The sequence below is a fragment of the Streptomyces sp. NPDC050416 genome (genome assembly GCF_044458845.1).
Lineage (GTDB): Bacteria > Actinomycetota > Actinomycetes > Streptomycetales > Streptomycetaceae > Streptomyces.
In genome coordinates this window covers 57,672-112,494 of sequence record NZ_JBITII010000014.1, presented here as the reverse complement: position 1 = coordinate 112,494, position 54,823 = coordinate 57,672, and the positions used below count along the sequence as shown (strand labels likewise).

At 71.9% G+C, this 54,823-nt stretch carries 56 protein-coding genes, 5 tRNA genes, 1 other RNA gene and 1 pseudogene (2 of these 63 only partly in view); 28 read left to right on the top strand and 35 right to left on the bottom strand.

Annotated features, from left to right (window positions below; translation table 11 throughout):
* Window positions 1-214 carry the 5' portion of an STAS domain-containing protein gene (locus tag ACIBL4_RS34895; protein WP_399415899.1) on the bottom strand. The gene continues 140 nt to the left of window position 1, outside the view, so 214 of the gene's 354 nt are visible here — the first part of the coding sequence; its start codon is at window positions 212-214; the stop codon falls past the left edge of the window.
* A gap of 216 nt (window positions 215-430) precedes the next feature.
* Between ACIBL4_RS34895 and ACIBL4_RS34890 the strand changes: the two genes are divergently transcribed.
* Window positions 431-1,153, top strand: coding sequence for an ANTAR domain-containing protein (locus tag ACIBL4_RS34890; RefSeq protein WP_399415794.1), 723 nt, complete (start codon window positions 431-433; stop codon window positions 1,151-1,153).
* 57 nt (window positions 1,154-1,210) lie between these two features.
* Window positions 1,211-1,912 (top strand): GAF and ANTAR domain-containing protein, encoded by a 702-nt coding sequence (locus ACIBL4_RS34885; protein WP_399415793.1) that lies wholly within the window; start codon window positions 1,211-1,213, stop codon window positions 1,910-1,912.
* Here the strand turns inward: ACIBL4_RS34885 and ACIBL4_RS34880 are convergent.
* The 3 genes from ACIBL4_RS34880 to ACIBL4_RS34870 all read right to left on the bottom strand — a co-directional run bounded on the left by ACIBL4_RS34880 (window position 1,895) and on the right by ACIBL4_RS34870 (window position 5,867).
* Window positions 1,895-2,716: a YceI family protein gene (locus tag ACIBL4_RS34880; protein ID WP_399415792.1), complete on the bottom strand. Its 822-nt coding sequence runs from the start codon at window positions 2,714-2,716 to the stop codon at window positions 1,895-1,897. The two genes, ACIBL4_RS34885 and ACIBL4_RS34880, sit on opposite strands and share 18 nt — an antisense overlap.
* A gap of 102 nt (window positions 2,717-2,818) precedes the next feature.
* Window positions 2,819-5,365: an MFS transporter gene (locus tag ACIBL4_RS34875; protein WP_399415791.1), complete on the bottom strand. Its 2,547-nt coding sequence runs from the start codon at window positions 5,363-5,365 to the stop codon at window positions 2,819-2,821.
* Window positions 5,366-5,378: 13 nt separating this feature from the next.
* Entirely contained in the window at window positions 5,379-5,867 is a 489-nt protein-coding gene (locus ACIBL4_RS34870) for a MarR family winged helix-turn-helix transcriptional regulator (protein WP_399415790.1), read from the bottom strand.
* 216 nt (window positions 5,868-6,083) lie between these two features.
* Here ACIBL4_RS34870 and ACIBL4_RS34865 point away from each other — a divergent pair, with 216 nt between their 5' ends.
* The gene (locus ACIBL4_RS34865) at window positions 6,084-6,281 is read left to right on the top strand and encodes a hypothetical protein (RefSeq protein ID WP_399415788.1); all 198 of its coding nucleotides are present in this window, start codon (window positions 6,084-6,086) and stop codon (window positions 6,279-6,281) included.
* A 376-nt stretch (window positions 6,282-6,657) separates the two neighbouring features.
* On the opposite strand, the gene ACIBL4_RS34860 is transcribed toward ACIBL4_RS34865, so the two are convergent.
* From ACIBL4_RS34860 to ACIBL4_RS34825, 8 genes are all read right to left on the bottom strand, one after another.
* A complete protein-coding gene (locus ACIBL4_RS34860; RefSeq protein ID WP_399415787.1) occupies window positions 6,658-7,563 on the bottom strand; it encodes an RNA polymerase sigma factor SigF in 906 nt (301 codons plus the stop codon).
* Window positions 7,564-7,877: 314 nt separating this feature from the next.
* Entirely contained in the window at window positions 7,878-8,735 is an 858-nt protein-coding gene (locus ACIBL4_RS34855; RefSeq protein ID WP_399415786.1) for an RNA polymerase sigma factor SigF, read from the bottom strand.
* 157 nt (window positions 8,736-8,892) lie between these two features.
* A complete protein-coding gene (locus ACIBL4_RS34850) occupies window positions 8,893-9,186 on the bottom strand; it encodes a Dabb family protein (protein ID WP_399415785.1) in 294 nt (97 codons plus the stop codon).
* Entirely contained in the window at window positions 9,186-9,362 is a 177-nt protein-coding gene (locus ACIBL4_RS34845; protein WP_399415784.1) for a hypothetical protein, read from the bottom strand. Before ACIBL4_RS34845 ends, ACIBL4_RS34850 begins: the two co-directional genes overlap by 1 nt.
* Window positions 9,363-9,445: 83 nt before the next feature.
* A tRNA-Ser gene (locus ACIBL4_RS34840) sits at window positions 9,446-9,530 on the bottom strand.
* 55 nt (window positions 9,531-9,585) lie between these two features.
* Window positions 9,586-10,017, bottom strand: a complete 432-nt coding sequence (tadA, locus tag ACIBL4_RS34835; RefSeq protein WP_399415783.1) for a tRNA adenosine(34) deaminase TadA — start codon at window positions 10,015-10,017, stop codon at window positions 9,586-9,588.
* Between the two features lie 371 nt (window positions 10,018-10,388).
* Complete coding sequence (locus ACIBL4_RS34830) at window positions 10,389-10,925, bottom strand: hypothetical protein (RefSeq protein WP_399415898.1); 537 nt, start codon at window positions 10,923-10,925, stop codon at window positions 10,389-10,391.
* Between the two features lie 288 nt (window positions 10,926-11,213).
* A complete protein-coding gene (locus tag ACIBL4_RS34825) occupies window positions 11,214-11,375 on the bottom strand; it encodes a hypothetical protein (RefSeq protein WP_399415782.1) in 162 nt (53 codons plus the stop codon).
* A 399-nt stretch (window positions 11,376-11,774) separates the two neighbouring features.
* Here ACIBL4_RS34825 and upp point away from each other — a divergent pair, with 399 nt between their 5' ends.
* Window positions 11,775-12,410: a uracil phosphoribosyltransferase gene (gene upp / locus ACIBL4_RS34820; RefSeq protein WP_037671908.1), complete on the top strand. Its 636-nt coding sequence runs from the start codon at window positions 11,775-11,777 to the stop codon at window positions 12,408-12,410.
* A gap of 19 nt (window positions 12,411-12,429) precedes the next feature.
* Here upp and ACIBL4_RS34815 read toward each other — a convergent pair whose 3' ends face one another.
* From ACIBL4_RS34815 to ACIBL4_RS34790, 6 genes are all read right to left on the bottom strand, one after another.
* On the bottom strand, window positions 12,430-13,047 hold the full coding sequence (locus tag ACIBL4_RS34815) for a LytR C-terminal domain-containing protein (protein WP_399415897.1): 618 nt from the start codon (window positions 13,045-13,047) through the stop codon (window positions 12,430-12,432).
* A gap of 119 nt (window positions 13,048-13,166) precedes the next feature.
* Window positions 13,167-13,463: a type II toxin-antitoxin system VapB family antitoxin gene (locus ACIBL4_RS34810; protein WP_003991361.1), complete on the bottom strand. Its 297-nt coding sequence runs from the start codon at window positions 13,461-13,463 to the stop codon at window positions 13,167-13,169.
* A 389-nt stretch (window positions 13,464-13,852) separates the two neighbouring features.
* Entirely contained in the window at window positions 13,853-14,005 is a 153-nt protein-coding gene (locus ACIBL4_RS34805; RefSeq protein ID WP_399415781.1) for a hypothetical protein, read from the bottom strand.
* A gap of 69 nt (window positions 14,006-14,074) precedes the next feature.
* Window positions 14,075-14,356, bottom strand: a complete 282-nt coding sequence (locus ACIBL4_RS34800; protein WP_399415780.1) for a hypothetical protein — start codon at window positions 14,354-14,356, stop codon at window positions 14,075-14,077.
* A gap of 346 nt (window positions 14,357-14,702) precedes the next feature.
* Window positions 14,703-15,296, bottom strand: coding sequence for an HhH-GPD-type base excision DNA repair protein (locus ACIBL4_RS34795; RefSeq protein WP_399415779.1), 594 nt, complete (start codon window positions 15,294-15,296; stop codon window positions 14,703-14,705).
* Between the two features lie 57 nt (window positions 15,297-15,353).
* Entirely contained in the window at window positions 15,354-16,079 is a 726-nt protein-coding gene (locus ACIBL4_RS34790; protein ID WP_399415778.1) for a siderophore-interacting protein, read from the bottom strand.
* An 81-nt stretch (window positions 16,080-16,160) separates the two neighbouring features.
* Between ACIBL4_RS34790 and ACIBL4_RS34785 the strand changes: the two genes are divergently transcribed.
* From ACIBL4_RS34785 to ACIBL4_RS34770, 4 genes are all read left to right on the top strand, one after another.
* On the top strand, window positions 16,161-18,248 hold the full coding sequence (locus tag ACIBL4_RS34785) for a penicillin acylase family protein (protein WP_399415777.1): 2,088 nt from the start codon (window positions 16,161-16,163) through the stop codon (window positions 18,246-18,248).
* Complete coding sequence (locus tag ACIBL4_RS34780) at window positions 18,241-18,849, top strand: GNAT family N-acetyltransferase (protein ID WP_399415776.1); 609 nt, start codon at window positions 18,241-18,243, stop codon at window positions 18,847-18,849. Before ACIBL4_RS34785 ends, ACIBL4_RS34780 begins: the two co-directional genes overlap by 8 nt.
* Window positions 18,846-19,331 (top strand): cupin domain-containing protein, encoded by a 486-nt coding sequence (locus tag ACIBL4_RS34775; RefSeq protein ID WP_399415775.1) that lies wholly within the window; start codon window positions 18,846-18,848, stop codon window positions 19,329-19,331. Before ACIBL4_RS34780 ends, ACIBL4_RS34775 begins: the two co-directional genes overlap by 4 nt.
* A gap of 202 nt (window positions 19,332-19,533) precedes the next feature.
* Window positions 19,534-21,384, top strand: a complete 1,851-nt coding sequence (locus tag ACIBL4_RS34770; RefSeq protein WP_399415895.1) for a copper resistance protein CopC — start codon at window positions 19,534-19,536, stop codon at window positions 21,382-21,384.
* Here the strand turns inward: ACIBL4_RS34770 and ACIBL4_RS34765 are convergent.
* Window positions 21,284-22,252, bottom strand: coding sequence for a DUF72 domain-containing protein (locus tag ACIBL4_RS34765; protein WP_399415774.1), 969 nt, complete (start codon window positions 22,250-22,252; stop codon window positions 21,284-21,286). The genes ACIBL4_RS34770 and ACIBL4_RS34765 overlap by 101 nt on opposite strands.
* Window positions 22,253-22,436: 184 nt before the next feature.
* Here ACIBL4_RS34765 and ACIBL4_RS34760 point away from each other — a divergent pair, with 184 nt between their 5' ends.
* The 5 genes from ACIBL4_RS34760 to ACIBL4_RS34740 all read left to right on the top strand — a co-directional run bounded on the left by ACIBL4_RS34760 (window position 22,437) and on the right by ACIBL4_RS34740 (window position 30,401).
* Entirely contained in the window at window positions 22,437-24,968 is a 2,532-nt protein-coding gene (locus ACIBL4_RS34760; protein WP_399415772.1) for a SpoIIE family protein phosphatase, read from the top strand.
* 13 nt (window positions 24,969-24,981) lie between these two features.
* On the top strand, window positions 24,982-25,449 hold the full coding sequence (locus tag ACIBL4_RS34755; RefSeq protein ID WP_399415770.1) for a DUF4383 domain-containing protein: 468 nt from the start codon (window positions 24,982-24,984) through the stop codon (window positions 25,447-25,449).
* An 18-nt stretch (window positions 25,450-25,467) separates the two neighbouring features.
* Window positions 25,468-25,935 (top strand): MSMEG_6728 family protein, encoded by a 468-nt coding sequence (locus ACIBL4_RS34750; RefSeq protein ID WP_399415769.1) that lies wholly within the window; start codon window positions 25,468-25,470, stop codon window positions 25,933-25,935.
* A gap of 195 nt (window positions 25,936-26,130) precedes the next feature.
* A complete protein-coding gene (locus ACIBL4_RS34745) occupies window positions 26,131-28,776 on the top strand; it encodes a hypothetical protein (protein WP_399415768.1) in 2,646 nt (881 codons plus the stop codon).
* Window positions 28,777-28,781: 5 nt separating this feature from the next.
* Window positions 28,782-30,401: an ABC transporter substrate-binding protein gene (locus ACIBL4_RS34740; RefSeq protein ID WP_399415767.1), complete on the top strand. Its 1,620-nt coding sequence runs from the start codon at window positions 28,782-28,784 to the stop codon at window positions 30,399-30,401.
* A gap of 6 nt (window positions 30,402-30,407) precedes the next feature.
* Here ACIBL4_RS34740 and ACIBL4_RS34735 read toward each other — a convergent pair whose 3' ends face one another.
* Window positions 30,408-30,992 (bottom strand): TetR/AcrR family transcriptional regulator, encoded by a 585-nt coding sequence (locus tag ACIBL4_RS34735; RefSeq protein WP_399415765.1) that lies wholly within the window; start codon window positions 30,990-30,992, stop codon window positions 30,408-30,410.
* Between the two features lie 82 nt (window positions 30,993-31,074).
* Here ACIBL4_RS34735 and ACIBL4_RS34730 point away from each other — a divergent pair, with 82 nt between their 5' ends.
* The 3 genes from ACIBL4_RS34730 to ACIBL4_RS34720 all read left to right on the top strand — a co-directional run bounded on the left by ACIBL4_RS34730 (window position 31,075) and on the right by ACIBL4_RS34720 (window position 32,655).
* Window positions 31,075-31,497, top strand: coding sequence for a DUF1707 domain-containing protein (locus tag ACIBL4_RS34730; RefSeq protein WP_399415763.1), 423 nt, complete (start codon window positions 31,075-31,077; stop codon window positions 31,495-31,497).
* Window positions 31,498-31,588: 91 nt separating this feature from the next.
* Window positions 31,589-31,924 (top strand): helix-turn-helix transcriptional regulator, encoded by a 336-nt coding sequence (locus ACIBL4_RS34725; RefSeq protein WP_274817472.1) that lies wholly within the window; start codon window positions 31,589-31,591, stop codon window positions 31,922-31,924.
* On the top strand, window positions 31,924-32,655 hold the full coding sequence (locus ACIBL4_RS34720) for a cation transporter (RefSeq protein ID WP_399415762.1): 732 nt from the start codon (window positions 31,924-31,926) through the stop codon (window positions 32,653-32,655). The genes ACIBL4_RS34725 and ACIBL4_RS34720 overlap by 1 nt, the downstream gene beginning before the upstream one ends.
* Before the next feature lie 45 nt (window positions 32,656-32,700).
* Here ACIBL4_RS34720 and ACIBL4_RS34715 read toward each other — a convergent pair whose 3' ends face one another.
* Both ACIBL4_RS34715 and ACIBL4_RS34710 read right to left on the bottom strand, forming a co-directional pair.
* Entirely contained in the window at window positions 32,701-33,168 is a 468-nt protein-coding gene (locus ACIBL4_RS34715) for an ArsI/CadI family heavy metal resistance metalloenzyme (protein ID WP_399415760.1), read from the bottom strand.
* A gap of 28 nt (window positions 33,169-33,196) precedes the next feature.
* The gene (locus ACIBL4_RS34710; protein WP_399415894.1) at window positions 33,197-34,558 is read right to left on the bottom strand and encodes an NAD(P)-binding domain-containing protein; all 1,362 of its coding nucleotides are present in this window, start codon (window positions 34,556-34,558) and stop codon (window positions 33,197-33,199) included.
* Window positions 34,559-34,710: 152 nt separating this feature from the next.
* Between ACIBL4_RS34710 and ACIBL4_RS34705 the strand changes: the two genes are divergently transcribed.
* Entirely contained in the window at window positions 34,711-35,115 is a 405-nt protein-coding gene (locus ACIBL4_RS34705; protein WP_399415759.1) for an ArsR/SmtB family transcription factor, read from the top strand.
* Between the two features lie 19 nt (window positions 35,116-35,134).
* Here ACIBL4_RS34705 and arsB read toward each other — a convergent pair whose 3' ends face one another.
* Together arsB and ACIBL4_RS34695 are read right to left on the bottom strand one after the other, a co-directional pair.
* Window positions 35,135-36,223, bottom strand: coding sequence for an ACR3 family arsenite efflux transporter (arsB, locus tag ACIBL4_RS34700; RefSeq protein WP_399415758.1), 1,089 nt, complete (start codon window positions 36,221-36,223; stop codon window positions 35,135-35,137).
* A complete protein-coding gene (locus tag ACIBL4_RS34695; protein WP_399415756.1) occupies window positions 36,220-36,528 on the bottom strand; it encodes an ArsR/SmtB family transcription factor in 309 nt (102 codons plus the stop codon). The genes arsB and ACIBL4_RS34695 overlap by 4 nt, the downstream gene beginning before the upstream one ends.
* A 46-nt stretch (window positions 36,529-36,574) precedes the next feature.
* On the opposite strand from ACIBL4_RS34695, the gene ACIBL4_RS34690 reads away from it, so the two are divergent.
* On the top strand, window positions 36,575-36,982 hold the full coding sequence (locus ACIBL4_RS34690) for an arsenate reductase ArsC (RefSeq protein WP_399415754.1): 408 nt from the start codon (window positions 36,575-36,577) through the stop codon (window positions 36,980-36,982).
* 290 nt (window positions 36,983-37,272) lie between these two features.
* Here ACIBL4_RS34690 and ACIBL4_RS34685 read toward each other — a convergent pair whose 3' ends face one another.
* Window positions 37,273-37,698, bottom strand: a complete 426-nt coding sequence (locus tag ACIBL4_RS34685; protein ID WP_399415752.1) for a hypothetical protein — start codon at window positions 37,696-37,698, stop codon at window positions 37,273-37,275.
* Window positions 37,695-37,973 carry a CopG family transcriptional regulator gene (locus ACIBL4_RS34680; protein ID WP_399415751.1) on the bottom strand — a complete coding sequence of 93 codons (279 nt, stop codon included), beginning with the start codon at window positions 37,971-37,973 and terminating at the stop codon, window positions 37,695-37,697. The genes ACIBL4_RS34685 and ACIBL4_RS34680 overlap by 4 nt, the downstream gene beginning before the upstream one ends.
* Window positions 37,974-38,775: 802 nt before the next feature.
* Here ACIBL4_RS34680 and ACIBL4_RS34675 point away from each other — a divergent pair.
* Window positions 38,776-39,057, top strand: a pseudogene (locus ACIBL4_RS34675) (site-specific integrase); the annotation flags it as partial.
* Between the two features lie 64 nt (window positions 39,058-39,121).
* Here ACIBL4_RS34675 and ACIBL4_RS34670 read toward each other — a convergent pair.
* Window positions 39,122-39,209: transfer RNA gene (locus ACIBL4_RS34670), tRNA-Ser, on the bottom strand.
* 72 nt (window positions 39,210-39,281) lie between these two features.
* Between ACIBL4_RS34670 and ffs the strand changes: the two genes are divergently transcribed.
* From ffs to ACIBL4_RS34640, 6 genes are all read left to right on the top strand, one after another.
* Window positions 39,282-39,378, top strand: an RNA gene (ffs, locus tag ACIBL4_RS34665) — signal recognition particle sRNA small type.
* Between the two features lie 72 nt (window positions 39,379-39,450).
* Entirely contained in the window at window positions 39,451-41,997 is a 2,547-nt protein-coding gene (locus ACIBL4_RS34660) for a DNA polymerase III subunit gamma and tau (protein ID WP_399415750.1), read from the top strand.
* A 143-nt stretch (window positions 41,998-42,140) separates the two neighbouring features.
* Window positions 42,141-43,391, top strand: a complete 1,251-nt coding sequence (gene purD, locus ACIBL4_RS34655; protein ID WP_399415749.1) for a phosphoribosylamine--glycine ligase — start codon at window positions 42,141-42,143, stop codon at window positions 43,389-43,391.
* 458 nt (window positions 43,392-43,849) lie between these two features.
* Window positions 43,850-45,838 (top strand): hypothetical protein, encoded by a 1,989-nt coding sequence (locus ACIBL4_RS34650; RefSeq protein WP_399415893.1) that lies wholly within the window; start codon window positions 43,850-43,852, stop codon window positions 45,836-45,838.
* Window positions 45,839-46,054: 216 nt separating this feature from the next.
* Window positions 46,055-47,530, top strand: a complete 1,476-nt coding sequence (locus ACIBL4_RS34645; RefSeq protein WP_399415747.1) for a N,N-dimethylformamidase beta subunit family domain-containing protein — start codon at window positions 46,055-46,057, stop codon at window positions 47,528-47,530.
* 120 nt (window positions 47,531-47,650) lie between these two features.
* Window positions 47,651-48,550, top strand: coding sequence for a phosphoribosylaminoimidazolesuccinocarboxamide synthase (locus ACIBL4_RS34640; RefSeq protein WP_399415745.1), 900 nt, complete (start codon window positions 47,651-47,653; stop codon window positions 48,548-48,550).
* Window positions 48,551-48,608: 58 nt separating this feature from the next.
* Here ACIBL4_RS34640 and ACIBL4_RS34635 read toward each other — a convergent pair.
* The 8 genes from ACIBL4_RS34635 to ACIBL4_RS34600 all read right to left on the bottom strand — a co-directional run bounded on the left by ACIBL4_RS34635 (window position 48,609) and on the right by ACIBL4_RS34600 (window position 53,225).
* Window positions 48,609-48,684, bottom strand: a tRNA-Gly gene (locus ACIBL4_RS34635).
* Between the two features lie 22 nt (window positions 48,685-48,706).
* Window positions 48,707-49,327: a response regulator gene (locus ACIBL4_RS34630; RefSeq protein WP_399415744.1), complete on the bottom strand. Its 621-nt coding sequence runs from the start codon at window positions 49,325-49,327 to the stop codon at window positions 48,707-48,709.
* Entirely contained in the window at window positions 49,324-50,592 is a 1,269-nt protein-coding gene (locus ACIBL4_RS34625; RefSeq protein ID WP_399415742.1) for a sensor histidine kinase, read from the bottom strand. Before ACIBL4_RS34625 ends, ACIBL4_RS34630 begins: the two co-directional genes overlap by 4 nt.
* 22 nt (window positions 50,593-50,614) lie before the next feature.
* A complete protein-coding gene (locus ACIBL4_RS34620) occupies window positions 50,615-51,418 on the bottom strand; it encodes an ABC transporter permease (protein ID WP_399415741.1) in 804 nt (267 codons plus the stop codon).
* Complete coding sequence (locus tag ACIBL4_RS34615) at window positions 51,415-52,386, bottom strand: ABC transporter ATP-binding protein (protein ID WP_399415739.1); 972 nt, start codon at window positions 52,384-52,386, stop codon at window positions 51,415-51,417. The genes ACIBL4_RS34620 and ACIBL4_RS34615 overlap by 4 nt, the downstream gene beginning before the upstream one ends.
* A 144-nt stretch (window positions 52,387-52,530) precedes the next feature.
* Window positions 52,531-52,603 (bottom strand) — tRNA-Gly (locus ACIBL4_RS34610).
* A 98-nt stretch (window positions 52,604-52,701) separates the two neighbouring features.
* Window positions 52,702-52,773 (bottom strand) — tRNA-Gly (locus ACIBL4_RS34605).
* A 134-nt stretch (window positions 52,774-52,907) separates the two neighbouring features.
* The gene (locus ACIBL4_RS34600) at window positions 52,908-53,225 is read right to left on the bottom strand and encodes an Lsr2 family protein (protein ID WP_399415738.1); all 318 of its coding nucleotides are present in this window, start codon (window positions 53,223-53,225) and stop codon (window positions 52,908-52,910) included.
* A 267-nt stretch (window positions 53,226-53,492) separates the two neighbouring features.
* On the opposite strand from ACIBL4_RS34600, the gene purS reads away from it, so the two are divergent.
* The 3 genes in view from purS to purL are tightly spaced (each overlapping or abutting the next) and all read left to right on the top strand, a layout consistent with a single transcriptional unit that may run on beyond the window.
* Window positions 53,493-53,756 carry a phosphoribosylformylglycinamidine synthase subunit PurS gene (gene purS, locus ACIBL4_RS34595; RefSeq protein WP_010045045.1) on the top strand — a complete coding sequence of 88 codons (264 nt, stop codon included), beginning with the start codon at window positions 53,493-53,495 and terminating at the stop codon, window positions 53,754-53,756.
* The gene (gene purQ / locus ACIBL4_RS34590) at window positions 53,753-54,433 is read left to right on the top strand and encodes a phosphoribosylformylglycinamidine synthase subunit PurQ (RefSeq protein ID WP_399415736.1); all 681 of its coding nucleotides are present in this window, start codon (window positions 53,753-53,755) and stop codon (window positions 54,431-54,433) included. Before purS ends, purQ begins: the two co-directional genes overlap by 4 nt.
* Window positions 54,430-54,823, top strand: the start of a protein-coding gene (purL, locus tag ACIBL4_RS34585; protein WP_399415735.1) for a phosphoribosylformylglycinamidine synthase subunit PurL. 1,865 nt of this gene lie beyond the right edge of the window; 394 of the gene's 2,259 nt are visible here — the first part of the coding sequence; its start codon is at window positions 54,430-54,432; its stop codon lies off the right edge, out of view. Before purQ ends, purL begins: the two co-directional genes overlap by 4 nt.

Below are 54,823 nucleotides of genomic sequence, written 5' to 3'. Positions count from 1 at the left end.
CGTCGTTGATGAGGCGGATGCCCTGGGAGTCCATGAAGTGGGTCGCGGTGAGGTCGAGGACGAGCACCTCCAGCCGGTCACCGCGGGCCCGGGTCTCGGACATGATGAGCGGAAGCAGCTGCTCCGCGTTGCCGAAGTCGATCTCGGCGGGCAGGGTGAGACGAACGCGGCCGGGCATGTCCGGCGGTTCGGTGGGATTCGGGAAGAAAGTCACAGCACTCACCTGGCAGACGTTCGTCCGTGTTCCGGTAAGGCCGCTTCCTGACCCTCGGGCCCATTCCACCACGCCGGGCCGCGGCTGCGGAAGCGCCCGTGGCGGCCGTCGGCCGGACGTCACCTGGACGCAACCGAGCAGCTAGAGTGCTGTCCGTCCTGTGCTCGCAGTCGGGAATGTGCTGCGGAGCTCTCCTGCGCACGGCCATGGTCGTGCATGCCGAAGAGGTTCGTGGTGGCTGCGTCCGAGTTTCCTGATTTGCCCCGTTTTCCGGTCGGCTTCGAGCTGGCCGAGGCCCTGACGGTGGCGGCTCAGCAACTGCACGAGAAGACCTCACCGCACCACACGCTGCGCACGGCGGTCCGGCTGGCCGTGCACCTCATGCCCGGGGCCGAGCACGCCGGCATCTCCGAGATCGAGCGCGGCAACAAGTTCCGCACGCTCGCTTGGAGCGACGACGTCGTACGCTCCGCCGAGGCCCGGCACGGCGGCCGCGAACCGCAGGGGCACTGGGACCAGTTGTGGCACACACCGGTGGCGCGGGTGACCGACAGCGAGGCCGACGACGGCTGGGACGTGCTGTCCGCCCTGGGGCTGCGCTCGGCGCTGTCGCTGCGGCTGCGCGCCGACCGCCGCCGGCTGACCGTGCTCACGGCCTACGCGCGCAAACCGGGCGCCTTCGACGAGGACGCGGCGCGCATCGGGCGGCTCTTCACCGCGCACGTCAGCATCGCCCTGGACTCCGCCACCGTGCGCGAGCAGCTCACCGAGGCCATGCACACCAGGGACCTGATCGGCCAGGCCACCGGCATCCTCATGGAGCGCCAGGGCATCGACGCCGCCGCCGCCTTCGAGAGCCTGGTGCGGGCCTCCCAGCGGGAGAACGTGAAACTGCGCGACCTGGCCCGCGGGATCGTCGGGTCTCACAACTCCGAATGAGCCACCGTGAGTTAGGGCGAGGGCGTTAAGGGACGCCGACGGGATACCCGTACGTTCATGAGCTCCGAGACGTCCGACACGCTGGACCAGGCGATGGTGCGCAGCAGCGGTCTCGACACCCTGCTGCGCGATCTGACCGACCGTGCGGTGCAGGAGGTGCCGGGCGCCGCCGCGTGCAGCATCACCGTGCGCCGCGGCGGCCGGCTGCTCACCCTGGCCGGCAGCGACGGCCTGCCCAGCGGCCTGGACCAGAGGCAGTACGAGAACGGCTCGGGCCCCTGCGTCGAGGCCGCCGAGACCGGCGTCGAGCAGTACGCACCCGACCTGGCCGAGGAGTCCCGCTGGCCGGCGTACACGCCGTACGCGCTGGCCAAGGGCGTGAGGTGCGCGCTGGCGGTGCCGCTCGCCGTCGAGGGCGAGACGGGGGCGGCGATCAACTACTACGGCCTGCGGCCCGGGGTGCTCGGCACGGCCCGGGACACGGCCCGGACCTTCGCGGCCCGGGCGGGGGGCGCGATCGACGTCGCGCTGCGTATCGAGCACCAGCGCCAGTCGGCGGCCGACGTGCGCACCGCGCTGCTCTCCCGCAGCGTCATCGACCAGGCGATCGGCATCCTCATGGCCCGGGAGCGGATCGACGCCCGGGACGCGCTGGAGCGGCTGCGCCGTGCCTCGCAGCACCGGAACGTCAAACTCCGGGACCTGTGCGACCAGTTGGTGGCGAAGGTCTCGGGACCGGCCTCAGACGGCCGGAAGTGACTCGCCCTGCACGGCCTGGATGTCCAGCTCCACCTTGAGCGTCGTGCCGATGGCGGCGATGCCCGCCTGGAGGACCTGGTTGTAGTTCATCGCGAAGTCCTCGCGGTGCAGCTCGGTCGTGGCGCGGAACGCCGCGCGGGTGCCGCCCCACGGGTCCGGGCCCGTGCCGAGATAGGCCAGGTCCAGGTCCACGGCCCGTACGACTCCGTGCATGCCCAGCTCGCCGTGGACGGTCCACCGGTCGGAGCCGGTCGCCGTGAGCCCGGTCGAGCGGTAGGTGATCTCGGGGAACCGCTCGACGTCCAGGAAGTCCGGCGACTTCAGATGCCCGTCGCGCATGCCGTTGCCGGTGTCGACGGACCCGGCCCGGATCACCGCCTCCACCCGCGACTTGGTGACGTCGTCCGGGGCGATCTCGATCGAGCCGGAGAACTCCGTGAACCGGCCGTGCACGCTGGAGATGCCCAGGTGCTGTGCCACGGCGGCCACACTCGAGTGCACCGGATCGACCGTCCACGGCCCCGGCGGCGGCAGCTCGGTGCCGCCCTGCCGTGCCAGCGTCACCGTGCCGACCTCGGCCCGGCCGCTCGCCGTGACGATCACGCTGGAGGCCGCGGGCGCGTAGCCGACGGCGGTGACGATGACGGTGTACGCCCCCGACTCCAGCGGCGTCGCGTCCCGGACGGCGCCCTCCGCGTCGGCCTCGGCACGCAGCGCCTGCGCACCGGTCATGTCGGCCACGGTGACGACCGCGTGCGACACGGCCCAACCGTCCCGGGTACGGATCCTCGCGGTCAGTCCCATCTCAGCTAACTCCCCAAAAACAGAAACTCGAAAGGAAACCGGCCCGTGGCAGGGGCGCGCCTCCGCTCGGAGCGCGCCCACCGCCACGGGCCGGGGCTTGTCCTACTCGCCGGGGTGGGCGAGTTCGATGTCGTGGGCGTCGGTGCCGCGGCCGGTGACCGTCAGGGCGGTGGCCACCGGCGGGTAGCCCGTGGCGATGACGGTGTACTCGCCGCCGTCCAGGTCGGTGAAGGCGTACGCCCCGTCCGAGCCGGTCGTGGCCGAGCCGACGACGTTGCCCGCCTGGTCGACCAGCGTCACCCGGGCGTCGGCCAGCGGGCCGTGCGGGGCGCGGACGACACCCTGGACGCGGGCGCCCGCGTCCAGGTCGATCTCGACCCGGGTGACCCCGGTGCCGCCCACCTCGACGGGCAGGGCGCGCGGCCGGTACCCGGCGGCGTTCACCGCGACGGTCACCGCCCCGGGCACCAGCTCGGCGAAGGAGAACTCGCCCTGCTCACCGGTGGCCTGAGTGGCCAGCAGGTCCCCGCGCACATCGGTCACGATGACCATCGCGTCCTCGACCGGCTGCCCTCCCTCGGCGGCCCGCACCAGGCCGGTCAGCCCGCTCGTGCCGCTGAGCAGGATGTCGTAGGCGACCGGCTCGCCGTTCACCACGACCGTCGAGGCCTGCGGCTGGTAGCCGTCGGCGGAGGCGATCAGCACGTACGATCCGGCGCCCGGCGCGTCGAGGGCGTAGGAGCCGTCGGCCTGTGCCACGGACCGGCCCAGCTGACGCCCGGCCAGCGAGATCAGCGTGACGGCCGCCCGCGGCACGGGCGCGCTCTCGTTGCCGCGGACGAAGCCGCGCACCGGCACACCGTTCCCACCGGACGCGGGCTCCTCGGCCCGGGCCGCCGTGGCGACGGCGGCGAGCCGCTGCGTGCCCTCGGGACCGGTGCCGTCGGCGGCCTCGGTGTCCGCCACGGCCCAGCTCGGCGCGGCCTTCTCCGCGGCGGGAGCCTCGGCGGCCTGCTCGGCGGGAGTCTCCGCGCGGGCGTCGGTGTCCGCCGCCTGCGCCAGCCCACCCTTCGTCTTCAACGGGACCTCCTTGATGAACAGCGACACCAGCAGCGCGAGCAGCGCCAGCGGCGCGGAGTAGAGGAACACGTCCGCGACACCGTGGCCGTATGCGCTCTCCACGACGGTGCGGATCGGCGCGGGCATGGCATCGAGGTCGGGGATGCCGCCCCCGCCGGTGCCGGCGTGGCCGAGGGCCTGGCCCTTGGCGCCGAGGCCGGCGAGGCCGTCCTTGACGTAGTCGGTGATCTTGTTGCCCAGGACCGCGCCCAGCGCCGAGACGCCCACGGCACCGCCCAGGGACCGGAAGAAGGTCACCGTGGAGCTGGCGGCGCCCAGGTCACCCGGCTCCACCTGGTTCTGCGTGCACAGCACCAGGTTCTGCATCATCATGCCGATGCCGAGGCCCATCAGCGCCATGAAGATCGCTATGTGCCAGTACTCGGTGTCGTACCGGATCGTGCCCAGCAGCCCGAGCCCGGCCGTCACCAGCACACCGCCGCCGAGCAGCCAGCCCTTCCAGCGCCCGGTCCGGGTGATGACCTGGCCGGAGACGGTGGAGGAGACGAACAGGCCCGCGATCATCGGGATGGTCATGACGCCGGACATCGTCGGCGACTTGTCCCGCGCCAGCTGGAAGTACTGGCTGAAGAACACGGTCCCCGAGAACATCGCGACACCGACGAACAGGGAAGCCACGGAGGCCAGCGTGATGGTGCGGTTGCGGAACAGCCGCAGCGGGATGATCGGCTCGCTCGCCTTGGCCTCGACCAGGACGAACAGCGCCAGCAGCACGACCGAGCCGCCGACCATCGCGTACGTCTGCCACGACAGCCAGTCGTACTTGTCACCGGCGAAGGTCACCCAGACCAGCAGCAGGCAGACGGCCGCGGTGATGAAGAAGGCGCCGGCCCAGTCGACCTTGACCTTCCGCTTCACGACGGGCAGGTGCAGGGTCTTCTGCAGCACGATCAGGGCGATCACCGCGAAGGGCACGCCGACGTAGAAGCACCAGCGCCAGCCGAGCCAGTCGGTGTCGGTGATGACACCGCCGACCAGCGGACCGCCGACCATGGCCGTGGCGAAGACGGCACCCAGGTAGCCGTTGTACCGTCCGCGCTCACGCGGCGAGATCATCGCCGCCATGATGATCTGGGCCAGCGCGGACAGACCGCCCATGCCGATGCCCTGGACCGCGCGGAACGTGATGAGCATGCCCGGGTTCTGTGACATACCGGCCGCCGCCGACCCCAGGACGAACACGACGAGTGCGAGCTGGATCAGCAGCTTCTTGGAGAACAGGTCGGCGAGCTTGCCCCACAGGGGCGTCGACGCGGTCATCGTGAGCAGGGACGCGGTCACGACCCAGGTGTAGGCGCTCTGGCCGCCGCCGAGGTCGCCGATGATCCGGGGCAGGGCGTTGGAGACGATCGTCGACGACAGGATCGCGACGAACATGCCGAGCAGGAGGCCGGTGAGGGCCTCCATGATCTGCCGGTGCGTCATCGGAGCGCCGCCGCCGGGGGAGCCGTGGGAGCCTCCCCCGTGCTTGGCATGAGCCCGCACACCGGCTGGTGTGGTCGTTGCCATGGGCTTCCTTTTCTTACGTGCTTGCGGGTGTACGGGTGGTCTGTGCGACAGCGGGTGGTGCCGCCCGGGGCGCGGGGCGGCAGTCGAAGCTCTCCCTCAGCCGCGCCATCAGGTCCGTGAGCCGGCCGACGTCCTCGTCGGTCCAGTCGCTCAGGCGCTCGGCGAGGACCTCGGTGGTCCGCCGGGACAGCTCGTCGAGCTGTGCGTGGCCCGCCGGGGTGAGGCGCAGGATCCGGGAGCGCTTGTCCGCGGGGTCGGGGGAGCGTTCGATCCAGCCCCGGTCCACGACGTGCGCGACATGGCGACTGGTGACCGACATGTCCACCGCGAGCAGCTCCGCGAGCTTGCTCATGCGCATGTCGCCGTGGCGACCGAGGATGGTCAGTACGGTCGCCGAACCGCCGGGGCAGTCGGCCGGCATGATCCGGCCGAGCTCCCGCTTCACGGCGCCGAAGGCACTGAACTGGCGGACCAGCTCTTCGTACTGCGCCCTCTCGGCCATGACACCTCCCGCTTTCGTTGCTTAGGGCAACCATAGGAGCGGTTGGTTGCTACAGGCAAATAAAAAGGGATGGCTGCGGCATAAAAAGTTGGCAAAGGCAAGTATTGCGGTAGTAAATGTGCAGGTCGTGAGGCTGGGGGGAGGGGTCGGGTGGGGCTGAACGGAATGCCAACCCCCACTTGGGGAGCCCCGGCGTTTTCGCTAGGGTCTCGGGCCATGGCTAACTACCAGGCCCCGCAGGGCAATCACGACCCCGCCGGCAGCACCCAGATGTTCCGCGCGTTCGTCGACGAGGCGCCGCAGGGGCGGCAGGCCGCGGCGACGAGCGGTGGCGGGCCGCGTATCGGTCTCATCCTCGGCGTCGTCGTCGCCGTCGCGGTGATCGCGGCGGTGGCGTGGCTGGCGCTCGGCTGACGCGGCCTGCCGTGCGGCGCGTACGGCGGTTTTACTGACACTCGGAGCTGTCCGGTTACCCGGCATCGCTATCGGCGTTGCGGGGTGCTCGGCGCTGCCTCTCAGGCCGGGTGAGTCCGCAACCCGGCGGAGCGGGGTGCCGCTGCGCCCACCCGTGCCGCCTGGGGGCACCTCCCAGGCCCTTAAGGCACTGGAGGAGGCACGACTGCCCGCAGCTCACGCCTGCGGCAGCTAAGCCACGACGCACCCGCAGTCGCCGACGCACGGAAGGGGGCGTGTCGGGGGGTGTCCGACCTCATCGCGCCGTTCGTAGGACGGACACCCCCCGGCGCGGCCCCGGCCCACCACCACCGGGTGGGCGACGGGGCGCGCGCGGTCAGTCCGAGATGAGGCCTTCCCGCAGCTGGGCCAGGGTCCTTGTCAGCAGGCGGGACACGTGCATCTGCGAGATGCCGACCTCCTCGCCGATCTGCGACTGGGTCATGTTCGCGAAGAACCGCAGCATGATGATCCGCCGCTCACGGGGCGGCAGCTTGGCCAGCAGCGGCTTCAGCGACTCCCGGTACTCGACGCCCTCCAGGGCGCTGTCCTCGTACCCCAGCCGGTCCGCCAGCGAGCCCTCGCCGCCGTCGTCCTCCGGCGCCGGGGAGTCCAGTGAGGACGCCGTGTACGCGTTCCCCACCGCCAGCCCGTCGACGACGTCCTCCTCGGACACTCCGAGCACGGACGCGAGTTCGGTGACCGTCGGCGAGCGGTCCAGCTTCTGCGAGAGCTCGTCACTGGCCTTCGTCAGGGCCAGGCGCAGCTCCTGAAGCCGGCGCGGCACCCGTACCGACCACGACGTGTCGCGGAAGAACCGCTTGATCTCACCCACGACGGTCGGCATCGCGAACGTCGGGAACTCGACGCCCCGTTCGCAGTCGAACCGGTCGATCGCCTTGATCAGCCCGATCGTGCCGACCTGGACGATGTCCTCCATCGGCTCGTTGCGGGAGCGGAACCGCGCCGCTGCGTACCGCACCAGCGGCAGGTTGAGCTCGATCAGCGTGTCACGGACGTACGCACGCTCGGGGCTGTCCTCGTCGAGCGCGGCCAGCCGCAGGAACAGGGAGCGGGACAGGGTGCGGGTGTCGATGGCCCCCGTGGCCACAGGCGCCGGGGCGGGCTCGGTCGCGAGCTCGGCCGGAACGTCGTCGATGGGGCCAAGTGAGTCGAGAGCATGGGGAGCTGTGTCGCTCTCCGCGAGCGTGAGCACCTTCGAGCTGCCCTGTTCTGCGGACATGCCACCCCCTTTGGGTCGCGGGACGGTCGCGGCGGACGCTCCCGTCTGAGGAACGCAGCCTTCACCTGAATACCGGAGCCGAAGCCCCGGCAAACGCGCTTCCCGCAGAATGTCACATGTCGGCAACACGCTGTAGTGACATGTCGACATCTGAGACGCCAATCCGCCCTGCAAACAAGGGGTCTGACGCATTTTCGGCCCGCAACCGTCGGGAACGGCCCTGATGAGCGATTCCCCCTCCACGGTTACCACTCGCAACTGTTTGCGGTTACACGCCGAGGCGGCTCACAGTCGCCCACCACCCCGGTTCGCGGCTACGTGTCGATCCGGTTCGCAGACCGCAACCGCTGGAAGCTACGCGCGAGTAGCCGCGAGACGTGCATCTGCGAGACGCCGAGTTCCGCACTGATCTGAGACTGCGTGAGGTTGCTGTAGTACCGCAGCAGCAGGATCCGCTGCTCCCTCTCGGGCAGTTGGACGAGCAGATGCCGTACGAGATCCCGGTGCTCCACTCCGTCCAGCGCGGGGTCCTCGTAGCCGAGCCGGTCCAGCAGCCCCGGCAGCCCGTCGCCCTCCTGCGCGGCTTCCAGGGAGGTCGCGTGGTACGACCGTCCGGCCTCGATGCAGGACAGCACCTCGTCCTCGGTGATGCGCAGCCGCTCGGCGATCTCCGCGGTCGTCGGGGTGCGCCCGAAGGCGGTCGTCAGGTCCTCGGTCGCGCTGTTGACCTGCACCCACAGCTCGTGCAGCCGGCGCGGCACGTGGACCGTACGGACGTTGTCGCGGAAGTAGCGCTTGATCTCGCCGATCACCGTCGGCATCGCGAACGTGGGGAACTGCACGCCCCGGTCCGGGTCGAAACGGTCGATGGCGTTGATGAGCCCGATGGTGCCCACCTGGACGACGTCCTCCATCGGCTCGTTGCGGGAGCGGAACCGGGCGGCCGCGTAGCGCACGAGGGGGAGGTTGGCCTCGATGAGCGCCCCGCGCACCCGGTCGTGCTCCGGCGTGCCCGGCTGGAGCTCCTTGAGCTGCGCGAAGAGGACCTGCGTGAGGGCGCGGGTGTCCGCGCCGCGGCTCCGCTGCGGAGCCGGTTCCGAGGATGGTGCCTGAGGTGCGGTACTGGCCAGCACGGTCAACTCCACCTCGTCATCCGTCAACCCATCCGTCAACTCTCTCTTCCATCAAAAGCGGTCATAGCATCACAAGACATGTCCACTGTGTGCAAGCACCCCATAACTACGTGTTGAGGGATGAAATACGGCATAGATGTGCAGGTGCAGCAGAAGAGCCCCCCGTCGGAGCGACGGGGGGCTCGAAGCGGCGGACTCAGAACTCGTAGTCGGCGATCACCCACGTGGCGAACTCGCGCCACAGCGCGACACCCGCCTGGTGGTCGGGATGCTCCACGTACCGGCGCAGCGCGTCCGCGTCGTCGAAGGCCGAGTTGATGGCGAAGTCATGGGCGATAGGGCGGTCGCTGACGTTCCAGCCGAGTTCCCAGAAGCGGATCCCGGGGATCGTGCCCTCAAGGGCGCGGAAGGCCTCGACGCCCTTCACGACCCGCGGGTCGTCGCGCTCGACACCCTCGTGCAGCTTGAAGAGGACCAGGTGGCGGATCATCACTTTCCTCCGTCGGCGACCCAGGTGGCGAAGTCGCCGAGGGCGCGGGCGGCGTCCGATATGCCCTGAAACCCTATCAGCATGTAGTCGGCGGCCTTCTGCGGGTCCGTGATGATCACATACATCACGAAGACCACGACGACGTAGACGGCGATCTTCTTCGCGTTCACCGCCATCGCGGCCTCCCCTGTCACTGGTGTCCCATGCAGCGCACATGATCGCACGAAGGGCCCCGTCTGACGACGGGGCCCTTCTCCAGCGGTAGCGGAGGGATTTGAACCCTCGGTGACTTGCGCCACACTCGCTTTCGAGGCGAGCTCCTTCGGCCGCTCGGACACGCTACCGAGGGAGACCTTACAGCAAGGTGCGGCGTGCTTTGAAATCGGTAAGCGGCGACGGTCAGCGGCCGCGGAAGAACTCGGTGAGCAGCCGGGCGCACTCCTCGGCGAGCACGCCCTCGATCACCTCGGGCCGGTGGTTGAGCCGCCGGTCGCGGACGAGATCCCAGAGGGAACCGGCCGCGCCGGCCTTCTCGTCGCGGGCGCCGTAGACGAGCCGGTCGACGCGGGACTGCTGGATCGCGCCCGCGCACATCGTGCAGGGCTCCAGCGTCACCACGAGGGTGCATCCGGCGAGCCGCCACCGGCCGAGCGCGGCCGCGGCCCGCCGGAGGGCGAGGACCTCCGCGTGGGCCGTCGGGTCACCGCCGGCCTCGCGTTCGTTGTGCCCGGTCGCGAGCACGGTCGTGCCGTCCGGCGCCAGGACGACGGCGCCGACGGGGACGTCCCCGCCCCGGACGGCCTCGGCGGCCTGTTCCAGGGCGAGTCGCATCGCGGGCCGCCAGGGGTCCCGTACGGGATCCGGTGCTCCCGGGGGGTCCGGAGGTCCCGGGACTCCGGGCGCTCCCGGCGGACCCGGGTGGGCCGGCTGCCTCGGTGCTGCAGAGGGGCCCCCGGGTCCCGGGGAATCCAGCGGCCCCGGTTGGTCCGGGGGATCCGGTGGTCCTGGGGGGTCCGGTGGTCCCGGGACTCCGGGCGCTCCCGGCGGATCCGGCTGGCCCGGGGCTCCCGGCGGACCTGGGGATCCCGGCGGACCCGGGTGGGCCGGCTGCCTCGGTGCTGCAGAGGGGCCCCCGGGTCCCGGGGAGTCCGGCGGCTCCGGTTGGTCCGGGGGGTCCGGTGGTCCTGGGGTGGTGCGTGCGGTCAGCGGACCGTCTCCAGGGTTTCCGAGGCGCCGAGGGCCTCGGCGATCTCCGTGACGGCGTCCGTGGCCAGCGAGCGCAGCTCCTTCTCGCTCACGCCGAGGTCGTCCAGGATCTGGGCGTCGCCGACCGGGCCGTGCGGCACGGCCTCGCCGGTTCCGGCGACCGGGTCGCCGTCGCCGGCCTCGTCGTCGTCGGAATCACCGTCCTCCGTGCCGTCGAGATCGAGGGCGTCCAGGTCGTCCCCGGCGTCCGGGTCGCGTCCGAGCAGCTCGTCGGTGAGAAGGATCTCGCCGTAGCTGCTGCGGGCAGCGGCGGCGGCGTCCGAGACGTAGATGCGAGGGTCGTCCTCGCCGTCCACGCGGACGACGCCGAACCAGGCGTCCTCCTGCTCGATGAGCACGAGCACCGTGTCCTCGTCGGGGGAGGCTTCACGGGCCAGGTCGGCCAGATCCGACAGGGTTTCCACATCGTCGAGCTCTGTGTCGCTCGCTTCCCACCCGTCTTCGGTGCGCGCGAGCAGTGCGGCGAAGTACACCGTGACTCTCCCACTGGTCATAGGCGTGCCGGTTGGGGGTCCCCCCGGCGGAGGTTGCGGGCGGGGAGTGCTCGTCCGAGCCCCACCCACTCGGAATCGTGGCAGAAACAAGGCGTTCAGGGGACGTCTTCGGCTCCCTGTGTCCGGCAGATCTGCTCGCACGCTCGTTGCCGCCACCTGCGGATCGTACGCGGCTTTCCCCCGCTCCACGCACGGGCCACCTCGACAACGTCCGCGCGGTTCGTGATCTTCCCTGGAGGTTTCATCGGGGGTTTCCCCGGGCGTTTCTTACCAGCGGAACGTGCGCATGCGCATCGCGTGCCGCAGCCGGGCCACCTTGACGCGGCGCGGCTGGACGCGGTCGCGCAGCTCCCGGGCCTCGGCCAGATCCCGCAGGAACCGGGCGCGCCGCCGCCGCCGCTCGGCGTCGGTCTCGTCCGTCCCGTCCACCGGCTCGGCCTGGACGGTGCGGGGAGGCGCACCGGACCTACGGCTCTCACCGGCCGCAGCGGCTGCACCGGCCGCACCGGCCCTGCTGGTCGTACCGGTCCTGCTGGTCGTACCGGTCCTGTCGGCAGCACCGGTCCTGCCGGTCCTGCCGGACCTACGGGTCTTACCGGTCCTGCCGGTCTCGTAGGCCCCGGTCTCGTATGTCTCCGCGGCCGGCGCGGGCCGTGCGCGCGGCGACGGATCGTCTCGGTAATCCCGGTCGGGCATCAGGCTCACCACCCCCAGTCCGTCTCTACCGCTTTCCCCCGGACGGGCGGTTTGACTCCGGCGCATGGGTGACGGCCGGACGGCGGGCTTGCCGTGCGGCCGGGGTGAACGGGCCCGGTTACTGTTGTCGGCATGCGTCTCCACGTCGTCGACCACCCTCTGGTCGCCCACAAGCTCACCACGCTGCGCGACCAGCGCACCGACTCCGCGACCTTCCGCCGTCTCGCCGACGAGCTGGTCACCCTGCTCGCCTACGAGGCCACGCGCGACGTGCGCACCGAACAGGTCGACATCAAGACGCCGGTGGCCACGACCACGGGCGTCAAGTTGTCCCACCCGCGTCCGCTGGTGGTGCCGATCCTGCGGGCCGGCCTCGGCATGCTGGACGGCATGGTCCGGCTGCTGCCGACCGCCGAGGTGGGCTTCCTCGGCATGATCCGCAACGAGGAAACGCTCCAGGCCTCCACGTACGCCACGCGTATGCCGGAGGACCTGTCGGGCCGTCAGGTGTATGTGCTGGACCCGATGCTCGCCACCGGGGGCACGCTGGTCGCGGCGATCCAGGAGCTGATCCGGCGCGGCGCCGACGACGTGACCGCCGTGGTGCTGCTGGCCGCGCCGGAGGGCGTCGAGGTCATGGAGCGCGAGCTGGCGGGCACCCCGGTGACGGTCGTGACCGCGTCGGTCGACGAGCGCCTGAACGAGCACGGCTACATCGTGCCGGGCCTCGGCGACGCGGGGGACCGGATGTACGGCGCGGCCGAGTAGGTCCCGCGGCCCGGGCTGCTCAGCAGCCCTTCTTCGACGACGGCGCCGGCTCGGGCGTGGCCAGCTTGGTCAGGGCCCGGTCGGCGTCCGGCTTCTTCGCCAGCTCCTTGAAGCCGTCGCCGATGACGAGGTCGAGGGCGGTGCCCTTGCGGGCCGCCTCGGTACGCCGTTCGGCGCCCGGGAGCTGGGTGCCGAGCACCGGCAGCGAGGTGTCGAGGGCGGAGGCGGGGCCGAGCAGCACGCCGGTGCCCTTGACCTTCTTGTCGTACTGCTTGGTCGCGTTGCCCACGTCGCCGATCTTGAAGCCGCGCTTCTTCAGCTCGTCGGCGGTCTTCTTCGCCAGGCCGCTGCGGGTGGTGGCGTTGAGCACGTTGACCGTGATCGTGCGCGGTTCGGGCAGGGCCTTGGTACGGGGCGAGGGGCTCGCCTTGGTCTTCGGGGCGCAGTCCGTTCCGCTGCCGGCCGCCGAGGCCTTCTCGCCGCCGCCGGTGAAGACGTCGATGAGCTGCCACGTGCCCCAGCCGCCCACGGCGAGCACGGCGGCGGAGACGACGACCAGCCCGACGAGCCTGCCGCGCCGCCGGGGCCGGCGCATCCGCGGGTACTTGTTTCCCTTGATGCGGTATTTGCCGCCCATGCCGGGGGGAGTCAGCATGCTCATGAGCGCAGCGTAGTGCGCCTGAGCGACGATGCCTACTAGATGATCATTCGACGTCGCCCGGCAGACCCGAAAGGGTCAACCCGTGACCGGCGGGGTCAGTCGAGCTCGAGCACGCGCGCGTGCAGCACCTGACGCTGCTGGAGCGCCGCCCGCACCGCGCGGTGCAGGCCGTCCTCCAGGTACAGGTCGCCCTGCCACTTCACGACGTGCGCGAAGAGGTCGCCGTAGAACGTGGAGTCCTCGGCGAGGAGCGTCTCGAGATCGAGCTGCTGCTTGGTCGTCACGAGCTGATCGAGGCGGACCGGGCGCGGCGCGACGTCCGCCCACTGCCGGGTGCTGTCCCGGCCGTGGTCGGGGTACGGCCGGCCGTTTCCGATGCGCTTGAAGATCACACGGAAAGCCTACCGGGCAGGACCTTCCGGGCGCAGCCGTGGCGACGGAGTGCGACGCCGAAAAAAACCCCACAAGGCGGTATGAACCGGGAACCGGGGCGTGAATATGCCGGAGCGCGAGACCGTGCCGGCGGCCCCGCGCGCCCGAGGCAGGCCGGTCGGCTCCAGGCCCGCGCCGCCGCGGCGTTCCCGGAGTGGATCACGCAATGCGTGCGCCTGACTCGCCCGAAAGGGGGTCGGCGCGGACTGGATGGCAGATCACGCGCTCGCTCATCCGGACGGCCCGGCGACCGGGCGGCGGAGGCGCCGGCCTGGCCTCGGCCTGGCCTCGGCCTGGCCTCGGCCTGGCCGTCACCGCCTCCGCCTCCGCTTCTGCCTCTGCGGCTCGGTCAGCCGCGTTCCCTCTCCTCCGGGGTCTGCTGCCGCTCCCGCGTCTTTGGCCCGGACGGGGGCTGAGGCTGGGGCCGGGACGGCTTGGGGGTGTTGCGGACGGCCTCGGCGCGCAGGAGGGCGCGCAGGACCGCGTACGGGTCTTCCAGCATGGCTGTGTTCCTCGTTCCGTGTTGCTGCGCATGGCCGCGTACGGGCTTACGGACAGGTGTCCGGTCCCGTCAGCAGCGCAGGACCTCGGAACGCAGGGGTCGGGGGTTGTGCCGTGGGCCCGGCGGCACGGGCACGGGGTGCGGCGCGGTGTACGCGGGCCCGGAGTTCGGGAGCGGGGCGGGGCGCAGGGGGACGGCGGTGCGCCGGGCGCCTCTGGCCGGTGGGCGCAGGGCGGTGTCGAGGACGTCGCACTCGACGGCCGTGCTCTCCGCGGAGACGGCGGCCGTCGGCCCCGCGTGCGCCTCGGCGTGCGCGCCGGGGACGAGCAGGGCGAGCAGCAGGACGAGCACCCGCGGCCACGTCCTTCGACGGGTGGCGCGGGGGGCCGGCTGCGGTGCGGGGTTCACGGGAGGTGGTTCCCCGTCGTGGGCACGCGGTTCATCCCGCCGGCTGCGAGTTCCGCTCGCTCGGCGTACGACGACCCCGGTTACGCCGGGCGATGACGTGGGGCCCCAAGTCCCGGGGCGGGCCGGGCGCGTGCCGGTGGAAAGGGCCGCGCTCCGGACCCCGGGGGGAGCCGCTCGATGGCTCGCTCATGATCCATGCTTGGCCCGTCCGGGAGGCTCCCGCCACCTGGGACGGGCCGCGCGGCTGATGGCCACGGGGGCCGGGGGCTGGGGCCGCCCCCGCGGTCCGCTACTTGCCCGTCGCCTTCGCCGCCTTGGCCGCTGCCTTCATTTCCTGTTTGTGGGCCCGGACCTTCGCCAGCGACTCGGGGCCGGTGATGTCGGCCACCGAGCGGAAGGACTTCGGTTCGCCGTAGGAGCCCGCGGCCTCCTGCCAGCCGGGTGGCCGCACACCGAGCTGCTTGCCGAGCAGGGCCAGGAAGATCTGGGCCTTCTGCTTGCCGAAGCCGGGCAGCTCGGCCAGCCGTTTCAGGAGTTCCTTGCCGGTGGCGGCGTCCTTCCAGACGGCCTCGGCGTCACCGTCGTAGTGCTCGACGAGGTACTGGCACAGCTGCTGGATCCGCTTGGCCATGGAGCCCGGGTAGCGGTGCACCGCGGGCTTCTGGGAGAGCAGCGCGGCGAAGGCCTCGGGGTCGTGCGCGGCGATCTCGTGCGCGTCGAGGTCGTCCGTGCCGAGCCGCTGGGCGATGGTCGCCGGGCCCTTGAACGCCCACTCCATCGGGATCTGCTGGTCGAGCAGCATCCCGACCAGCGCGGCGAGCGGACTGCGCCCGAGCAGCGCGTCGGCCTCCGGGTCCTGGGCGAGGTGAAGAGTGACGTCCATGCCCCGATCATCCCTCGGGGCGAGCCGGGCCGCGTCCGGAGGCCCGCCCGCCCGGGCCTACGACGTCGCCCGCCAGTAGCCCAGTGCGTGCACCCGCTGCTTGGGCAGGCCCAGTTCCTTGCGGACGTAGGCCGCGAGCGACCGGGTCGTCGTCGTGTCACAGGCGATCCAGACGTACGGGTCGGACGTGTCCTGGAGCAGGCCGGGCAGGTCCGTCTTCACCTGCTCGACCAGGTGCGCGCCGGCGTCCTGGCGCGGCACCTTGCGCAGCTCGTGCCGGGCCGGGTCGGTGCGGAACGGCAGATCGTCGTCGCCGCCCTCGAACCAGACGGTGGCCTTCGCGGGACCCAGCGCGTCCAGCAGGGAGTTGATGGCCGGCAGCGAGGCCGGGTCGCCGACGGCGAAGACGTGGGAGGGAGCGGGGTGGGGGTGCTCGAAGCCGGTGCCCTGGACCGTCGCCTCTATGGTGTCGCCCGGCTTCGCCGCCCTGGCCCAGTCGCTGGCGCAGCCCTCGTGCAGGGCGAACTCCAGGCTGAACGTCCCGGCCGCCGGGTCCGGGTCGACCAGGGTGTAGGCCCGCTGGTGGGGCTTGCCCGCGTTGTCGAACCACAGCCGTACCCACATGGTCGGGTGCACGCCGGCCGCAGCGAGCAGACCGCCGTCGGTGAAGCGCAGCCGCCGGTAGTCCGGGGTGACGTCCTCCGCGTCGGTCACGGTGAACACGAAATCCTTCGCGCGCAGCAGCCTGAGGACCGCGCCCTCCCAACCCCGCCCCTGCCCCATCCCGTATTCACCCTTCGCGTACGATTTCCGCCACAGCTCTGACTTAGGCAAGGCTAACCTAAAGGAAAGTGGGGGCACAGCGTGGCCACCGAGATCTACCGCGACGCCTGGGGCATTCCGCATCTGCGCGCGGGCAGCGCGGCCGAACTCGCCCACGCCCAGGGCCTCGTCACCGCCCGCGACCGGGCCTGGCAGCTGGAGGTCGAGCGGCACCGGGCCCAGGGCACCTCGGCGTCCTTCCTCGGCAAGAGCGCCCTGCCCTGGGACCGGTTCGCCAGACGCGCCGGACTCGACGACACCGCCAGACGCTGCTTCACGGACCTGGAGAGACGGGACCCCGAGACGGCGCGGTGGGTGCGCGCGTACGTCGACGGGGTCAACGACGGGCTCGCCGACGGCACCGCTCCCGAATTCGCCCACACCGGTCTCGCCCCGGGCCGTTGGCACCCCTGGACCCCGCTCGGCGTCTGGCTCGCCACCCACATCCTCTTCGCCGGGTTCCCGGCCAAGCTCTGGCGTGAGCAGGTCGCGGCCCGCCTGGGCGCCGACGCCATCGGCCTCTTCGCCACCGACGGCCCCGGCACCTCCGGCAGCAACGGCTGGCTGGTGAGCGGGGAGCGGACCGTCACCGGGCGGGCGGTCATCGCCGGTGATCCCCACCGCTGGATCGAGGACCCGGGCGTCTACCAGCAGATCCGCCTGTCCTGCCCGGAGTTCGACGTCGTCGGCCTGGCCGTCCCGGGTGTCCCCGGCATCGCCCACTTCGGGCACACCGGCACGGTCGCCTGGGCCATCACCAACGCCATGGCCGACTACCAGGACCTGTACCGGGAGCGGCTGCGGCGCACCGGCGCCGGGGTGGAGGCCCTCGGCCCGGACGGGGTCTGGCACCGCGCCGCCCGGCACACGGAGGTCGTCGAGGTGGCGGGCGAGGAGCCGGTCGAGGTCGAGGTCATCGAGACCGACCGGGGCCCGGTGGTCATCGGCGGTCCCGAGGGGCTCGACGGCGAGCCGACGGACCCGGTCGGCCCGCCCGTCGCGATCAGCCTGCGCTACCCGCCCCGCGTCACCGGCGACCTCGGCTTCGGTGCCCTGCTGCCGCTGCTGCGGGCCCGCCGGGTCGCCGACGTGGACCGCGCGTTCGACCGCTGGGCCGAGCCGGTCAACGTCGTCCAGGCCGCCGACACCGAGGGCGGCGTCCTGCACCGCGTCGCCGGGCGGGTGCCGCTGCGCGCCGAGGCCAACCGCCTGCGCCTGGTACCCGCGTGGGAACCAGGGCACGAGTGGCGGGGCTGGCAGGAGACGCCGCGCGCCGGGCTCACCGACGGCGTCGCCGTCATGGCCAACCAGCGTGGTCCGGCCGCACCCCTCGGTGTCGAGTTCGCCCCGCCCCACCGTCACGACCGCATCGCCGCGCTGCTCGCCGGCAAGGACCGCTGGTCCGCCGCCGACATGCCCGCGATCCACACGGACACCCACCTCGCCTCCGCGTCCGCCCTCCTGGACCATCTCCGGGCCCTCGACGCCCTCACCCCCGAGGCCTCCGCCCTCCGGGACCGCCTCCTCGCCTGGAACCGCCGCATGGACGCCGGCAGCGCCGACGCCACCCTCTACTCGGCCGTGCGCGGCGCGGTCGTACGGCAACTGGCGGCGCACCCCGCCTTCGCCGCACTCACCACACCGCCGCCGTATCCGGAGGTGTTCCAGCCCTGGCTCGCCCTCCTCCCCCGCGTGGGCTTCGCCCTCGAACACCTGCTGCGGGCCGAGGAGCTGTACGGCATCGACCGCCCGTCGGCCGTGCGCGCGGCGGTCGAGGAGGTGGCCGCCCGGCCGCCCGCCGGTGTCTGGGGCGACACCCACCGGCTCGCCCCCTGGCGGGCACGGGAGCCGGAGACGCCGTACGACGAACCGGGGCTGTCCGGCGACCACGACTGCGTGCTGTGCACCTCGGGCGTGCCCGGCCTCACCGACCGCGCCGCGCGCGGCCCGGCGGCCCGGTACGTCTGGGACCTGGCCCGGCGCGAGGACAGCCGCTGGGTCGTCCCGCTCGGGGCCTCGGGCGTCCCCGGCTCACCCCACCACCGCGACCAGCTCCCCCTGTGGCTCGCCGGCGACCTCGTCCCGGTCGTCACCGACTGGGCCCTGCTGAAGAAGGAGACCGATGTCTGACCCGTACGCCTCCCGCACGGCCGTCCACGAGCAGGTGACCGACGGCTTCGGCACCGTCCGCTTCCTTCCCCTGGACCCGGAGGCCGACGCCGGGACGGTCCACCGCTGGGTGAGCGAGGACCGGGCCGCCTTCTGGGGCATGACCGGCCTCACCGAGCGTCAGGTCGCCGGGATCTACGCCCACATGGACACCCTCACCACCCACCACGCCTACCTCGTCGTCCGCGACGGCGAGCCGGTCGCCCTCCTCCAGACCTACGAGCCCGAGGCGGACCGCGTCAGCGAGTGCTACGACGTCCGCCCCGGCGACATCGGCGTCCACCTGCTGCTCGCCCCCGCCGGCCCGGGCGGCGCACGCTCCGGCTGGACCGCACGGCTCGTGACCGCCGTCGCCCGGTACGTCCTGCTCGGCCTGGACCGCCGGCGGATCGTGGTCGACCCGGACGTCCGCAACGAGAAGGCGGTCGCCCGTTTCCTCAGGACGGGCTTCACGGCGGGGCCGGTGGTGGTCCTGCCGGAGATCGACCTGCCGGACGTGTACCTGCCCGAGAAGAAGGCCCAGCTCGCCTTCCTCGACCGGGAGATACTCTTCCCCGCGTGACGCCCGACGACCTCATCGCTCACTACGGCCTCGAGCCGATCCCCCGCGAGGGCGGCCTGTTCCGCCAGACCTGGGCCGGTCCCGAACGCCCCGACGGCAGGCCGGAGGGCACGGCGATCGTCGCCCTTCTGACAGCGGGACCCGACGACTTCTCCGCCCTCCACCGCCTGCCGACCGACGAGATCTGGCACTTCTACCTCGGCGACCCCCTCGAACTCCTCCTGCTCGCCCCGGACGGCAGCACGCGGACGGCCGTCATCGGACCGGACGTCCTCGGCGGCCAGCACGTCCAGTTGACGATCCCGGCGGGCACGTGGATGGGCGGCAGGGTGCGCGAGGGCGGACAGTGGACCCTGTTCGGCTGCACGATGGCTCCCGGCTTCACGTTCGAGGGCTATGAACACGGGGACGCGGCGGAGCTGACGGCGCGCTATCCGGCAGAGGCGGACCGCATCCCCGGGCTGTGCCGACCTGCTTCTTAGGGGCGCGGGGCTGTGCCGATTTGCGGCTCCGCCGCGCGGGCGCGAACAACCCCCACACACCCGCACCCGCCGAACAACAACCACCACCCCCTCGCTGAGCGCTCCACAACTCCCATCCGTACATAGCCGGGAGCCGTACAGCCCGACCCCGGAGACCCACGTGGAGCGCAATGTCGGACACCCCCGGCGATTCCAAGCCCTGGTGCTGCTCGGCACCGTGCTGGTACTGCTCCTCGCAGGAGCAGCCCCCGCCTCGGCCCACGCCGCCCTCCGCAGCACCGACCCCGACGACGGGTCGGTCGTCCAGGAGGCCCCCCGCCACCTCACCCTGACGTTCACCGAGTCCGTCGGCCTGCTCGACGACTCCTTCCGGGTCTTCGGCCCGGACCAGCGCCGCGTGCACACCGGCGAGGCGCGGCACGCGGACGGCCGCTCGGAGACGGCCCGGGTCGGCCTGCCCGGGAAACTCGCCCGGGGCACCTACACGGTGGCCTGGCGGGTGGTGTCCGCCGACAGCCACCCGGTCTCCGGCGCCTTCACCTTCTCCGTCGGCAAACGGTCCGCGACGACCGCGCCCGTCGACACCGGCCCGGACGAGGACCCGCTGACCGGCGGTCTCTACGACGCCGCCCGCTATCTCGCCTACCTCGCCGCCGCTCTGCTCGTCGGCACGGTGGCGTTCGCGCTCCTGTGCCGCCCCGCGGACACCTCTCCGCTGCGCAGACCACTGGTGGCCGCCTGGTGGACCCTGCTCGGCTCGACGGTCGTCCTGCTGTTGCTGCGTGCCCCGTACGAGACGGGCGCGGGCCCGGCCGCGGCCTTCGACCTCTCCGTCCTCGAACGCACGGTGACCGGCCGCCCGGGCCTGGCCCTGCTCGCCAGGCTGGCCGTCCTCCTGCTGACCGCCGCCTTCCTGCTGCGGCTGTCCCGGCACCGCGACCACCGGGAGCCCGTGTTGCGGGCGGTGGGTGCGACCCTGGCCGTCGCCCTGGCCCTGACCTGGGCGGCGGCCGAGCACGCCTCCGCCGGGATCCAGGTGCCGCTGGCGATGACGTCGTCCGTGCTGCACCTGGTCGCGACGGGCGTCTGGCTCGGCGGCCTCGTGGCGCTGCTGCTGACCCTGCGCCGGGCCTCCGTCGACGCGCTGACGGAGGTCGTGCCCCGCTTCTCCCGGATCGCCTTCGCCTGTGTGACCGTCCTGGCCGTCACCGGCCTCTACCAGTCCTGGCGCGGCCTCGGCTCACTCGCCGCGCTGACCGGCACGTCGTACGGCCGGCTGCTGCTGGCCAAACTGGTCGCGGTGACCGCGCTGCTGCTGGCGGCCGGATACTCGCGCCGCTGGACGGCTCGCCTCGCGGCCCCGTCGGCCGCCGTCACGCGGACGGCCGTACCGGAACGGGTCGCACAGCCGGTCGGAGCCGGGGCGCCGGCCCAGCCGGAGGGGCCGGAGGAGCCCGGCGAATCCAGCGCGGCAGGAGAGCCGGAGAAGCCGGACGTGCCGGAGAAACGGGAGGGGGCGTCCGAGCCGGCTCCCGAGTCCGGCGACCCGGACATCCGCCGTCGCGGTCTGCGCCGCTCCGTCCTCGTCGAGGTCGCCGTCGCCGCCGTGGTGCTGCTGATCACGACACTGCTCACCACCACGCTGCCGGGCCGCGCGCAGGCCGAGGCCGCGCAGCGGTCCCCGGTGGGTGCGCTGCCGCCCACGACCCTCGCCTCGGTGCCCTTCGACACGGGAGGCAGCTCCGGCACCCTGTCCGGCCGCGGCACGGTGCAGGTCACCCTGGACCCGGCCCGGGTCGGCGAGAACGGCGTCCAGGCCGTGGTCTACGGCGCCGACAAGGGGCTGATCGTCGTCCCCGAGGTCCGCATCACCTTCACCCTTCCCTCCCGGAAGGTCGGCCCGATCGACGCCGGACTCACCGACGTCGGCGGCTACTGGAGCGCCGACTCCGTCAATCTGCCCCTCGCCGGGACGTGGACGATGAAGACGACCGTGCGGGTGTCGGACGTGGACCAGGTGACGGTGGAGAAGCAGGTGCGGATCGTGCCCTAGGCACCCTCGGTGCCGTCGGCGGGTCGCCGTCCAGGAGCCGCGTCATGCACTCGGCGGCGCGGACGGCGGCGTCGCCGCAGCAATTGTTGAACAGGACGTGGACCTGTCCGGTCCGCTCGGCCAGCCCGCGCACGCGGGGCAGCCACTCGGCGAGTTCGTCCTCGCCGTACGCGTACCGGAACCGGTCCTCCTTGCTGCCGGTCCCCCAGGCGGTGCTGCGTCCGTGGAACCGTACGACGGACAGCCGGAGTGAGGTGACGGGGGTGACGGGCGGCATCGACGAGGGCAGCGTCTGCGTCATGTCGACGGCGACCGCGGCCATGCCGAGCCGGGTGAGCAGCGCGCACGTCGCCTCCGCCCGGCCCGGCTCCCACCACGAGGGGTGCCGGAACTCCACGGCGAGGGGCCACCCGCGCGTCCGCTCGGCGCACTCCTGGAGGAAGGCCTCCGCCCGCGCCCCGGGCCGGAACCACGGCGGGAACTGGAACAGCACGCTCCCCAGCCGCCCGGCCCGCCGCAGCGGCTCGATCCCGGCCGTGAACCGGGCCCACACCTCGTCGAGCACGGCAGGGTCGCGATGGTCGGCCGGCAGCCCGGCCGGCATTGCCGCCTCCCGGGTGGGGTGCCCGGTCAGCAGCGAGAAGGCCTTCACGTCGAACACGAACCCGTCCGGTGTCCGCTCGGCCCACAGCCGGCTGTTCCGCTCGCTCGGCAGCGCGTAGTAGGAGGCGTCGACCTCGACCACCGGAAAGCGCTCGGCGTAGTGCCGTAACCGCCCCTCCGCGTCCCGCCGCCCCGCCGGATACCAGCCGCTGCCGACCAGGGCCCGGTCGGTCCAGGAACACGTGCCCACCAGGATCTCGCCCATGGGGCACCGGTTACCCGGGCGGGGCGGCGGCAGGCTCCCGGCCGGGCCGCGGCAGCAGGGTAAGGGCCGTCACAATCGGGGTAATCAGGGGATAGGTCACATATCGGATGACTGCCTTCCGAGTCTCCGGAGCACCGCAGTTCCCTGCCAGAGCAGACTCCCCGCCAGAGCGAGATGACCGATCATGGAGCAGCCCGTCACCGCCGGCCGGGCCGGCCACCGGGCCGACCGGTCGCTCGGAGCGGAACCCCGAGTCCCCCCGGTCCCCCAGGCTCCCGAAGCCCCCGACGTCCCCGAAACGCCGGAGGCCCTCGCGGAGCTCGTCGGCGAGTCCCTCACCGCCCGCGTCACCCTCGACGAGCAGGGCAGGGTGACCGGCTGGAACACGGGCGCCGAGCGGCTCCTCGGGTACTCGGCCCGGCAGATGACCGGCCGCCCCGCCGTCGATCTCCTGGCCGAGCCGATCCCGGCCCGGGGCGGCGGACTGCCCGCGCTCGCCGGCCTGCCCCGGTGGAACGGCGAGGTCAGGCTCCGGCACCACGACGGCCGGAAGGTGACCGTCCCGGTCCTCGCCCACCACAGGACGCCCGGCACCGGCGCCCCCGCCTGGCTCCTCCTGTCCGCCCTGACCCACGGGCAGCCCCGGCCCAGCCTCGACGAATCCCTCGTGAGCTGGAGCTTCACCCAGTCCCCGTGCTGCGCCCTGGCGCTCTACGACACCCGGCTCCGGCTCCGCCGGGCCAACGAGGGCATGCAGCAGGCCATGGCGCTCACCGAGGAGGAGATGCTGGGCCTGCGCGTCTCCGAGATCGTCGACAACGAGGCCGGTGAGCGGGCGGAACGCAGCATGGCCCGGGTGCTGCGGACCGGTGAGCCGCAGTACGAGGAGAACTACCTGCGCGCCCCGGGCGAGACCCGCGAGCACGCCTGGTCGGTCTTCGAGTCCCCGCTGCGCGACGCCGAGGGCACGATCCAGGGCGTCTGCCTCTCCGCGCACGACATGACGGAACAGTTCTGGGCCCGCAAGCGGCTCCAGCTGATCGCCGAGGCCGGCCGGCGCATCGGCGGCACTCTCGACGTGCGGCGCACGGCCGAGGAACTGACGGACGTGATCGTCCCGGCCCTGGCCGACTTCGTCAGTGTCGATCTGGTCGCCGCGCTGGACGACCTGCCCGAACCGCCCGCCCGGGTCCTTCCGTCGGACGGGCCGCTGCTGTTGCGGCGGGTGGCGCTGCGGTCCGTGATCCCGGGGGCCCCGGAGGCGGTCGTGGCGGCCGGCCAGGTGGACTCCTACCCGGAGGGTTCGGCGCCCTACGAGAGCCTGCGCGCGGGACGCCCCACCCTGCACGAGGTGACCGACCCGGCGTTCACGGCCTGGCTCGCGCACGCCCCGGAGCGTGGCGAGAGGATCCGGGCGTTCGGCATCCACTCTGTACTGACCGTGCCGCTCACCGCCCGCGGCACCACGCTGGGAGTCGCGTTCCTCCTGCGGCACCGCAACCCCGAGGGCTTCCGGCACGACGACCTGGTGCTGGCCGGGGAACTGGTGGCCAGGGCCGCGGTCAGCATCGACAACGCCCGCCGCTACACCCGGGAGCGCAACACGGCCGTCACGCTCCAGCGCAGCCTGCTGCCGCGGCGGCTGCCCCGGCAGGCGGCGGTCGAGGTCGCCTCCCGCTACCTGCCGGCGGGCGGGCACGCCGGCGTCGGCGGGGACTGGTTCGACGTCATCCCCCTGTCCGGAGCGCGAGTCGCCCTGGTCGTCGGTGATGTCGTCGGCCACGGCCTGCACGCCTCCGCGACCATGGGCCGGCTGCGGACGGCCGTACGCACCCTGGCCGACATCGACCTGCCGTGCGACGAGCTCCTCACGCACCTGGACGACCTGGTCGCCCGGCTGAGCGTGGAGGGGGAGGACGGGGAGGACGGCGAGACCTCCGGGGACGTGGGCGCGACCTGCCTGTACGCCGTGTACGACCCCGTGTCGCGGCGCTGCTGCTTCGCCGGGGCCGGGCATCCGATGCCGGCCGTGGTGCGGCACGGCGGGAGGGCCGAGCTGATCGACCTCCCGGCCGCGCCCCCGCTCGGCATGGGCAGCCTGCCCCATGAGGCCACCGAGGTGGTCCTGCCCGAAGGCAGCCTGCTCGTCCTCTACACCAACGGCCTGATCGAGAACCGGGACCGGGACCCCGACGCCGGCGTCCACCGGCTGCGGGAGGCCCTCGCCCGCCCGGCTCTCTCGCTGGACGCCCTGTGCGACCGCGTGCTGGCCGACCTGCTGCCGCAGCGCCCGGCCGACGACGTGGCCCTGCTCGTCGCCCGCACCCGGGCGCTCGACGCGAGCCAGGTCGCCACCTGGGCGGTGCCGGACGACCCGTCCGCGGTCGCCCAGACCCGCAAGGACGTGGTGGCGCAGCTGGAGAGGTGGGGGCTGTCCGACGCGGTCTTCGTCACCGAACTGGTCGTCAGCGAACTCGTCACCAACGCCATCCGGCACGCGCAGCCGCCGATCCAGCTCCGTCTGATCCACGACAACACCCTGATCTGCGAGGTCTCCGACGGCGGCAACACCGCTCCCCACCTGCGGCGTGCCCGGACCTACGACGAGGGCGGGCGCGGCCTGCTCCTCGTGGCCCAGCTGACCGAGCGCTGGGGCACGCGCCAGGGCGCCGCGGGCAAGACCATCTGGGCGGAACAGACACTGCCTCTCCCGTGAGGATCCACCGGCCATGACCACACACCCTTCCCACCGGGCCGCCGCGGCACCCGTGCAGCGGGCCGCCCAGCTGGTGGGCTTCGTCTTCCTCCTGGTCGGTGTGCTGGGGTTCATCCCCGGCGTCACCACCGACTACGGCTCGATGGAGATCGCCTCCCACGAGTCGGGCGCCGAACTGCTGGGCCTGTTCCAGGTCTCGGTCCTGCACAACCTCGTGCACCTGATCTACGGTCTGCTCGGCCTGGCCCTCGCCGGCACGGCCGCCGGAGCGTACTCGTACCTGCTGGTCGGCGGCGCGGTCTACCTGGTGCTGTGGGTCTACGGCCTGTCCGTCGGCCACGACAGCGACGCCAACTTCGTCCCCCTCAACGCGGCGGACGACTGGCTGCACTTCGCCCTGGGCATCGTGATGATCGCCCTGGCTCTGGCCCTCGGCCGCCGCCGCCCGGCCCGCACCTCCCGCACCGGCGCGGACCGGTAGGCATCCCGGACGGACGTCGTGCAGACCTTCCTCCCTCACCCCGGCTTCCGGGAGTCGGCCCTGGTCCTGGACCGCCGCCGGCTCGGCAAACAGCGGGTCGAGGCCTTGCAGGTGCTGCGCGGCCTGGTCGTACCGGGGTATGGCTGGCGCCACCACCCGGCCGTCCGGATGTGGGCCGGATACGAGGAGGCCCTCGTCCGCTACGGCTTGGAGATCTGCCGCGTCTGGCGCGAACAGGGCCGCCAGGACAGCTGCGCGGCCACCCTGGTCGCAGACCTCGGGGTGATCCGCCCGCACGCCCCGGTCCGCGAGCAGCACGTCCTGGCGGCCGAGGGCGAACTGCCCCCGTGGCTGGGCGACACCCCCTTCCACCACAGCCACCGCTCGGCCCTCGTCCGCAAGGACCCCGCCACCTACGCCGACCTCTTCCCCGGCGTCCCGGACGACGTGCCGTACGTGTGGCCGGTGTCGGACCGGCCGGGGTAGGACCGGTCGGCTTCGGACTGGCCGGGGTAAGGACCGGTCGGCGTCGGACCGGCGGCCGCGTGGGCCTTACGGCCAACTTCCTTCCGTGCCGCCCCCGTTGTCCGATCAGACCGTTCCGTGTTCCACTGGATCTTTTCTGGCACATCGGTCACCGGTCACCCGCTCCCGGGCGGGCAGGCACTCCGTGGGGGAGCCGTGTGTGAAGAACTGGGGTTCGAGAAACTCCTCGGCGATGAGGGCTTCTTCGCGCGGCTGCTGGGGCGGGCGCCCTCGGGAGCCGGCCGGGACCTGCTGTACGGCCCCGACCTGCCCGTCGTCCTGCTGACCGGCGGCCCGGGCATGGGCAAGGGCCGGCTGCTGCGCGCCGTACGGGACCGTTTCGCCGCGAAGGTGCCGGTGATCCACCTGGACTGCGCCTCCCCGGTGTACGCGGACCGCGCGGACCCGGAGCCCGGCGCCCGCTCGGCCACTACCGAGGCCCTGGTCGAGGTGGCCCGGCGGCTGTGCACCTGGCAGGGGACCGGCGGCTCGTTCGCCTTCCCGCGTCTCTTCACGGGCCTGGCCATGATCGCGACCGGCGTCGCGGAGGGCACGCCCGAGGCGGTCGCGACGGAGGCCGAACGCTACGAGGACCTGGCCCAGAAGCAGCGCCTGCGCGGGCTGGGCACCGGCGACTTCTGGCGCGGTGTCCTGCGTGGCACCATCCGCAACCTCCTGACCACCCTCGGGCAGGCGCTCGACCCGTACTCGGCGGCCGTGAGCAACGCCCTCCTGGACGCCCTGTTCGAGGGGCTCGCGCCCCGGGGCAGGGCGGAACTGGGGCGGATCTATGGCGCGTATCCCGGCGCCGCCGGGCAGCCCAGGATCGGGCTGCGCATCCTCGCCGCCGACTTCCGGGCCGGCGGCGAGGCACGCGAGGTCGCGGAAAGCTTTCTCTTCCGGGCCCTGCGCGAGGACCTGGAGGCGGCGTACGCCTCACCCGCGGGCTGGCTGCGCCGGGTCGGCCGCCCGGGCCTGCTGCTGGACCACGCCGAGTCGCCCCTGGGCGAGCAGCTGCTGCGCGGCGTGCTCGCGGACCGGCGGGGCGGACAGCGCGACCGCGTGGTCATCGTCGGCACGGCACGCCGGCCGGACGGCGGCGCCTTCCTGCACGGCGGCCTGCCGCCCGAGGAGTCGACGCCCCCGGCGGAGTACCGCCCCGCCGACGGCGCCCCGCCCGCCTGGTCCCGCCGTACGGACGAGGGCGCGGACCGGGCACCCCTGGCCGACGGCGTGCTCCTGCTGCGGATGCCGCTGCTCACCGGCGACCAGCTCCGCCGGGAGACCGTACGAAGACAGCAGCGCGCCGAGCCGGAGGGCGGCACGAACCGCCGCCGTATCGACGCCGCCGTGGCCCGGCTGAGCGGCGGCCGGCCGCACACCGTGATCCGCCTGGCAGAAGCCGCCGCCGCCTTCCGCATGCCGGCGGACGCCAACGACCGGGACATCCTGGACGCCCCGTTACGGCTCCCCGGCGACGACCCCCTCGAACCCCCCGTCGCGGACGTCCTCCTGCGGGAACTGATCCTCGACCAGTTACCCGTACGGCTCCCGACCGAGCACCACGACCACTGGCTCGACCTCCTCACCCACCTGTCGGTGGCCCACGACACGGAGTGCGCGGACGTCCTGCTCCGCCACCACCAGCAGGGCCACGTCCACCACCTGACCGCCCATCACGTCGCCCGGCTCCTCACCGACACGGGCTGGCCCAGCTGCGAACGCCACTTCATAGGCGACTTCGGCCTCCGCCAACTGCTGGTGCACCGGCTGTACGGATTACGCCCCGACGGGGCCGCCTGGTACGCCGACCATCACCTACTGCGCGACCACTATGCGCGGCGTGCGGTGGGGGGTCGGGGGAGCGCGGCGCTGGGTGGTGCGGCTCCGGGTGGTGCGGCGTCGGGTGGCGGGGCTTCGGGTGGTGTGGCGTTGGGTGGTTCGGCGTCGGGTGGTGGAGTGCTGGGTGGTGGGTCGCTGGCTGACGGGTCGCCGAGTGGCGGGGTACTCGGCGGTGCGGCCTCGCACGGCGGGGTGCCGGACGGCGGGGCCGTGCGCGGTGGTGTGCCAGACGTAGGGGCCTCGCGCGGTGGAGAGCCGGGCGGCGCCGCCGTGCGCGGCGCGGATCGGGACGGCGGGGCGTTGCGCGGCGGCGTGCCGGACGGCGAGGCCCCGCCCCCGGGCGCGCCAGGCGAGGGGGCGCCGGGCGCCGGAGGCCGGCGCACCGGAGCCTCACCCGGCGCCGCGTGGGGCGGCGGCGGAGCGTGGCGCGGCGGCGCGGCCCGGGCCGGCAACGGCCCCTGGGGAAGCGGAGCCCCCGGCAATGAGCCCTGGGGCGGAACCCCCGGCGGCGGTGCCTTCCGCTCGCTCACCGCCCACCGCATGAACCACCACCTGGTCTCCGGCGGCGTGGACGACGTCGTCAGCCACCTCGCCGCCACCCTCCCCGGCCGCCCCCGCGAGTGGTGCGCGGAACTCCTGGAGATCGCCCAGGCGCCGTACCCGGGCGGGGCGGACGCCCGGCGGGAACGCGCTCAGGGCCTGGTGCCCGTGGACGGCCCCCCGCTGCGCCGCACCGTCGACCAACTGCTGCACGCGGTCTGGCTCTGCGAGGAGCGGACCAGGCCGACCGGCAAGGAGACCGCCCGTACCCTCGCCAAGCTGCTGGACCTCCTGTCGATCATGGACTTCGAGGGCGCGGGCCTGCTCAGCAGGACGGCGACGGACTGGAGCGGACTCGCGGAGAACGAACAGCCCCTGTTGCGCTGCACCTGCACCGAACAGCTCCGGAGAAGGAGATAACGGGCATGCCCAGATGGCGGAAGATCCTCTTCTCACTCCTGGGCGCGGCGGCGCTCGCGGCCGGTCTCGTGCTCGTCTACCTGCTCGTCACCAGGCCGGACACCTGCGCGGACGGTGTGGAGCGGATCGACGGCGAGTGCATTGGCGTCAACGGCGAGGGTTACGACTTCGGCACCCCGGAGATCACCGACGTGGCCCGGGCCATCGCACGCGAGAACAAGAGGATCGAGAAGCAGCCGTACGTCACGGTCGCGATGATGCTGCCGCTCCAGTCGGACCGGGAGGCCCTGCGCCGGCAGATGCGCAGTGACCTCCAGGGCGCGTACCTGGGCCAGCGCCAGGCCAACGCGGGCGAGGGCGAACCCCCGAAGATCCGCCTGGTGCTGGCCAACCCCGGGCAGGACTACGGCCGTCAGGCGAAGGTCGTCGACACCCTGCTGCGGATGGCCGCCTCGCCCGAGGACCGGCTGCGCGCGGTCACCGGCTTCAACCTGAGCCTCGCCGCCACCGAGGCGGCCGTCGCCCGGCTGACGGAGAACAAGATCCCGGTGCTCGCGGCCCGGATCAGCGGAGACCGGATCGCCAACGAGGACCGGCCGGACGGGATGGCGAAGCTCCGCTTCCCGGGCCTGGCCCGCATCCTCCCCACCAACCATGACGCGGCCCAGGCCCTGGCCAACTTCAACGGCGAACGCGGCCGCCAGAATCTCAGGACGGTCCTGGTCTACGACAAACGCCCGGACGGCTACAACGAGTCGCTGGCGAAGGCCTTCAGCAGGATCGAGGAGAAGGGCCCGGCCGGCCCCGCCGCGATGTCGTTCGAGTCCCCGTCGATCGACGAGGCGGGCTCGACCGGCAACCAGTTCACCCAGACGGCCAACAACATATGCGACTCCCGGGCCGACACGGTCTACTTCGCGGGCCGCACCCTCCACCTGCGCATCTTCGCGCTGAAGCTCGCCGAGGTGGGCTGCAAGGACCGCCACTACACCATCGTCAGCGGCTCGGACGCGGCCTCGCTGCGGCAGGACATGACGGAGCGGGACTGGGCCAGACTCCGCGGCGACGACGGCAGGCCGAAGGTGACGGTGCAGTACGCGGCCCCCGCCCACCCCGACGCCTGGACGACGGAACTGACGGCCTGGACGAAGAAGTACAGGGCGACCCACGACCGCGAGCCGGCCGACCGGGACCTCCCCCAGTACCTGACCGAACCGAAGGCGGCCCTGGACGCCCTCAGGCAGCAGATCGGCGCGACCGAGAACGAGGGGATCAAGCTGGGCTCCGCTCCCAACCTGGAGGACTCCCGGACGATGCTCGTCCACGACGGCCTCATCACCATCGGCAAGGCCCTCCACCAGGCCCAGAAGAACGACCCGGAGTCGGTCCCCACCCGCGAGGACGTGGGCCGCCAGTGGCCCCTCCTGCAGTCCCGCCACCGCGTCCAGGGCACCAGCGGCCTGATCTGCCTCACCACGGGCGGCAACGCCTACGACAAACCGGCCTCGATCGTCGAACTGGACCCGGGCCGAAAGGGCCGCGGCACCCTGAAGTTCGTCGGCCTGGGCTGGCCGACGGGCAAGCCGCAACCGCAGAACTGCGTCATCCCAAGCAGCACTTCATGACGAACTTCATGAACCGGCCGCCCGTTCCGGAAGCAGGGCGTCCAGGGCCCGGTCCAGGACGGTGAGCAGGTGCTCGCGCTCCTGCGGGGTGTAGAGCATGCGCAGGGCCAGCCCGTCGGACACCGCGATCACGGCATCGGCGAGGACGGCCGCCCCGCCCCCGTGCCCGGCGCTCTCCAGCCAGGCGGCCAGTGCCTGACGGATGTCCTGGTCGACCTGCTGCCGGATCGCGGCGAGGCGGGGGTGGTGCGCCGCGTACACGGCGAAGGCGAGCTGCGTCGTGGCCTCGGCCCGCCGCTCCACGTCCACGGGAAGCGTGGTCAGGATCAGCTCCCGCAGCGCGCGCCGCAACGGCAGCGAGGTGTCCACCCCGGCCATCCGGCGCTCCACCCGCTCGCCGACCAGCTCGGCAGCGAAGGCGAGCATCTCGTCCTTGGTGCGGAAGTACTTCTGCACGGCCCCGGCCGAGCGGCCGGACGCGGCGGCCACGGTGCGCACGCTGACCTCGTCCAGGCCGCGGTCGGAGACCAACTGGAGCAGGGCGGCACCGATCTGACGCCGCTGTTCCTCCCGGTCGACGGTCCTGGGCATCGTCACGCTCCCCTTTTAAGATACAGTCGTATTCTAAAGCGCCGCAGGTCGGGTGCCCCACGGTGCCCGAGAGGGGACAATGATGGACGACCGGCACGAGCCCGCCCCGCCCGTGCTGCGGGTCTCGGACAGTGACAGGGACAAGGCGCTCGCCGTACTGGCCGCGGCGCTGGCCGAGGGCCGGCTCGATCCGCCGGAACACGGGGCCCGCGCCCAACGGGCCCTCAAGGCCCGCACGACCACCGAACTGGCCGCCCTGACAGCCGACTTGCCCACCCCCGCGCTCACCCGCGCCGACCGGGACCGTAAGGACCTCCACGACTGGCTGACGGAATGGCGCTACTGGCTGGGCGCAGCGGTGATCCTCTCCGCCGTCTGGGCCGCCCGCTGCGCCCAGCGGGGAGAACTGACCCACTACTGGCCGGTCACGCCGCTGGCGGTGTGGGCGGCGGTCCTGATCGCCCTCGCGATCTGGCCACGCGGGTCGGACGACGACGAGGGCTGACCGGGCCGCGAGCAGGCGGATCGCCTGCACGGATCACACCGACCGACGGTACAAGGTTTCCTGAATTCAGGAAACAATGTACTCTCGCGCTGTGCTGACTGTTGCCCCCGACATCGAAGTGCTGGCCCGGTTCGGCCGCGCGCTCGCCGATCCGATCCGCTGCCGCATCCTGCTCGCGCTGCGCGAGGCCCCGGCCTATCCCGCCGATCTCGCCGACACACTCGGCATCTCGCGCACCCGGCTCTCCAACCACCTCGCGTGCCTGCGCGACTGCGGACTGGTCGTCACCGTGCCCGACGGCCGCCGCACCCGCTACGAACTGGCCGACGAGCGCCTCGGGCACGCGCTGGACGACCTGCGCGCGGCCGTGGTGGCCGTCGAGACCGACCGCACCTGTGCGGAGGCCGACGACAAGGGATGCTGCTGATGACGGCGATATCCCTCGCCCCCTCACCGGCCCGCCGAGAGGAACTCGCCCGGCGTGTCCGGCTGCTGGTCACGGTGACGATCGCCTACAACGTCATCGAGGCGATCGTCGCCCTCACCGCCGGCACCCTCGCCTCCTCCACCGCCCTGATCGGCTTCGGCCTGGACTCGGTCATCGAGGTCTCCTCCGCCGCCGCGGTTGCCTGGCAGTTCTCCGCCCGGGAGCACGCCGTGCGAGAGGCGCGGGAGAAGACGACCCTGCGGATCATCGCGATGTCCTTCTTCACGCTCGCCGCCTACGTCACCGTCGACGCCGTCCGCGCGCTGACCGGGTCGGGGCCGGGGGAGGCGGAACGTTCCGTTCCCGGCATCGTGCTCGCCGCCCTGTCCCTCGCGGTCATGCCGTTCCTGTCGGCGGCCCAACGCCGCGCGGGCCGTGAACTCGGCTCGGCCAGCGCGGTCGCCGACTCGAAGCAGACGCTGCTGTGCACGTACCTCTCGGCCGTGCTCCTGGCCGGTCTGGTCCTCAACGCCACCCTGGGCTGGTCGTGGGCCGACCCCATCGCCGCCCTCGTCATCGCGGCCATCGCCGTCAAGGAAGGCCGCGACGCCTGGCAGGGCAAGGGCTGCTGCGCCCCCTCGGCCGGGCCGGCCCCGGTCGCCGGCGCTGACACGGACGCGGACGCGGAGGGATCGTGCGACTGCCGCCCGGCCTGCGCTTGCTGCACCTGACCCCACCCCGGTCACGGCGCGGTGCCGAGGTCGGCCATCGGCGGATCAGCAGCAGCCGCTCGCGGCGGCCTGTTCCCCGGCGCCGGTTCCGGCCGGGTCCGGGTCGGCGCAGCAGGTACTGCCCCGCTGCTTGGCCAGGGAGTCGGCGTCGGCCTTGACCACGTACACCTCCCAGGGCTCCCCGCCGGGACCGCGGACCCAGACCTTGTCCTGGACGGCGTAGCAACAGGTCGTGTCGTTCTCCACGTCGGTGGCCAGGCCCGCCTCGCCCAGACGTGCGGTGGCGGCGTGCACCGCCTCGGCCGTCCCGACCTCGACGCCGAGGTGGTCCAGGCGGGTCGTCTCGCCTGCGGTGCCTTCGATGAGAACGAGCTTCAGCGGAGGCTCGGCAACGGCGAAGTTGGCGTAGCCGTCGCGGAGTTTGGCGGGTTCGGTGCCGAAGAGCTTGGTGTAGAAGGCCACGGACTCGGCGAGGTCGGGAACACGGAGGGCGAGCTGGACACGGGACGTCATGGCGAACCTCCTGGAGCAAAGGGGGAGTTCAGCAGCCGCCGGACGGGATGGCCGGGGTGCCGGTGCCGATCTGCAGGGTGGCCGGGGCGGCGCAGCAGCCTCCGCCCTCGGCGGCGGCCGTGCCGGGCTCGTCGAACAGCCCGGCCCCGCCGCACACACCCGTCTCGGGCAGGGTCAGTTCGACCCGCTCGGCGGCCTCACGGTCACCGGCGAGCGCGGCGGTGACGGAGCGGACCTGCTCGTAGCCGGTCATCGCGAGGAACGTGGGGGCACGGCCGTAGGACTTCATGCCGACCAGGTAGACGTCCTGCTCCGGGTGGGAGAGCTCGTTCACGCCGTGCGGGTAGACGGTGCCGCAGGAGTGGACGTTGGGGTCGATGAGCGGGGCCAGGGCGGTGGGCGCCTGGAGACGGTCGTCCAGGCCCAGGCGGAGCTCGGAGAGGAAGGACAGGTCCGGGCGGAGACCGGTCAGGACGATCACCTCGTCGACCGGATCCAGGCGGCGCCCGTCCTCGGCGACCAGGACCAGCCGGTCCCCGTCCCGCTCGACGGCCTGCGTACGGAACCCGGTGACCGCGCTCGCGTGGCCTTCCTCCACCGCGGCCTTGGCGCGCAGGCCGAGGGCGCCCCGAGCGGGCAGCTGGTCGGCTTCCCCGCCGCCGAACGTGGAGCCGGTGATACCGCGGCGCAGGACCCACGCCGCGTGGGTGCCCGGCTCCTCCTGCGCCAGGTCGGCGAGGGCGGCGAGCGCGGTGAAGGCGGAGGCTCCGGAGCCGACGACGACGGTGCGCCTGCCCGCGTACCGGGCGCGGACGACCGGGTCGCCCAGGTCGGGGACGCGGTAGGAGACGTGTCCGGCGGCGGCCCTCTCGCCGAGGGCGGGCAGCCCGTCGGCGCCCAGCGGGCCGGGGGTGGACCAGGTGCCCGAGGCGTCGACGACCGCGCGAGCGCTGATCCGTTCCTCGCGGCCGTCGGCCCACCGGATGTGCACGGCGAAGGGCTGCGCGTCGCGGCCGGAGTCGACGACGCCGGTCACGGTGGCGCCGTAGCGGACCTTGTCGCCGAGGACGTCGGCGAGGGGCTGGAGGTAGTGCTCGGCCCAGTCTCCGCCGGTGGGGTACGTGGAGCCGTCAGGACGTGTCCAGCCGGTCGGCGCGAGGAGCTTCTCCGCGGCCGGGTCGATCACCTCCGACCAGGTCGAGAACAGCCGTACGTGCGCCCACTCGCGCACGGCCGTGCCGGCCGACGACCCGGCTTCCAGGACCAGCGGTTCGATGTCCCGCCCGATGAGGTGGGCGGCGGCAGCAAGGCCGACCGGCCCGGCTCCGATGACCACGACGGGCAGCTGACCAGTGGGTAGCTGACCAGTGGGCACGCTGTCGTTCGACACGGACACGAGATTCCCCTTTTTGATTCGACATCTGTCGATGCCTGCGCTGCCAGCGTCCCACCTGCTTCGATAGTCGTCAACATAGACATTCATCAAACCAAGGTCGAGCCCTCCCCTGGCCTCTTTGGTTCGACACATGTCAACATAGATGCATGTCGAATACGCGAGTGCTGCCGCTACTGGACCTCGAGGTCTCCGAGGTCTCCGAGTTCGCTGAGGCCCCCGAGGCCGTGGCACCGTGCTGCCCGCCCCTCACCGAGCGCCCGTTCACCGCGGAGGAGGCGGAAACGGCCGCGCGGATGTTCAAGGCCCTGGGGGACCCGGTGCGGTTGCGGCTGTTCTCGGCGGTGGCCTCGCACGAGGGCGGGGAGGCGTGTGTGTGCGACATCTCCGACGTCGGCGTCTCGCAGCCGACCGTCTCCCACCACCTGAAGAAGCTGAAGGAGGCCGGCCTGCTGACCTCCGAGCGGCGCGGAACCTGGGTCTACTACCGCGTCGAGCCGTCCGTGCTGTCCGCGATGGGCAAGCTGCTGACCATCCCGTCGGCCGCAGCCTGACCCACCACCGGAAACACGATCAGGCTGAGCCCTTGGCGCCGAAGTTCCGCCGCCAGGCCAGCGACACGTACACGAGCGCCACCAGGACCGGCACCTCGATCAGCGGCCCGACCACGCCCGACAGGGCCTGACCGGAGGTCACGCCGAAGGTGGCGATGGCGACCGCGATGGCCAGCTCGAAGTTGTTGCCGGCCGCGGTGAAGGCGAGAGTCGCGGTGCGGTCGTAGGCGAGGCCGATGGCCTTGCCGAGGGCGAAGGTGCCGAACCACATCACCGCGAAGTACACCAGCAGCGGCAGCGCGATACGGGCCACGTCCAGCGGCTGCGAGGTGATCGTCTTCCCCTGGAGGGCGAAGAGGATGACGATCGTGAAGAGCAGCCCGTACAGCGCCCACGGCCCGATCGCGGGGAGGAAGCCGTTCTCGTACTTCTCCCGGCCGAGCCTCCGCTCACCGACGCGACGGGTGAGGAAGCCGGCCAGCAGCGGGACGCCGAGGAAGATGACGACGTTCAGGGCGATCTTCCCCATGGAGATGTCCAGCTGCTCCCCGTCGCCCAGGCCCAGCCAGCCGGGCAGCAGATCGAGGTAGAGCCAGCCCAGCAGGCCGAACGCCACCACCTGAAAGACCGAGTTCAGCGCGACGAGCACGGCAGCCGCCTCCCGGTCACCGCAGGCGAGGTCGTTCCAGATGATGACCATCGCGATGCAGCGGGCGAGCCCGACGATGATCAGGCCGGTGCGGTACTCGGGCAGGTCCGGCAGGAAGATCCAGGCCAGCGCGAACATCACCGCCGGCCCGACGAGCCAGTTGATGACGAGCGAAGAGACCATCAACCTCTTGTCGCCGGTGACGGCGTCGAGCTTGTCGTAGCGGACCTTGGCCAGGACCGGATACATCATGATCAGCAGGCCGATGGCGATCGGCAGGGAGATGCCGCCGACCTCGACCTTGGCCAGAGCGTCGTCCAGGCCGGGGATGGCACGCCCCAGCCCCAGCCCGACGGCCATCGCGGCGAGGATCCACACGGCGAGAAAACGGTCGAGCGTCGACAGCTTCGCGACGACCGAGTACTCCCCGACGGTCGCGGCTGCTTCGGTGCGGGTCACGGGCAGGCCCTCTTCTTGCCGGCGGCGGTACGTGCGGACTCGGCCAGGTCGGCGAACTGCCCGGCGAGCCGGGCGATGACGTCCGGGCGGAGCTTGTAGTACATGTACCGCCCGCACGGCTCCGTCTCGACGACCCCGGCCTCGCGCAGCACTCTCAGATGGTTGGAGAGGTTCGTCTGCCGGGCACCGGTCTCCTCCACCAGGTGGGTGGTGCACAGCGCCTCTTCCGCGAGCAAGGTCACGATCCGCAGCCTGAGCGGATCGGCCAGGACCCGGATCAGGTCAGTGTCGGCTGATGTCAGCATGGGCTGATACTTTCACACCAGTGACCGGCTAACGAAGGAACAACCGATGTCCTCCAGCCCGCTCGCCTCCGTACTGTTCGTCTGCGTCCACAACGCCGGGCGTTCCCAGATGGCCGCCGGCTTCCTCCACCACCTCGCGGGCGACCGGATCGAGGTCCGCTCCGCCGGCTCCGTCCCCGGCGACCGGGTCAACCCCGCCGCGGTCGAGGCCATGCGGGAGATCGGCATCGACATCGCCACCGCCAAGCCGAAGATCCTCACCACCGAGGCGGTCCAGGCGTCCGACTACGTCATCACCATGGGCTGCGGCGACGCCTGCCCGGTCTTCCCTGGCAAGAAGTACCTGGACTGGACCCTGGAGGACCCGGCGGGCAAGGGCATCGAGGCGGTCCGCCCCATCCGCGACGAGATCAGGACGCGCATCGAGGCCCTGATCGCCGAGATCGATGGTTGATTGCCGAGATCCACGCCGGGCCCGTATCCGGTCCCGGCACCTGAGACCACACGCCGAAGGGCCCCACCGCAAGCGGTGGGGCCCTTCGACATCGTGCCCGGTGAGGCACTGGCGGAGGATACGAGATTCGAAATCGTGAGGGGTTGCCCCCAACACGCTTTCCAAATGTTCGTCTGCGGGTTCGGGGCGGGACGGGGGCGTTCTGACCTGGGGTGGAGTAGGCCATCGGACGGATGGTGGACGGCGCCGGACGGCGACGAATGAGACGAGAACTGAGACCAGGGCGCCGGTCATACTCGCTTGACGACGATCGATTCCGGAACCAGCTTCTCCAGGTCGTCCACGTCCGATGTGAAGATGGTGACCTGCCCTTTCTGCTGTCGGGCGATGATGGCGAGCACCGCGTCGATCGCGTACTTGTGGCCGTGAAGCTTGGCGTCGGACAGGAGTCGGCGGGCCTGGCGGGCCTCGTCCTTCCCGATGTCGGCGACTTTGAGCCGGGAGAGCACCCAGTCCCAGCGCTGCTCGGTGGTTCTGCCGTCGTACGCCTCCACCAGCGTCATGGGCGACGTGACTACTTCGGCTTCGCCCCGTGCTGCGAGATCGAGCCAGGCGATCATCTTCCGGTCGCCACGCACAGCGAGGAACAGCGCTTCGCAGTCGAGTACGAAGGCGCGCAGTGGCCGCTGCCCGTGCTCACTGGCTCGCTTGGTCACGCGGCCTCTCCGGCGTTGTGTCCTCCGGCGGTGAGGCGACGCTCGTGCTCGGCGTCGAGATGTTCCAGCTCCGAGAGTGCTGCCGCGCGCTCGTCCTCGGTGACCGCGCCGTGTTCCTCCTGCAGCCAGTCGACCAGTTCCAGCAGCCGGTCCCGATCGCGCTTGTATCGCAATGCTTCGGCCACGTACGCCGAAAGTCCCCGCTCAGCCGCCTCGGCGCGGATCTCGTCCAGGAGATCTTCGGGGATCGTCACCGTTACTTTCTTGGTTGCCATACAAGTCACCATACTCTTGGTGTGAATGCCCCTACCAGATTGCCGTGACCCGTAGGACAAGGAGGCCAATGGCCAATCCGTGAGCCCTGCACATGCGTGATCGCCGACTTGTACCGCTTCACTCGGCCACCGAGAGATGTTCGGTCGGCGAGCACCTCACGCTCTCGGAGGCGAAGGAAGCGGCGGCGGCACGGGATGCCGCTGATGCTGCTGTGCGGGATGCGCTGTGGCGGTGCGTGGGGCGCGATGCCCGAAGCGACGTGCCGAACTTGGCTCAGCGTGGCCAGTTGCTCGCGTTGTACTTCATCATCGCCTACCTGCGGAAGTCGGCCGCGAGAGTCTCAAGGAGGCTCTGCGTCGATGTCGCAGAGGTGAGGTCAGCCATGCTCGTCGGCGCGTTGTACGGGCTGGCACTGGCCGCTGAAGCCGGCGGGGTGTTCGTCCGGACTGCACTGGCTCGGCAGGGGCCGCTGCGCCAAGAGGGAATGCCAAGGCAGGCCGGGGTTCTACGACCACACGACCACGTGGCTTTCGCGGACCACCGGCAGGCCCGCTCTGGTATTCAACCAGCCGTACAGGCAGGTGGACCCGGCCGAGGTCTGGGATTACATCAGCGAGTACCCGTCTCTCACGGCCGAGGTCGGGCCGGAGAGTTGGTACGGCGCAGGTACCAGCGGTGTCTACATCTGGAATGACGGCAACCGTTCCGTGGCTGTTCGGCCGCCCCGTCAACCGCGCATCGAAGGGTTCCACCTCGCGGTGGGCCCCTTCGGAATCGTGCCCGGTGAGGCACTGGCGGAGGAGTGACTATCACTACTGGAAGCGGCTGCTGGAAGACGCGGGGGGTTCGGAACGCCCGGCTGCACGATGCTCGGCACACGGCCGCCACCGTGCTCATATTGCTCGGTGTCCCCGCCCGGGTCATTGATCGGGTGGAAGCCGGGCACCTCCGCAAGCATGCGGGCGAGGTACCTGGCACGTGCCGGACGCCATGCTCAAGGAGGTGGCCCGGAAGATCGCCGATGCCATCTGGGGAGCCCCGGACACACCCGCTGTGGACAAAAACCAGGACAACGAGGGCTGAGGACAACGCCGAAGGGCCCCACCGCGAACGGTGGGGCCCTTCGACATCGTGCCCGGTGAGGCACTGGCGGAGGATACGAGATTCGAACTCGTGAGGGGTTGCCCCCAACACGCTTTCCAAGCGTGCGCCCTAGGCCTCTAGGCGAATCCTCCGCCGGAAACATTACATGACCGAGAGGAGTGCTCGCGAACTCGTTCCCTGCCCCGGTCATCAGGTAGCCTTGGCGCAGCCCCTCACGCGGCGCTATCTGACTGAACTCCCCCAGGGCCGGAAGGCAGCAAGGGTAGGTTGGCTCTGGCGGGTGCGTGGGGGGCGTCTGCGTTCCGGGGGTCCGGGGCTCTGGGGTTCCTGGGGCGGGGTCGGTTGTCAGTGGGCGCCTATAACCTCGTATGCGTGTCGTCTCTCGCTCTGTACCGCCGCTATCGCCCGGAGACCTTCGCCGAGGTCATCGGGCAGCAGCACGTCACCGACCCGTTGCAGCAGGCGCTGCGCAACAACCGGGTCAACCACGCGTACCTGTTCAGCGGGCCGCGCGGCTGCGGCAAGACGACCAGTGCGCGCATCCTGGCGCGGTGCCTGAACTGCGAGCAGGGCCCTACGCCCACGCCCTGCGGTGAGTGCCAGTCGTGCCAGGACCTCGCGCGCAACGGCCCCGGTTCCATCGACGTCATCGAGATCGACGCCGCTTCCCACGGTGGCGTGGACGACGCGCGTGACCTGCGTGAAAAGGCCTTCTTCGGGCCCGCCCGCAGCCGGTACAAGATCTACATCATCGACGAGGCCCACATGGTCACGTCGGCCGGCTTCAACGCTCTGCTGAAGGTCGTCGAGGAGCCGCCGGAGCATCTCAAGTTCATCTTCGCGACCACGGAGCCCGAGAAGGTCATCGGGACCATCCGGTCGCGGACCCATCACTATCCGTTCCGGCTCGTCCCGCCCGGGACCTTGCGGGAGTATCTCGCCGAGGTGTGCCAGAAGGAGGCCATCCCGGTCGAGGACGGCGTCCTCCCGCTCGTCGTACGCGCCGGTGGCGGGTCCGTGCGTGACTCCATGTCCGTCATGGACCAGCTGCTGGCCGGCGCCGCCGCGGACGGTGTGACGTACGCCATGGCGACCTCCCTGCTCGGATACACCGACGGCTCCCTCCTCGACTCCGTCGTCGAGGCCTTCGCCACCGGTGACGGGGCCGCGGCCTTCGAGGTCGTCGACCGCGTCATCGAGGGCGGGAACGACCCCCGCCGGTTCGTCGCCGACCTGCTGGAGCGGCTGCGTGACCTGGTGATCCTCGCCGCCGTCCCGGACGCGGCCGACAAGGGGCTCATCGACGCCCCCGCCGACGTCATCGAACGCATGCAGGCCCAGGCCGGCACCTTCGGCGCCGCCGAGCTGAGCCGGGCCGCCGACCTCGTCAACGAGGGCCTGACCGAGATGCGCGGCGCTCACTCGCCCCGTCTCCAGCTGGAGCTGATCTGCGCCCGCGTGCTGCTCCCCGCCGCCTACGGCGATGAGCGGTCCGTCATGGCCCGGCTGGACCGGATCGAGCGCGGCGTGAACTTCTCGTCCCAGGGCCCGGCCGGCATGCCCGCCATGGGGTACGCGCCGGGGCCCGAGGGGCATGGGGCAGCGGCGGCCGCTCCGGCGGCTGCTCCCGTTCCGCCGGGTGGCGGTCCGGCCGCGGCCCGGGCAGCGGTCCGTGCGTCCGGAGCGCCGGGTGGTGGGGGTCCGGGGAGTCCCGTGCCAGGGAGTCCCGGCCCCGGGGGCCCCGGTGGTGGCAGCGGCAGTGGCGGTCATCCGGCGGCCGGAGGCGGGCATGCGCATGCCCCCGCTGCGGCGGGTCAGGAAGCGCAGCAGTCGGCGGTTACGGGCACGCCCGCTCCCAGCGGGCCCGCCGCTCCCGCAGAACCCGCGCCCACCGGCAGCGCGGCCGACGGCTGGCCCGCCCAGCCCGCTCAGGCCCAGCCCGCCCAGCCGCCCCAGACACCGCCCGCTCAGACTCCGGCCCCCTCCCAGGCCCCCGCAGCCGCCTCCGCCCAGGCACCCGGCGCCTGGCCCACCGCGGCCTCCGCCGGCAGCGGCCGTCGCCCCGGCGGCTGGCCCACGGCCACCTCGAGCGCACCCGCACCCGCGCCCGCATCCGCACCCGCGTCGGCTTCCCCGGCAGCGAGCACCCCCGCCCCGAGCGCGCCCGCACCCACCAGCCCCCCACCGGCGTCCCCGGCACCGGCCCCGGCCCCGGCCGCGCCCGCCCCGGCACCCGGCGGTCTCGACCCCCGCATGCTCTGGCCGAACATCCTGGAAGCGGTCAAGAACCGCCGTCGCTTCACCTGGATCCTGCTCAGCCAGAACGCCCAGGTGACCGGCTTCGACGGCACCACCCTCCAGCTCGGCTTCGTCAACGCCGGTGCGCGCGACAACTTCCTGAGCAGCGGCAGCGAGGACGTGCTGCGGCAGGCGCTGGGCGAGCAGTTCAACGTCCAGTGGAAGATCGAGGCGATCGTCGACCCGTCCGGCGGCTCCGCGCCGCAGGCCCCGGGCGGCCCTTCAGGATTCGGAGGCGGCCAGGGCGGTCACGGCGGCGGCACCGGTGGCTACGGCGGTGGCGCCGGTGGCGGCTACAGCCCCGGCGGTGGAGGCGGCGGCTACAACGCCGGCAGCGGCGGCGGCACGGCGACCGCCCAGCGCCCCGCCCCGTCCCAGTCGGCGGCCCCCTCCACCCCCGCCCAGCAGTCGAGCACGCCCACCCGCGGCTCCACCCCTGCCCCCGCGTCCACCGCCCCTGTACCCCAGCCCTCCGCCCCGGCGCCCCGGTCCGTCTCCGTCGAGGACGACATCCCCGAGGACGACGATCCCGACCTCGACGAGTCGGCCCTCTCCGGCCAGGAGCTGATCGTCCGGGAGCTGGGGGCGACAGTGGTGGAGGAGTTCTCGAACGAGCCCTAGCCGCCCGACCCAGCCCCACCGACGAGCGGCCCCGGGCGACCAGCCGCAAACCCCCGTTTTAGAGGAACCTCCAACCCAACCCCCCCACCCCCTTCGGAAGCCCGCACAAAGGGAATCCGCCACCTCCCGTTAGGCTGACCCCCGTGAAGGTCCTCGTCATCGGTAGCGGCGCCCGCGAACACGCCCTGTGCCACTCCCTGTCCCACGACCCCGACGTCACCGCGCTGCACTGCGCTCCCGGCAACGCCGGCATCGCCGAGGTCGCAGAGCTGCACCAGGTCGACGCCCTGGACGGCACGGCCGTCACCACGCTGGCCACGCGGCTCGGCGCGGACCTCGTGGTCGTCGGCCCGGAGGCGCCGCTGGTCGCCGGTGTCGCCGACGCCGTCCGTGAGGCCGGCATCCCGGTCTTCGGCCCGTCCGGCCAGGCCGCGCAGCTCGAGGGCTCCAAGGCCTTCGCGAAGGACGTCATGGCGGCGGCCGAGGTGCCCACGGCACGGTCGTACGTGTGTACGACCCCCGAGGAGGCCGCCACGGCCCTCGACGCCTTCGGCGCCCCGTACGTCGTCAAGGACGACGGGCTCGCCGCCGGCAAGGGCGTCGTCGTCACCGACGACATCGAGGCCGCCAAGGCGCATGCCGCCGCCTGCGAGCGCGTGGTCATCGAGGAGTACCTCGACGGCCCCGAGGTCTCCCTGTTCGCCGTCACCGACGGCGAGACGGTCGTGCCGCTCCAGCCCGCCCAGGACTTCAAGCGCGCGCTGGACGGCGACGAGGGCCCGAACACCGGCGGCATGGGGGCGTACTCCCCGCTGCCGTGGGCCGACCCGAAGCTGGTCGACGAGGTGATGCAGACCGTCCTCCAGCCGACCGTGGACGAGATGAAGCGTCGCGGCACGCCGTTCTCCGGGCTGCTCTACGCCGGTCTCGCGATCACTTCCCGCGGCGTGCGCGTGATCGAGTTCAACGCCCGCTTCGGCGACCCCGAGACCCAGGTCGTCCTGGCCCGGCTGAAGACACCGCTGGCCGGTCTCCTGATGGCCGCGGCCACCGGCAACCTCGCCCACCTGGAGCCGCTGCGCTGGAGCGACGAAGCGGCCGTGACCGTGGTCGTCGCCTCGCACAACTACCCCGGCACCCCGCGCACCGGCGACCCGATCACCGGACTCGACGAGGTCGCCGCCCAGGACGCCCCGCACGCGTACGTGCTGCACGCCGGCACCAAGCGCGACGGGGACGCGATCGTCAGCGCGGGCGGCCGCGTCCTGTCCGTCACGGCCACCGGCAAGGACCTCACCGAGGCCCGCGACCGCGCCTACACGGCCGTCGGCCGCATCCGCCTCGACGGCTCCCAGCACCGTACGGACATCGCAGCGAAGGCGGCAGGCGCGTAACCGACCGACAGGCCATTCCGGCGCCCGGCGTTCACCACCCGGCGTCACCACCACGCGTCACCACCCGACGTCACCATCACGCACCAACACCCGGGTTCGCCACCGCGCGTCACCATCACCCGTCAACCCGGACACCCTGCGTCACACCAACGTGGGAAACCGCCCCGCTCGATGAACCCCGCAGGCCCCGGATCCGTCTCAGGATCCGGGGCCTGAAGTTTTCGGTATGCGGGGCCCGATCCTCGCTGTCCGTCATCCACCTTTCCCCAAAGCCATTCCATCGAGTGACCGATGTCCTATCCGGCTGACGGGCGGTGGAGCCCCAACTAGGGTGCGGCGCAAGCGTTCCGGCACTTGGCCCACCGGCATTGCGATGTCAGTGGCGGGTGCCACAGTGGGGGAGTGAGCAAGGAAAGCGTCAGGTCAACGGGGAGGGGGTGAGGTCGGTCGTGACCGGAATGGGTGTGGAGGCAGGCGCGCAGGCCGCGCGGGCACGAGCACTGGTCGTGCTGCGCATCCGCAGCCGCGCGCTGGCCGTCGCCCTGCTGCCCGCCGCCGTCGCCGTGATCCTGCTCGCGGCCGCCGCCACCGGCCGCCTCGCCGGCCCCGGCTGGGATGCCGTCCGCTGGATCCTGACGCCGGTCGCGGTCCTCGTGCTGCTCGCCGCCGCCGGTGTCGCCCTGGTCGTCGCCCGGGCCCGGCCCGCCATGAGCCCGACCATCCCGATCGCCGAGGAGTCGGCTCCGGACCTGTACCGGATGGTGCGCGACCTCGCCGACCGGCTCGACGTCCCCGCGCCCTCCGCCATAGCGCTCACGCCGGACTGCGACAGCTGGCTGGAGGACCGCACCCACCGGGCCCACGCCCCGCCCCCCGCCGAGGAGCACGACGACATAGCGGGCGGCGGCGGACACCCGCACCGCCGGCACCCTGTCGCGCCGGTCCTCGTCATCGGCTCCCCCTTCCTGTGGTGGATGCGGGTCGGCGAGCTGCGTGCGGTCCTCGCCCCGGTCGTCGCCGGTACGGGCCCCTCGGCGCACCCCGACATAGCCGCCGCCCGGCGCTTCGTCCGCGGCCTGGACGCCGCGGTGGCCGTGGCCTCGGCGCCGGATCGCCGGCCGCCGTCGCGGGCTGTGCTGGCCGGTATCGGCTGGGTGGCCCGGCTGCTGCTGCGCAGTTGCCGTGTGCACGCCGCCGAGATGGAGCGGGGCGTGGCGGCCGCGGCCGCGGAGCGTGCACAGGCTGTGGATTACGGGCTGCGGATCGTCGCCCAGGAGCAGGTGGGCCTGGCGTACGCGGGCTGGGACCGGCTGCTGACCCGGGTCGCCCTGCCCGCCTGGCGGATGGGCCGCTGGCCGTCCCGGCTGGACGCCGGTGTGGTGGCGGCGCTCACGGAGCTGTCCCGGCGCGACCGCCTGGCCGAGGGTTTCGCGTCCCGTCTCGGTGAGCGGCCCGCCTGCGATCTGCTGGAGGAGCCGGGCGCGGTCGACGAGGCCGCCTCCCTCCTCGCCGCCCGCCTCTTCCACGGCGGCCCGGCGGGGCCCGGTCCCGACTGGTCGCCGGTGGGCTGGAGCGAGTATCCGGAGGAGGTCGTGGACCGCAAGTGGCGCATCGACGCGGCCCGGCTCCACCGGGTCCTGGACGACATGGGCGTCCGCCCGGCCCCGGGGAGCACGGCCCCGAACACCGGCGGCCCGACGCTGTCCCGTGTCCTCGACCACCTGACGGACCAGGCCGGAGAACCCCCCTTCGCCACCCGGAGCCCCGAACCACCCCCGGACGACGAAGAGGACCTCGCGGGCACGACCCCCCGCAGCGCCACCCTCGCCGCCCGGCTCAGTGCCGAACTGTCCCGCGAGGAAGCCACCGCGACGCCGGGCCCGCCGACCGCCGCCACTTCGACCACAGCCACCTCGGCCACCACCCCCCCGACTGCCGCCACGTCGACCCCCAGCAACTCGGCGACCACCTCGGCCACCACCCCCCCGACTGCCGCCACGTCGACCCCCACCAACCCGGTGACCACCGCGGCCACCACCCCCGCGACCTCGGCCACCGCCCCCGCAACCCCGGCCACCACCCCCACGCCCGCGGCCGTACCGCCCACGAGCACCCCGGCCACCCCGGCCACCCCAACCACCCCGGACCTCGCTGCCCTCTGGGAGGACCGGACCCTCCCCCTCTTCCCCCTCCAGCCCCCGCGCACGGCCCGTGAACTGCTCGCCGACCACCTCACGGCGATGATCTGCTGCGCCGCCATGGACACCGCCGGCGCGACACCGGGCCTGGACTGGCTGGACGGCCCGACCCTCCTCCACAACGGCGAGCGCACCGCCGACCTGGCGCCCAAAGTCCTCACCCTGATCGAGGACGGCGACTCCACGCCCCTGCGGGCCTGGCTGGCCGAGCTGGGGATACGGCCCGAGAAGCCGGTCCGGCTCGGCTGACCCCGGGGCCGACTCCCGGAGTACCGACTTCCGCTTCTGGCCAATTCGAAACGAACAGTAACGAAGTGCGCGCATTATGTGATGTGCTTGGGCCGTTCGCGCACATGGCAAGGGCTTGCGACATACGACAAACACATAGGCACGAAGGAACCACAGGGGTCGCAGCTCACCACACAGCACGCACAGCCACGGGGGCGAAGGGGAGGGGAAGCAACCATGGACTCGGAGCAGATCCGCCGTTGGGAGTCGGGAGCGCTGGCGCACGCCGTGACGGATCCCTTCGGGCAGGGCCCCGTTCCGTGGCTGCGCGGAAACGTGACGTACTTCGACGACAGCGGCCAGGTCGTCCCCTGGTACGTGGACCAGGACCCGGCCCAGGACCCGAAGGAGGGCAGCCGCTCGAGCGGCCCCCGCGCGGCCGACGACGTCCACTGCCAGATCAAGGGCTTCACCTCCACCGGCGCGGTCGCGCCCGGCGAGGCCATCGACTTCCACATCACCGTCGACCCGCCCCAGGAGTTCGGCGTCGACATCTACCGCATCGGCCACTACGGCGGTGACGGCGCAGCGAAGATCACCACCAGCCCGCGCCTGTCCGGCATCGTGCAGTCCGCGCCGCTCACGGCGGACCGTACGGTCTCCTGCCACCACTGGTGGCTGTCCTGGCGGCTCCAGATCCCGTCGTACTGGAACGTCGGCGCATACGTCGCCGTCCTCACCACCGCCGACGGCTACCGCTCCCACGTCCCGTTCACGGTCCGCGACGACCAGCCCGCCGACCTGCTCCTCGTCCTGCCCGACATCACCTGGCAGGCGTACAACCTCTACCCGGAGGACGGCCGCACCGGCGCCAGCCTTTACCACGCCTGGGACGAGAAGGGCCGCTTACTGGGCGAGTCCGATGCCGCCACCACGGTCTCCTTCGACCGCCCGTACGCGGGCGCGGGCCTCCCGCTGCACGTCGGGCACGCCTACGACTTCATCCGCTGGGCCGAGCGCTACGGCTACGACGTCGCCTACGCCACCGCCAGCGACCTGCACGCGGGCCGCGTCGACCCCACCCGCTACCGCGGCCTGGTCTTCCCGGGCCACGACGAGTACTGGTCGGCCGGGATGCGCGGTGCCGTGGAGCGCGCCCGCGACGCCGGCACCTCGCTGGTCTTCCTCTCCGCCAACTCGATGTACTGGCAGGTGGAACTGGGCCCGTCCCCGTCCGGTGTCCCCGACCGCCTGCTGACCTGCCGCAAGCGCAGGGGCCCCGGCAAGCCGGTGCTGTGGCGGGAGATCGACCGGGCGGAGCAGCAGCTCATCGGCATCCAGTACGCCGGGCACGTCCCCGTGCCCCACCCTCTGATCGTGCGCAACGCGGGCCACTGGCTGTGGGAGGCGACCGGGGCGCACGAGGGGGACGAGATCGAGGGCCTGGTGGCGGGCGAGGCCGACCGCTACTTCCCGCGCACCCCGCTGCCCGAGCACGAGGAGCGTGTGCTGCTCGCCCATTCGCCGTACACGGACAAGGAGGGCACCGCCCGCCACCAGGAGACGTCCCTGTACCGCGCCCCCTCCGGCGCCTGGGTCTTCGCTTCAGGAACGTTCGCCTGGACTCCGGCTCTGGACCGCCCCGGACACGTCGACGCCCGCATCCAGCGGGCCACCGCAAACCTCCTGGACCGCATCTGCAAACGCGACTGACCCACTGTCCGCGATCAAGCTCGCATACGGGAGAATCGAGCCACTTGGCCCGCCCGTCTCCCGCCACCACCCCAGGGGAGCCCTGCGGGCGCACCTCTTGTTCAACCACGGGGAGGAACCGTGTCCGGATTCGTAGAGAAGCCCGAGCCGATCCAGGTTCCGGGCCTGGTGCATCTGCACACCGGCAAGGTGCGCGATCTGTACCAGAACGAGGCGGGCGACCTCGTGATGGTCGCCAGCGACCGCATGTCCGCGTATGACTGGGTGCTGCCGACCGAGATCCCCGACAAGGGCCGGATTCTCACCCAGCTCTCCCTGTGGTGGTTCGACCAGCTCGCCGACCTGATCCCGAACCACGTCCTGAGCACGGAACTGCCCCCGGGCGCCCCCGCCGACTGGGAGGGCCGCACCCTCGTCTGCAAGTCGCTCCGGATGATCCCCGTGGAGTGCGTGGCGCGCGGCTATCTGACCGGCTCGGGTCTGGTCGAGTACAACGAGTCCCGTACGGTCTGCGGCCTCGCCCTCCCGGAGGGCCTGGTCGACGGCAGCGAACTGCCCGCCCCGATCTTCACCCCGGCGACCAAGGCCGCCGTCGGCGAGCACGACGAGAACGTCTCCTACGAGGAGGTCGCCCGCCAGGTCGGCGCCGACACCGCGGCCCGGCTGCGCCAGGCGACCCTCGCCGTCTACTCGCGGGGCCGGGACATCGCCCGCGAGCGCGGCATCATCCTGGCGGACACCAAGTTCGAGTTCGGCTTCGACGGGGACTCCCTGGTCCTCGCGGACGAGGTCCTGACCGCGGACTCCTCCCGCTTCTGGCCGGCCGACGAGTGGCAGCCGGGCCGGGCGCAGCCGTCGTACGACAAGCAGTACGTCCGCGACTGGCTGACCTCGGCGGAGTCCGGCTGGGACCGCAAGAGCGAGCAGCCGCCGCCCGCGCTGCCGCAGCAGGTCGTCGACGCCACCCGCGCCAAGTACGTGGAGGCGTACGAGCGCCTGACCGGCACGAGCTGGTCGTAGGACGCGGGACACAGGACACACAGAGAAGCCCCCCGGCCGGAGCCGGGGGGCTTCTCACTGGAGCGAACGACGAGGTTCGAACTCGCGACCTCAACCTTGGCAAGGTTGCGCTCTACCAACTGAGCTACGTTCGCATGCGCCGTGGCGCGGGAACCACTATACCCAACCTCGCTCCCGTGCGAGCCGCACCGCGGCATGCCGGTTCTCCGCCCCGAGCTTCGACACGGCCGACGACAGGTAGTTCCGCACGGTCCCCTGCGACAGCGCGGCCCGCTCGGCGATCTCCGCCACGGGCGCACCGTCGGCCGCGAGTTCCAGCACCTCGGCCTCCCGGGCGGTCAGCGGCGAGTCCCCGGCGGCGATCGCGTCGGCGGCCAACTCCGGGTCGACGTAACGGTTCCCGGCATGCACCGTGCGAATGAGCTCCGCGAGCCGCTGCGCACTGACGGTTTTCGGCACGAACCCCCGCACCCCGGCCTCCAGCGCCCGCTTCAGATGCCCGGGCCGCCCGTGGCTGGTGACGATGAGCACCCTGCAGCCGGGCAGTTCGATGCGCAGGGATGTGGCGACCTTCACACCGTCGGCGCCGGGCATCTGGAGATCCAGGACGGCGACGTCGGGCTGGTGCGCCCGGGCCATCGCCAGCGCCTCCGGCCCGGTGGCCGCCTCGGCGACGACCGTGAGGTCGTCCTCCAGCGACAGCAGCGCGGCGAGCGCCCCGCGGATGAGGTGCTCGTCGTCGGCGAGCAGCAGCCGCACGGGCTCCAGGGCCGTCATGGCATGACCTCACTCACAGCAGGTACAGCGGCGAGGGGCTCGGGCGGGGCGGACTCGGACGGCAGCGGGATCTCCGCCGTCAGCCGGAACAGCCCCTTTCCCGCCGGCCCGGCCTCCAGCGTCCCGTCGATCTGCGCCAGCCGCTCCCGCAGCCCGGCGAGCCCGGAGCCGGACGCCTCCGCCCCCTCTGCGGCCTCCGTGACCCCGTCGTTCTCCACCGACAACACCACTCGCCCCTCCAGACCCCCGAGCCGCACCGCACACCACCGCGCGTCCCCGTGCCGCAGGACATTCGTCGCGGCCTCCCGCACCACCCACCCCAGGGCGGACTGCACCCCGGTCGGCAGCCCCGACGGGGTCCGCCCGCTCACCGTGCAGTCGATACCGGCCGCGGTCAGCACCCCTTGCGCACCGGCCAGTTCGGAGGCGAGATCGGCCTCCCGGTAACCCCGCACGACCTCGCGGACCTCCCGCTGCGACTCGTGCGCGAGCCGCTGCACCTCGACCATCTGCGCCACGGCCTCCGGCCGCCCCCGCTGGGCGAGCTGCACGGCCAGCTCGCTCTTGAGCGCGATCACGGCGAGGTTCCGCCCCATGACGTCGTGCAGATCCCGCCCGAACCTGAGCCGCTCCTCGGCGACGGCGAGCCGGGCCCGGGTCTCGCGGGCCTCGTCGAGTTCGTAGACGGCGTTGAGCAGCCACACGGAGAAGACGGCCGTGAAGGCGATGAACGTGCCGCCGATCAGCACGATCAACGCGGTGAACAGCGCCGTGAGGGCGGAGGCACCGAGCGCGAACGTCACGACCCAGGTGCCCGCCGCGAAGCCGGCCGCGATGCCGAAGGCGCGCCGCCGGTCGCGGACGCCGAGCGCGATGATGCCGGGCCCGAAGACCAGGATCACTCCGAAGACCCCGCCGGCGGCGGTGTCGACGCTTTCGCCGGCGGGCCCGTGCTCGGCGATCCCGAGCGCGGCGACGGAGACCGCGGCGGTGACGGCGGCCAGTGTCCACATCAGCCCGACGGGCTGGGGCCTGCGGCCCCGCGTCCAGTCCACCGCCCGCGACACGGTCACGAAGGCGATGGTGGCGTGCACGGCCACCACCAGCATGACGGCACCGCCCAGCCGCGCCCCCAGCGGGGCCACGGACGTGAAGCCGACGGAGAAGAACTCCATCACCGCGAAGAAGTAGAACGACCACCGCGTGTACGTCTCGACCTTCTGCGGTGTGCTCTTCCGCCGCCACCACCTGCCCGGCCCGCGCATCAGCCCGTCACTCCCCCTTCGGTCAGCGCCGCGGTTCCCAGCGGAACCACCGCCGTACAGCAAACACCGCGATGACGATCCAGGCCATCGCCGTCGCGAGGGCGCCGAGCGCCTCGTACGCCGACAGATCGCCGGTCCAGCCGCCGCGCACCAGGGTGACGACGGGTGTCAGCGGCAGCAGTTCGCAGACGGAGGCCAGCCGGTCGGGCATCAGCTCCAGCGGGAAGAACATGCCGGAGCCCATCATCGAGACGAGCAGCAGCGGCATGGGCGTGGCCTGTGCGCTCTCGCCGGTCCGGGTCACGGCGGCGGTGGCCGCGGCGAGGGCCGCGCACATCACGAGCCCCAGCAGCAGTCCTGCGACGGCCAGATGGGGCGCGGACGGCGCGGACAGGTCCAGCAACACACTGCAGCCGGCCACGAGCAGCAGGCACTGCGCGAGTGCGGTGAGGGCGGCGGGAAGCGCGGAGCCGGCCAGGATCTCGACGTCCCGCAGCTCACCGGTGCGCAGCCGCTTGAGGACGAGTTCCTCACGCCGGACGACGTACGTGCCGACGAGCACCGAGTAGACGGCGAACAGCAGGGAGAAGCCGACCGCGGCGGGCAGCACCAGGGTGCCGGTGTTCAGTCCGGCTCCGGTGAGGTCCATCTCCTGGGCCGCCGACCGCACGCTGAAAGGCATCACCAGCGGTACGAACAGCGCCGCGACGAGCGCGCCCCTGGTCCGCCCGAGCAGGGTCAGTTCGGCGCGGGCGAGAGCGGTCATCCGGCTCAGCGCAGTGGTCGCCGCCGGCGCCGGGCGGGGCGTCGTGGTGATGGCGCTCATGCCGCGTACTCCTTCGTCGTCGTTCCCGTGGTCCGGCCCGCGGAGACGTCCTTGGCGATGCGGAGGAACGCCTCCTCCAGGGAGGCCGGCCGCACGTCCAGGCGGCGCAGTTCCACCCGGGCCCGCGCGGCCCACGTGAGCAGTTCGGTGGCCGTCCGCTGGAGTTCGCGGGTGCGCAGCCGGACGGTCCGGCCGTCGGTCTCGTGCCCGCTCACGCCCAGCTCGCCGAGCGGCGGGAGATCGCCGACGAAGTAGCCGTCGGGCAGTTCGAAGGAGATCCGCGACGGTTCCGCGGCGGTGACCTCGGCCGGGGTTCCGGTGGTGGCGATGCGGCCCTCGTGCATGATCGCCAGCCGGTCGGCGAGATTTTCGGCCTCTTCCAGGTAGTGCGTGGTCAGCAGCACCGTCGTACCGCCGTCGCGCAGCGCGCTCACCAACTCCCAGGTCTCGTGACGGCCTTCGGCGTCCAGGCCGGTGGTCGGCTCGTCCAGGAAGAGCACCTCGGGGTCGCCGAGCAGCGCGAGCGCCAGATCCAGCCGGCGCCGCTGCCCGCCGGACAACTGCTTGACCCGGATGCCGGCCTTCGACTCCAGTCCGACCAGCGCGAGGACCTCCGCCGGCGGCCGGGCCCCGCTCACGCACCCCGCCCACATTCGCGCGCTCTCCGCGACGGTCAGCTCGGACGGGAAGCCGCCTTCCTGGAGCATCACGCCGGTGCGCGGCCGTACGAGGGCCCGGTCGGTGTACGGGTCGTGCCCGAGGACCCGGATCCGGCCGTCCGCGGGCGCCGCGAGTCCTTCCAGCAGTTCGACGGTCGAGGTCTTGCCCGCGCCGTTGGTGCCCAGCAGGGCGAAGATCTCCCCGCGACGTACGGAAAAGGTGATTCCGGTTACCGCCTCGAACCCGCCCCCGTACACACGCCGCAGGTCAGTGACCTCAATCACGTGTTCGTGTTCGTTCGTTTCCATGTCTTCAGCGTCCCGGCCGCGCGGCTCTGGGAGCAGTGCGCACTGTCATCACTCGGCATGACAAATGTCAGAAGCAAGGATCAGAGGCGAGGAACGGAAACACGAAGAAGACCCCGGTCCATCAGGACCGGGGTCTCATTCCCGAGCGGACGACGAGGCTCGAACTCGCGACCTCAACCTTGGCAAGGTTGCGCTCTACCAACTGAGCTACGTCCGCATATGCTCCCGATCGCCAGCCTGAAACAAGCACGGCCACCGATCGGTGCGGGCACCAGCCTACCTGATCCACAAGAGTGGTCGGTACTGGCGATGCAGAGCGGGTGACAGGAATCGCACACTGCGCCTTCCCCCTGGAAGGGGGATGTTCTACTACTGAACTACACCCGCATGTATCCGTGAGCCGGGCCTTTCGGCCTCGCCCCTCGGCGTGCTCCAGACTCTAGCTGATCAGCCGGGGTGCTGCGCAAGTCGGCTGCCGCGAGGGGCGGGTGACCGGCCGTCCGCCGGGCCTCACCGGGCCGTCACTGGGCGGCGGTGAACGCCTCGTAGACCCTCCTGGGGATGCGCCCGCGCGCGGGGACCTCCATCTTGTTGGCCTGGGCCCAGGCTCGCACGGCCGACGGGTCGGGGGCGACCTCCGTCTGCCGGTACGCCCTGCCCGAGCGGGACCGCTTGCGGCCGGCCTCCACGTAGGGCGCGAGCGCCTTCCGCAGTTCGCCGGCATTGACTTCGTTCAGGTCGATCTCGTACGACTTGCCGTCCAGTCCGAAGGCGATCGTTTCCGCCGCTTCCGAGCCGTCGATGTCGTCAAAGAGAGTGACCACGACCTTCTGCGCCACGAATATCGGTCCCTTCCTGCGGCACTTGCCAATTCATTTCTACAGTGCCTGACAATGCAATGTGAAACCCGACTAAATCTGTCCGCGTGTCCGAACGCAATAGGTTTCAGGTGTCGACCCGGAATCTTTCCTGGAAATTTTCGTGCGTGGGCCCGTCGATGCCGGATCGTGATGACGGTCACGTAGTTTCCTACAAGTCGACGCGCGTAGAATTTTTGTGCGGGTAGTCTGAAGGAACCTGCTCAGCACCACACACCGGGAGTGCCAGTGGCACGCGTCGTAGTCGACGTCATGCTCAAGCCGGAGATCCTCGACCCCCAGGGCCAGGCGGTGCAGCGCGCACTGCCGCGGCTGGGTTTCGAAGGGATCTCGGACGTCCGCCAGGGAAAGCGTTTCGAACTGGAAGTTGACGGGCCGGTCGACGAGGCCGCCCTCGCCCGCATTCACGATCTTGCGGAGTCCTTCCTCGCGAACACCGTGATCGAGGACTTCACCGTCCGGGTCGAGGAAGTCGCGGAGGCCGTGAAGTGACCGCTCGTATTGGCGTCGTCACTTTCCCCGGCAGTCTGGACGACCGGGACACGCAGCGCGCGATCCGCCTCGCGGGCGCCGAGCCGGTCGCCCTGTGGCACAAGGACAAGGACCTCAAGCAGGTCGACGCCGTGGTGCTGTGCGGTGGTTTCTCCTACGGCGACTATCTGCGCGCCGGGGCCATCGCCCGTTTCTCGCCGGTGATGGAGCCCCTGCTGGAGCAGGCGAAGGCCGGCCTGCCGGTCCTCGGCATCTGCAACGGCTTCCAGATCCTCACCGAGGCCCATCTGCTGCCCGGCACGATGCTGCGCAACAACCACCTGCACTTCATCTGCCGTGACCAGAAGCTGCGCGTGGAGAACGCCGAGACCGCCTGGACCAGCGACTACACCGCCGGCCAGGAGATCCACATCCCGCTGAAGAACATCGACGGGCAGTACGTCGCCGACCAGCGCACGCTGGACACGCTGGAGTCCGAGGGCCGGGTCGCCTTCCGGTACCTGGACGTCAACCCCAACGGCTCGAACAACGACATCGCGGGTGTCACCAACGAGGCCGGCAACGTCGTAGGCCTCATGCCGCACCCCGAGCACGCCGTCGAGCCGCTGATCGGCACCGGTCGCACCGACGGCCTCCCGTTCTTCACCTCGATCCTCAAGAAGCTGGTCAACGCATGAGCCGGACGCCTCTGGACACGGTCGAGCACGCGGCCGCGACCCCCGACGTCGAGCTGCCCTGGGCCGAACTGGGCCTGAAGAAGGACGAGTACGAGCGCGTGGTCGAGATCCTCGGCCGCCGGCCCACCGGGGCCGAGCTCGCCATGTACTCGGTGATGTGGTCGGAGCACTGCTCGTACAAGAGCAGCAAGGTGCACCTGCGCCAGTTCGGCGAGAAGGCACCCGAGAACGACGCCATGCTCGTCGGCATCGGCGAGAACGCCGGTGTGGTGGACGTCGGCCAGGGCTACGCGGTCACCTTCAAGGTCGAGTCGCACAACCACCCGTCGTACGTCGAGCCCTACCAGGGCGCGGCCACGGGTGTCGGCGGCATCGTCCGCGACATCATCG

Excerpts from the sequence above, each read along its gene's own strand:
- ACIBL4_RS34720 (WP_399415762.1), top strand. The coding sequence starts at position 31,924 with ATGACGGCGATATCCCTCGCCCCCTCACCGGCCCGCCGAGAGGAACTC.
- ACIBL4_RS34755 (WP_399415770.1), top strand. The coding sequence starts at position 24,982 with ATGACCACACACCCTTCCCACCGGGCCGCCGCGGCACCCGTGCAGCGG.
- ACIBL4_RS34620 (WP_399415741.1), bottom strand. The coding sequence starts at position 51,418 with ATGAGCGCCATCACCACGACGCCCCGCCCGGCGCCGGCGGCGACCACT.
- ACIBL4_RS34695 (WP_399415756.1), bottom strand. The coding sequence starts at position 36,528 with ATGCTGACATCAGCCGACACTGACCTGATCCGGGTCCTGGCCGATCCG.
- ACIBL4_RS34680 (WP_399415751.1), bottom strand. The coding sequence starts at position 37,973 with ATGGCAACCAAGAAAGTAACGGTGACGATCCCCGAAGATCTCCTGGAC.
- ACIBL4_RS34730 (WP_399415763.1), top strand. The coding sequence starts at position 31,075 with ATGGACGACCGGCACGAGCCCGCCCCGCCCGTGCTGCGGGTCTCGGAC.
- ACIBL4_RS34765 (WP_399415774.1), bottom strand. The coding sequence starts at position 22,252 with ATGGGCGAGATCCTGGTGGGCACGTGTTCCTGGACCGACCGGGCCCTG.
- ACIBL4_RS34880 (WP_399415792.1), bottom strand. The coding sequence starts at position 2,716 with ATGGGACTGACCGCGAGGATCCGTACCCGGGACGGTTGGGCCGTGTCG.
- ACIBL4_RS34850 (WP_399415785.1), bottom strand. The coding sequence starts at position 9,186 with ATGATCCGCCACCTGGTCCTCTTCAAGCTGCACGAGGGTGTCGAGCGC.
- ACIBL4_RS34795 (WP_399415779.1), bottom strand. The coding sequence starts at position 15,296 with ATGGACGTCACTCTTCACCTCGCCCAGGACCCGGAGGCCGACGCGCTG.
- ACIBL4_RS34875 (WP_399415791.1), bottom strand. The coding sequence starts at position 5,365 with ATGGCAACGACCACACCAGCCGGTGTGCGGGCTCATGCCAAGCACGGG.
- ACIBL4_RS34615 (WP_399415739.1), bottom strand. The coding sequence starts at position 52,386 with ATGGAAACGAACGAACACGAACACGTGATTGAGGTCACTGACCTGCGG.
- ACIBL4_RS34845 (WP_399415784.1), bottom strand. The coding sequence starts at position 9,362 with ATGGCGGTGAACGCGAAGAAGATCGCCGTCTACGTCGTCGTGGTCTTC.
- ACIBL4_RS34645 (WP_399415747.1), top strand. The coding sequence starts at position 46,055 with ATGGACTCGGAGCAGATCCGCCGTTGGGAGTCGGGAGCGCTGGCGCAC.
- ACIBL4_RS34705 (WP_399415759.1), top strand. The coding sequence starts at position 34,711 with ATGTCGAATACGCGAGTGCTGCCGCTACTGGACCTCGAGGTCTCCGAG.
- ACIBL4_RS34650 (WP_399415893.1), top strand. The coding sequence starts at position 43,850 with ATGGGTGTGGAGGCAGGCGCGCAGGCCGCGCGGGCACGAGCACTGGTC.
- ACIBL4_RS34890 (WP_399415794.1), top strand. The coding sequence starts at position 431 with ATGCCGAAGAGGTTCGTGGTGGCTGCGTCCGAGTTTCCTGATTTGCCC.
- upp (WP_037671908.1), top strand. The coding sequence starts at position 11,775 with ATGCGTCTCCACGTCGTCGACCACCCTCTGGTCGCCCACAAGCTCACC.
- ACIBL4_RS34790 (WP_399415778.1), bottom strand. The coding sequence starts at position 16,079 with ATGGGGCAGGGGCGGGGTTGGGAGGGCGCGGTCCTCAGGCTGCTGCGC.
- ACIBL4_RS34715 (WP_399415760.1), bottom strand. The coding sequence starts at position 33,168 with ATGACGTCCCGTGTCCAGCTCGCCCTCCGTGTTCCCGACCTCGCCGAG.
- ACIBL4_RS34735 (WP_399415765.1), bottom strand. The coding sequence starts at position 30,992 with ATGCCCAGGACCGTCGACCGGGAGGAACAGCGGCGTCAGATCGGTGCC.
- ACIBL4_RS34815 (WP_399415897.1), bottom strand. The coding sequence starts at position 13,047 with ATGGGCGGCAAATACCGCATCAAGGGAAACAAGTACCCGCGGATGCGC.
- ACIBL4_RS34865 (WP_399415788.1), top strand. The coding sequence starts at position 6,084 with ATGGCTAACTACCAGGCCCCGCAGGGCAATCACGACCCCGCCGGCAGC.
- ACIBL4_RS34870 (WP_399415790.1), bottom strand. The coding sequence starts at position 5,867 with ATGGCCGAGAGGGCGCAGTACGAAGAGCTGGTCCGCCAGTTCAGTGCC.
- ACIBL4_RS34860 (WP_399415787.1), bottom strand. The coding sequence starts at position 7,563 with ATGTCCGCAGAACAGGGCAGCTCGAAGGTGCTCACGCTCGCGGAGAGC.
- ACIBL4_RS34760 (WP_399415772.1), top strand. The coding sequence starts at position 22,437 with ATGGAGCAGCCCGTCACCGCCGGCCGGGCCGGCCACCGGGCCGACCGG.
- ACIBL4_RS34740 (WP_399415767.1), top strand. The coding sequence starts at position 28,782 with ATGCCCAGATGGCGGAAGATCCTCTTCTCACTCCTGGGCGCGGCGGCG.
- ACIBL4_RS34805 (WP_399415781.1), bottom strand. The coding sequence starts at position 14,005 with ATGCTGGAAGACCCGTACGCGGTCCTGCGCGCCCTCCTGCGCGCCGAG.
- ACIBL4_RS34885 (WP_399415793.1), top strand. The coding sequence starts at position 1,211 with ATGAGCTCCGAGACGTCCGACACGCTGGACCAGGCGATGGTGCGCAGC.
- ACIBL4_RS34780 (WP_399415776.1), top strand. The coding sequence starts at position 18,241 with ATGTCTGACCCGTACGCCTCCCGCACGGCCGTCCACGAGCAGGTGACC.
- tadA (WP_399415783.1), bottom strand. The coding sequence starts at position 10,017 with ATGCGACTCGCCCTGGAACAGGCCGCCGAGGCCGTCCGGGGCGGGGAC.
- ACIBL4_RS34690 (WP_399415754.1), top strand. The coding sequence starts at position 36,575 with ATGTCCTCCAGCCCGCTCGCCTCCGTACTGTTCGTCTGCGTCCACAAC.
- ACIBL4_RS34625 (WP_399415742.1), bottom strand. The coding sequence starts at position 50,592 with ATGCGCGGGCCGGGCAGGTGGTGGCGGCGGAAGAGCACACCGCAGAAG.
- ACIBL4_RS34630 (WP_399415744.1), bottom strand. The coding sequence starts at position 49,327 with ATGACGGCCCTGGAGCCCGTGCGGCTGCTGCTCGCCGACGACGAGCAC.